This window comes from Desulfobulbaceae bacterium (genome assembly GCA_013792005.1).
Taxonomy (GTDB): Bacteria; Desulfobacterota; Desulfobulbia; order Desulfobulbales; family VMSU01; genus VMSU01.
Genome location: VMSU01000028.1, coordinates 1 through 57,671, shown reverse-complemented (window position 1 = coordinate 57,671; position 57,671 = coordinate 1). Strand labels below are relative to the sequence as shown.

44 protein-coding genes, 1 tRNA gene and 1 pseudogene (1 of these 46 running past the window's edge) are annotated in these 57,671 nt (G+C 51.0%); 25 read left to right on the top strand and 21 right to left on the bottom strand.

Annotated elements, in window-relative coordinates:
* From FP815_01585 to FP815_01570, 4 genes are all read left to right on the top strand, one after another.
* Positions 1-659, top strand: the 3' end of a protein-coding gene (locus FP815_01585) for a hypothetical protein (protein MBA3013629.1). The gene continues 1,198 nt to the left of window position 1, outside the view; only the last 659 of its 1,857 coding nucleotides appear in the window; its start codon lies beyond the left edge, outside the window; its stop codon occupies positions 657-659.
* 53 nt (positions 660-712) lie between these two features.
* On the top strand, positions 713-1,048 hold the full coding sequence (locus FP815_01580) for a hypothetical protein (GenBank protein MBA3013628.1): 336 nt from the start codon (positions 713-715) through the stop codon (positions 1,046-1,048).
* 114 nt (positions 1,049-1,162) lie between these two features.
* Complete coding sequence (locus FP815_01575; GenBank protein ID MBA3013627.1) at positions 1,163-3,370, top strand: DUF3373 domain-containing protein; 2,208 nt, start codon at positions 1,163-1,165, stop codon at positions 3,368-3,370.
* 388 nt (positions 3,371-3,758) lie between these two features.
* A complete protein-coding gene (locus FP815_01570; GenBank protein MBA3013626.1) occupies positions 3,759-5,903 on the top strand; it encodes a hypothetical protein in 2,145 nt (714 codons plus the stop codon).
* An 89-nt stretch (positions 5,904-5,992) separates the two neighbouring features.
* On the opposite strand, the gene FP815_01565 is transcribed toward FP815_01570, so the two are convergent.
* The 5 genes from FP815_01565 to nifU all read right to left on the bottom strand — a co-directional run bounded on the left by FP815_01565 (position 5,993) and on the right by nifU (position 13,228).
* Complete coding sequence (locus tag FP815_01565; protein ID MBA3013625.1) at positions 5,993-7,978, bottom strand: ABC-F family ATP-binding cassette domain-containing protein; 1,986 nt, start codon at positions 7,976-7,978, stop codon at positions 5,993-5,995.
* A gap of 236 nt (positions 7,979-8,214) precedes the next feature.
* Positions 8,215-9,978 (bottom strand): formate--tetrahydrofolate ligase, encoded by a 1,764-nt coding sequence (locus tag FP815_01560; GenBank protein MBA3013624.1) that lies wholly within the window; start codon positions 9,976-9,978, stop codon positions 8,215-8,217.
* Between the two features lie 207 nt (positions 9,979-10,185).
* A complete protein-coding gene (locus tag FP815_01555) occupies positions 10,186-11,133 on the bottom strand; it encodes an FAD-dependent thymidylate synthase (GenBank protein MBA3013623.1) in 948 nt (315 codons plus the stop codon).
* A 77-nt stretch (positions 11,134-11,210) separates the two neighbouring features.
* Positions 11,211-12,392 carry a cysteine desulfurase NifS gene (gene nifS / locus FP815_01550; protein MBA3013622.1) on the bottom strand — a complete coding sequence of 394 codons (1,182 nt, stop codon included), beginning with the start codon at positions 12,390-12,392 and terminating at the stop codon, positions 11,211-11,213.
* Positions 12,389-13,228 (bottom strand): Fe-S cluster assembly protein NifU, encoded by an 840-nt coding sequence (nifU, locus tag FP815_01545; protein ID MBA3013621.1) that lies wholly within the window; start codon positions 13,226-13,228, stop codon positions 12,389-12,391. Before nifU ends, nifS begins: the two co-directional genes overlap by 4 nt.
* A 453-nt stretch (positions 13,229-13,681) precedes the next feature.
* On the opposite strand from nifU, the gene FP815_01540 reads away from it, so the two are divergent.
* The 18 genes and pseudogenes from FP815_01540 (at position 13,682) to FP815_01455 (ending at position 34,750) form a co-directional block, all read left to right on the top strand.
* Positions 13,682-14,983: a hypothetical protein gene (locus FP815_01540; GenBank protein MBA3013620.1), complete on the top strand. Its 1,302-nt coding sequence runs from the start codon at positions 13,682-13,684 to the stop codon at positions 14,981-14,983.
* 330 nt (positions 14,984-15,313) lie between these two features.
* Positions 15,314-15,439 carry a hypothetical protein gene (locus FP815_01535; protein ID MBA3013619.1) on the top strand — a complete coding sequence of 42 codons (126 nt, stop codon included), beginning with the start codon at positions 15,314-15,316 and terminating at the stop codon, positions 15,437-15,439.
* 41 nt (positions 15,440-15,480) lie between these two features.
* Positions 15,481-16,050, top strand: a pseudogene (locus tag FP815_01530) (hypothetical protein).
* A gap of 467 nt (positions 16,051-16,517) precedes the next feature.
* Positions 16,518-16,676 carry a rubredoxin gene (locus FP815_01525; GenBank protein ID MBA3013618.1) on the top strand — a complete coding sequence of 53 codons (159 nt, stop codon included), beginning with the start codon at positions 16,518-16,520 and terminating at the stop codon, positions 16,674-16,676.
* 63 nt (positions 16,677-16,739) lie between these two features.
* Positions 16,740-17,231 (top strand): hypothetical protein, encoded by a 492-nt coding sequence (locus FP815_01520; protein ID MBA3013617.1) that lies wholly within the window; start codon positions 16,740-16,742, stop codon positions 17,229-17,231.
* Positions 17,232-17,241: 10 nt separating this feature from the next.
* Complete coding sequence (locus tag FP815_01515) at positions 17,242-20,997, top strand: PAS domain S-box protein (protein ID MBA3013616.1); 3,756 nt, start codon at positions 17,242-17,244, stop codon at positions 20,995-20,997.
* A complete protein-coding gene (locus FP815_01510) occupies positions 20,994-21,362 on the top strand; it encodes a response regulator (GenBank protein MBA3013615.1) in 369 nt (122 codons plus the stop codon). The genes FP815_01515 and FP815_01510 overlap by 4 nt, the downstream gene beginning before the upstream one ends.
* 30 nt (positions 21,363-21,392) lie before the next feature.
* A complete protein-coding gene (locus FP815_01505) occupies positions 21,393-23,462 on the top strand; it encodes a PAS domain S-box protein (GenBank protein MBA3013614.1) in 2,070 nt (689 codons plus the stop codon).
* A gap of 32 nt (positions 23,463-23,494) precedes the next feature.
* Positions 23,495-24,577: a response regulator gene (locus FP815_01500; GenBank protein ID MBA3013613.1), complete on the top strand. Its 1,083-nt coding sequence runs from the start codon at positions 23,495-23,497 to the stop codon at positions 24,575-24,577.
* A 184-nt stretch (positions 24,578-24,761) separates the two neighbouring features.
* On the top strand, positions 24,762-25,457 hold the full coding sequence (locus tag FP815_01495) for a hypothetical protein (protein ID MBA3013612.1): 696 nt from the start codon (positions 24,762-24,764) through the stop codon (positions 25,455-25,457).
* Positions 25,458-25,542: 85 nt separating this feature from the next.
* Positions 25,543-27,126 (top strand): PAS domain-containing sensor histidine kinase, encoded by a 1,584-nt coding sequence (locus tag FP815_01490; protein MBA3013611.1) that lies wholly within the window; start codon positions 25,543-25,545, stop codon positions 27,124-27,126.
* A gap of 169 nt (positions 27,127-27,295) precedes the next feature.
* On the top strand, positions 27,296-27,508 hold the full coding sequence (locus FP815_01485) for a PAS domain-containing protein (GenBank protein MBA3013610.1): 213 nt from the start codon (positions 27,296-27,298) through the stop codon (positions 27,506-27,508).
* 18 nt (positions 27,509-27,526) lie between these two features.
* Positions 27,527-27,694: a response regulator gene (locus FP815_01480; protein ID MBA3013609.1), complete on the top strand. Its 168-nt coding sequence runs from the start codon at positions 27,527-27,529 to the stop codon at positions 27,692-27,694.
* A 49-nt stretch (positions 27,695-27,743) separates the two neighbouring features.
* Positions 27,744-28,958 carry an anaerobic nitric oxide reductase flavorubredoxin gene (locus FP815_01475; GenBank protein MBA3013608.1) on the top strand — a complete coding sequence of 405 codons (1,215 nt, stop codon included), beginning with the start codon at positions 27,744-27,746 and terminating at the stop codon, positions 28,956-28,958.
* A 35-nt stretch (positions 28,959-28,993) separates the two neighbouring features.
* A complete protein-coding gene (locus FP815_01470) occupies positions 28,994-30,631 on the top strand; it encodes a hypothetical protein (GenBank protein ID MBA3013607.1) in 1,638 nt (545 codons plus the stop codon).
* 24 nt (positions 30,632-30,655) lie between these two features.
* A complete protein-coding gene (gene dsrA / locus FP815_01465; GenBank protein MBA3013606.1) occupies positions 30,656-31,894 on the top strand; it encodes a dissimilatory-type sulfite reductase subunit alpha in 1,239 nt (412 codons plus the stop codon).
* A 22-nt stretch (positions 31,895-31,916) separates the two neighbouring features.
* Positions 31,917-32,993 (top strand): dissimilatory-type sulfite reductase subunit beta, encoded by a 1,077-nt coding sequence (gene dsrB / locus FP815_01460; protein MBA3013605.1) that lies wholly within the window; start codon positions 31,917-31,919, stop codon positions 32,991-32,993.
* 14 nt (positions 32,994-33,007) lie between these two features.
* The gene (locus FP815_01455) at positions 33,008-34,750 is read left to right on the top strand and encodes an FAD-dependent oxidoreductase (protein ID MBA3013604.1); all 1,743 of its coding nucleotides are present in this window, start codon (positions 33,008-33,010) and stop codon (positions 34,748-34,750) included.
* A 161-nt stretch (positions 34,751-34,911) separates the two neighbouring features.
* On the opposite strand, the gene FP815_01450 is transcribed toward FP815_01455, so the two are convergent.
* From FP815_01450 to FP815_01400, 11 genes are all read right to left on the bottom strand, one after another.
* A complete protein-coding gene (locus tag FP815_01450) occupies positions 34,912-35,127 on the bottom strand; it encodes a DUF2892 domain-containing protein (protein ID MBA3013603.1) in 216 nt (71 codons plus the stop codon).
* Positions 35,124-35,465 carry a helix-turn-helix transcriptional regulator gene (locus FP815_01445; protein ID MBA3013602.1) on the bottom strand — a complete coding sequence of 114 codons (342 nt, stop codon included), beginning with the start codon at positions 35,463-35,465 and terminating at the stop codon, positions 35,124-35,126. The genes FP815_01450 and FP815_01445 overlap by 4 nt, the downstream gene beginning before the upstream one ends.
* A gap of 335 nt (positions 35,466-35,800) precedes the next feature.
* Positions 35,801-36,310, bottom strand: coding sequence for a TlpA family protein disulfide reductase (locus FP815_01440; protein ID MBA3013601.1), 510 nt, complete (start codon positions 36,308-36,310; stop codon positions 35,801-35,803).
* 50 nt (positions 36,311-36,360) lie between these two features.
* Entirely contained in the window at positions 36,361-37,011 is a 651-nt protein-coding gene (locus tag FP815_01435; GenBank protein MBA3013600.1) for a disulfide bond formation protein DsbA, read from the bottom strand.
* On the bottom strand, positions 37,008-37,448 hold the full coding sequence (locus tag FP815_01430) for a disulfide bond formation protein B (GenBank protein ID MBA3013599.1): 441 nt from the start codon (positions 37,446-37,448) through the stop codon (positions 37,008-37,010). The genes FP815_01435 and FP815_01430 overlap by 4 nt, the downstream gene beginning before the upstream one ends.
* A 213-nt stretch (positions 37,449-37,661) precedes the next feature.
* The gene (locus FP815_01425; GenBank protein MBA3013598.1) at positions 37,662-41,333 is read right to left on the bottom strand and encodes an AAA family ATPase; all 3,672 of its coding nucleotides are present in this window, start codon (positions 41,331-41,333) and stop codon (positions 37,662-37,664) included.
* The gene (gene sbcD, locus FP815_01420) at positions 41,290-42,555 is read right to left on the bottom strand and encodes an exonuclease subunit SbcD (protein ID MBA3013597.1); all 1,266 of its coding nucleotides are present in this window, start codon (positions 42,553-42,555) and stop codon (positions 41,290-41,292) included. The genes FP815_01425 and sbcD overlap by 44 nt, the downstream gene beginning before the upstream one ends.
* Positions 42,556-42,664: 109 nt before the next feature.
* Positions 42,665-42,752 (bottom strand) — tRNA-Ser (locus FP815_01415).
* Positions 42,753-42,840: 88 nt separating this feature from the next.
* Positions 42,841-43,035 carry a ferredoxin gene (locus FP815_01410; protein MBA3013596.1) on the bottom strand — a complete coding sequence of 65 codons (195 nt, stop codon included), beginning with the start codon at positions 43,033-43,035 and terminating at the stop codon, positions 42,841-42,843.
* Positions 43,036-43,183: 148 nt separating this feature from the next.
* On the bottom strand, positions 43,184-44,146 hold the full coding sequence (locus FP815_01405) for a DUF438 domain-containing protein (protein MBA3013595.1): 963 nt from the start codon (positions 44,144-44,146) through the stop codon (positions 43,184-43,186).
* 70 nt (positions 44,147-44,216) lie between these two features.
* Positions 44,217-44,531, bottom strand: a complete 315-nt coding sequence (locus FP815_01400) for a cupin (protein MBA3013594.1) — start codon at positions 44,529-44,531, stop codon at positions 44,217-44,219.
* A gap of 407 nt (positions 44,532-44,938) precedes the next feature.
* On the opposite strand from FP815_01400, the gene FP815_01395 reads away from it, so the two are divergent.
* The 3 genes from FP815_01395 to FP815_01385 all read left to right on the top strand — a co-directional run bounded on the left by FP815_01395 (position 44,939) and on the right by FP815_01385 (position 48,512).
* Positions 44,939-45,412, top strand: coding sequence for an RNA pyrophosphohydrolase (locus FP815_01395; protein ID MBA3013593.1), 474 nt, complete (start codon positions 44,939-44,941; stop codon positions 45,410-45,412).
* 31 nt (positions 45,413-45,443) lie between these two features.
* The gene (gene recQ / locus FP815_01390; protein ID MBA3013592.1) at positions 45,444-47,249 is read left to right on the top strand and encodes a DNA helicase RecQ; all 1,806 of its coding nucleotides are present in this window, start codon (positions 45,444-45,446) and stop codon (positions 47,247-47,249) included.
* Positions 47,250-47,327: 78 nt separating this feature from the next.
* Complete coding sequence (locus FP815_01385; GenBank protein MBA3013591.1) at positions 47,328-48,512, top strand: NAD(P)/FAD-dependent oxidoreductase; 1,185 nt, start codon at positions 47,328-47,330, stop codon at positions 48,510-48,512.
* A 472-nt stretch (positions 48,513-48,984) separates the two neighbouring features.
* Here the strand turns inward: FP815_01385 and FP815_01380 are convergent, their stop codons facing one another.
* Genes FP815_01380 through phnD form a run of 5 tightly spaced genes read right to left on the bottom strand, consistent with a single transcriptional unit; the run spans position 48,985 to position 57,149 of the window.
* Positions 48,985-50,748, bottom strand: coding sequence for a hypothetical protein (locus FP815_01380; GenBank protein ID MBA3013590.1), 1,764 nt, complete (start codon positions 50,746-50,748; stop codon positions 48,985-48,987).
* Positions 50,705-52,144 carry a DUF3482 domain-containing protein gene (locus tag FP815_01375; protein ID MBA3013589.1) on the bottom strand — a complete coding sequence of 480 codons (1,440 nt, stop codon included), beginning with the start codon at positions 52,142-52,144 and terminating at the stop codon, positions 50,705-50,707. Before FP815_01375 ends, FP815_01380 begins: the two co-directional genes overlap by 44 nt.
* On the bottom strand, positions 52,125-53,735 hold the full coding sequence (locus FP815_01370) for a DUF2868 domain-containing protein (protein MBA3013588.1): 1,611 nt from the start codon (positions 53,733-53,735) through the stop codon (positions 52,125-52,127). The genes FP815_01375 and FP815_01370 overlap by 20 nt, the downstream gene beginning before the upstream one ends.
* A gap of 59 nt (positions 53,736-53,794) precedes the next feature.
* Complete coding sequence (locus FP815_01365; protein ID MBA3013587.1) at positions 53,795-56,299, bottom strand: PAS domain S-box protein; 2,505 nt, start codon at positions 56,297-56,299, stop codon at positions 53,795-53,797.
* Positions 56,292-57,149: a phosphate/phosphite/phosphonate ABC transporter substrate-binding protein gene (phnD, locus tag FP815_01360; protein MBA3013586.1), complete on the bottom strand. Its 858-nt coding sequence runs from the start codon at positions 57,147-57,149 to the stop codon at positions 56,292-56,294. Before phnD ends, FP815_01365 begins: the two co-directional genes overlap by 8 nt.
* Between the last annotated feature and the right edge of the window lie 522 nt (positions 57,150-57,671).

Below are 57,671 nucleotides of genomic sequence, written 5' to 3'. Positions count from 1 at the left end.
AAACAACCGAGAATATCTCATCCCTCGCCGCCTCAAGCGAGGAGATCAATGCAGCAATTTTCGAAATTTCCAGTAACTCGGTCAACTCTGCCGGCATCGCCAAGGAGGCCACCGACGAATCGATACGTGCTGCTGCTGTAGTAGATACCCTTAAAAATCACGCCGACAGCATCAGCGGAGTCAGCAAGTTGATATCCAGCATCGCCTTTCAAACGAAACTGTTGGCATTGAACGCCAATGTGGAGGCTGCACGGGCGGGTGAAGCCGGGGCCGGTTTTGCAATTGTCGCCAATGAGGTTAAAACCCTGGCGCAATCGGCAAATAACGCGGCAGAGGAGATCAATAACAAGATCACTACTATTCAGGAAGAATCCAAACATACTTCTGAAGTTATGAAGAATATCAGCTCGATCATTCACAAAATCAGCGAAAATTCGTCATCCATTGCCGCTTCCGTCGAAGAGGAGTCGGCAGTGGTTTCTGAGATCAGCAACCGCATCAGTGGAGTATCCTCTCTTGCTGAAGAGATGTCGTCTCACATTCAAGACGTTTCTATGGCAGCAAGAGACACCAAGGATCACGCTGTGGCTCTTCAACACCAGGCAGAAACCCTGTCTGCAGAAGCGGAAGAGCTTGACCACCTATTATTGAAATTATAGGGCGAGACACAGAAGCCCTGGCAACACAAACACTATACAATTGGAGAAAAATCATGAAGATGTACAGAACTGCGGTCATGACAGTATTGCTACTGCTTCCAACCAGCCTGGCTTTATCCTTTAATCCTGATGGCGGAGATGCCGTCAAGGGAAAGGAATCGTTTGCTGTCTGCCGGAAATGCCACGATGGCAGCAAAGCTACCAGCATGAGCCCTTCCAGCAAAACCAAAAAACAATGGGGCCGCTACTTTGATAACGACTTTGAAAAACTTAAGAAAAAAATGCCTGAATGGGACTCTTGGGGCTATACCACCGAGTTTCTCGAAGATGTTCACCGATATGCCGTAGAACATGCGTTGGACTCAGACAAACCACAAACCTGCGATTAACCCCCTCGATAGAAGCGAAAGTAATCACCCCTTATACGATGCAGGCAGCATGACCTGAACGTGTAGGTACCGACAAATAGCAAACAGGTATTCAACAACAGGGAGAAACGCACAATGAAGAAACGGTATTTGGCACTCGGTCTGGCGGCAGCACTTGCAACCGTGATCTCAACAACAGGACAAGGCGTATCGTCTGCATTGGCAGCACCTGAACCTTCTCGCCAGGAACTTGTGGACGAGGTTAGGCAGTTACGGGAGATTGTCGAAAAACTCAACGCCCGCCTGACCGACACCGAAAAGAAGTTGGAGACCACAGACACGGCCAAGGTTGAAGAAAAAATCTCCAAGGTTGCAGATGATCTTGATGATCTGGACTCCCGCGTTGGCGCCAACGAACGGCATACCATCATGGATAAGGTGACCATCGGCGTTGATCTGCGCTCGGAAGTAACCACCATGAATTATAAGGATGCTCGAGTGTTGCAGGAATGGAACCAAACTATGTTGAATTTATGGGCCTTTGACAAACTGGCCGTGCCATTCAATCAAAACCTTGTCGCACCAAGTATCGCCGATGCGGGAGTAATTGCAGGAATCAACGGATTTCTAGGCACCAATATCCCAACCACCTTTACCCCGGTAGGCAATGGTGTCGATTTGAACAGCGACGGCTTTGCTGATTACACCTTCAACCAATCATTCGCAGGACAAAGCTCCCCATATTATAATTCATTGTTTAGTCAAATGGGCGGGATGTTCTCAGGCGGTTTCCTAAGCGGACTGTATTTACCCACAGGTATGGACTTAACAGGTATGGGTGGTCCGAATTTCCCCGCGGGAACATTTGTTTCAGCCCAAGATGCCCAAACCATGATGGGGGCATTTGGTATGAATTTTGATCAGTTTCTTGCCGTGCTGGCCCAGGCAGCACCTAATGCCCAAGCAGCTCTTGCACCGAGCAGTTCAGGAAACGGCTCACCTCTCTTTGGCTCACAGTTCACCGCCGCCGACTTGCAGCGATACCAAGGAATGTTTGCACAGATTGACCCACAAAAGCAGGATATTGATAACGATGCCATCTGGACCAGTCGAATTCGTTTTGATATGCAAGGAAATCCCACTCCGAATCTCTCCTTTGGCGGTCGTTTAAGCGCAAACAAGGTCTGGGGCGATAGCACCGGAGTCAAATGGTACAACGGTGACATGTCCTCCGTCACCATGGACGGCAATATCAACCAGAAAGGATCCGACTCGGCAATTCGCCTGGAACGTGGTTTCGTCACTTACCGGGATGAAACAGCAAGCGCCCCCTGGCATTTTTCATTAGGGCGAAGACCAGCTCTGGATGGAGCGCCATGGGAGGTCAGCCAGAATGCCGTAGTCGGTGGCTCGCCCATGGCCCACGCCATCAACTGGCAGTTTGACGGGGCGTCTCTAGGCTTTGACTTGAGTAAGCAGGTCGGCTTAGATGGTTTCAACTTCAAGCTTTGTTACGGATCAGGCTTTGAATCCGGAGTCGGGTCCGGCAACTCCTATGCCATGAGTTATGATAATGATGTCGATGACACCAGCTTCCTTGGCTACATCATGCGGTTGTATCAAAAAGGTGATACTCAATTAGTTCATATGTACGCCCATGCCTTTGACATCTCTGATGGCTTTACCGGTTTGGTGGCGATGCCGTTTACTATTACCGGACATGATGCCAATGGCGACAGATTATATGAAACGTATTCTCTCAGTGGCAACGGTGGTGGTTATATCAGCCGGATGGAAGCCATGACCAATATCGGCTCCATGGACCTCGCCACCTTCCTCTTCCAGACTAAGGTCAATGACGTTGATTTCTTCATCGATCTTGCTGGAAACTATGCCCGCCCCAGTGGTATATCAATCAATCCGATGATGCAGTTTATGGGTACTGACGGCCTGTTGAGCGGCGACGGCGATTACAGCAACAAGACCGGTTACTCCGTCTGGGCAGGAGTCAAGGTGCCAATCACCAGGACTGAAGGCGCTCTCGGCTTTGAATGGAACTACGGTTCCAGATACTGGTTCGGTTTTAACGGTGGTGAAGACACCCTTAACACCAGCAAGCTTGCCACCCGTGGTCATGTATTTGAAACGTACTACCACCAGCCCATTATTGGCAAGAAATTCACGGTCGCTATCGGCAGTCAATATTACCTATACGACTACAATTTAAGCGGCAACCCCATGGGTAACCCCAAGAAAATCGATGACCTGAATGCACTGGACACCTTGATGCCCGTTCCTGATACGATGTGGAATGCCTACGCCAATCTTAACTATCGCTGGTAGAGTAACCTCAAGCGCCTCTGTCATCATGGCAGAGGCGCTTACCTTGATTCACTTTCACCTCTTTATTAAGCTCATCGGTAACTACACAGGTTAACGGTAATCAGTTATCTGTTTACGGTTAAAAGAATCATGGTTAGTCATAAATCATCGCATGATACTCAATATCAGTGTGTTCTCAGCCATTGGCAGGACCCAATCACCGTCAACCGTAAACTGACAACCTGAGCAGTTACGCTCATCGTACAGTTAACTGCCACACCCTCTTTCTCGCAGCCGATTCTACACGATACAGATCAAAAACAAGCTGAATAGTCACCTTCCCTTCATCAATGATGACAATGTTGACGGAAGAAGCTCTAAACCACCTATTCAAAAAGAGAGACTCGCTATGGAAAAACAAAAAGCACGGCTGATATGTTGTGCTCTCCTGGTCGGCTTAGCCTCGGCCTTCTTCCCCAAATTATCTGCCCATGCCGAAGAATTGGACGGCTGCGCCAAATGTCATCTCGACAGCTCCCGAATCGACGAGTTAACAGAAGAGCTGATTACGGAGCGGCAAACCGTCGAAACCTCAGAACTTCAACAAGGTGATGGATACAAGGTCAAAAGAGCGCCATTTGATCTGTTCGAGAATGTCCTGGTCAAGGAAGATTTTTTAAAAACGGCTCACGGTAAAATTGCCTGCTTCAAATGCCACAAAGGTGATCCCCTTGCCGATACGCCAGAAGCCGCGCACCAAGGGATGATTACCGATCCGACGCTCACAATGTCCACAGAGGTTTGCGGTAGTTGTCATCAAGAGATCACTCAAACAGCGAGTCAATCATTACACGCCTCACCAAATGCCTCACTGGCAGCATTAAGGGCCCGCTGTTCCGAAGAGCAATGGCAAACGCTCAACAAAGAAGCCATCGGTCAGCAATGTTCTGTCTGCCACGCCGCCAGTTGTGGGTCCTGTCATGTCAGCCGCCCTCGAGTTAACGGTGGTGGTCTGATGGCAGGGCATATCTTTAAAAAACGCCCGGACTTCACCTACCAGTGCGCCGCCTGCCACGCCCAACCTGTAGTCGATGATTTTACCGGCAAACAGTCGCGCGGAGATATTCATTATCTGAAAGGCAAAGTCTGTGTCGATTGCCATGGCAGCAAGGAGGTTCACGCTGCCGCCGTCAAGATCACTAACCGTTACGCCCTGCCGGAACGCACTCGTTGCACAGACTGCCATAGTAATCTCGCACAGAGTGTCACCTGCAAAAATGAGTTGCATAAAGGAACGGTCGATTGCGCTGTCTGCCACTCCCAAGCCTATGAAAACTGCACCTCCTGTCATATGGGGGTGGATCAAGACAAATTGGCATATTCACAAAGCGGCAACAAGTATAATGGGTTCAAAATCGGATTGAACAGCAGTCAGAATAAAGACCAGCCACGATTTGTCCTCGTGCGGCAAATTCCAATTCAAGCCGACAGTTTCAGTCATTACCTCAAAGAGAACCTGAAAAACTATCAACAAGGGGAGACTTTCAAACGCAGCGCTGTTCACAACACTCAACGACAGACGTGGCAGAATGCCCATTGCAATCACTGTCATGGGCAAAAAAACCTGTTTTTAACCGAACAGGACGTGCCAGAAACAGATCGGATAGCCAATCAGAAGGTCATGGTGCCTGAAACCCTGATCCCCAAGGCCATCGATGCCCTTAAGCCCTTAATCATCACTGGCCCCAAGAGGAACGAATCAATCCGTGTCAATGCTCAGTGGTTAAATGCCAAGGTGAAAGATAAGAATGTGTTGATCCTGGATGTCCGTACCCAAAAGCAATTCGAGGAGGGTCATATTCCTGGGGCTCGGAACCTGTGTGAGTGTTATTTGACAACCGATTTGAAAACACCGCACCCGTACATGATGAAAACACCCGAAGAACTCGCCAAGGTTTTCAGTCAAAAAATAGGCCTTACTCCCGATACCAGGGTAGTGATCTATGATGATGGCAAAAACAAGACCGGCGTTACCTTTGTGGCCTTGGAACGTATTGGCCACAAGCAAGTATCCTTTCTGGATGGCAATATCACCGCCTGGACTGCCGCTGGCTATACCTTGGAACAAGGGAAGACCCCTGAGGTAGCAGACAGCGGCTATACGGCCCACCCAAGAGAAGTCTTGGTTAACAGCCAGCACGTAAAAGACAATAAGGACAAGGGGGGAATGGTTCTTCTTGATGCACGAAACGTATCCGAATATATGGGACACTCCAGTCGGACCGATGTGACCAAGAAACCAGGAAGTATCCCTGGAGCGATGAGCCTGCCCTTAAAATCCTTGCTTGATTCACAGGGAAAGCTGAAAAATGCTGATGAGCTGAATTGGCTTTTTGCCCAGTATGGCATTGCCCCTGGGATGGAGAAGACCATTGTCACCTCCTGCAACACCAAATCCCTGGCCTCAGAGTTATATCTTGCTTTACGCTACCTTGGTTACGACAACGTCAAAGTACATGACGGGTCCTGGGCCGAGTGGTCGCGAATGTTTTAACATTGCGAATTGAATTTCACTCCAACTAAAGACGTGGGCGGGATATCTGTCCCCCCACGTCTCTTCTTCTTGATCTGTCGGCAGTTGGTTTATAAATCACTCTCCAACTGTTCCAGTTCGTCCTGCATGGTCTCCCAGTTCGGATAGAGACGCTCCAGTCTTTCAGTCACTCTTTTATGCAAGATACTCTTGTCGGCAAAGGCGCTTTGATCCTTGTATAAATCCGGGTCCATCAAAGCAGACTCAAGAGCGGACTTTTGCGCCTCAAGATCCGCAATCTCCTTTTCCATTTCGGCAATCGATTTCTTTAGCGGTCCAAGTTTCCGATTCTTTTCTTCCCGGTGTTTGGCTTTAGCCTGCCGGGACTCCTTGCTTGACAGCCGCTGAGAACTATCAACAGTATCAGCTGTTGATGAAGTGTTGGTTTGCGGGACTCCTGTTTTAATGACTGGTGCGACATTCTGCGACTCCTGTTTCACCTTATCAAGATAATACGACAGGTTGCCATCATACATGGTTACCCGGCCATCCTTGACCTCCAGCACTTTGTTAACAAAGGCGTCCAGAAAAAAACGATTATGGGAGACCACTAATATTGAACCGTCATACTGATTCATAGCCTCTTGGAGGATTTCCTGGGACATCATATCAAGATGGTTGGTTGGTTCGTCCATAATCAGGAGGTTGGCGGGACTGGCAATCATCTTGGCCAAGGCCAGACGACTCTTCTCGCCACCGGAGAGGACCATCACCTTTTTATCGACCTCGTCGCCCCGAAAGAGAAAGGCCCCGAGGAGTGATCGAACGCTGGTGGTGGTGTGTCCTGAATCAACCACATCCATGGTCTGAAGAACTGTCCAATCCAAGGGAAGGTCCTTGGCTTGATGCTGCCCGAAATAGGAAAGTTTGACATTGTAGCCAAGCCGGATCTCACCCTCATCCGGTTGATGAAGGCCGGCCATAAGTTTAACCAGAGTGGACTTGCCTGCGCCATTAACCCCGATAATTGCCACCTTGTCGCCACGATTGATCTCGATATTAACATTTGACAAGATCTGTTTACTGTCAAAAGATTTTCCGACATCCTTGGCTAGAATAGCGAGACGACCGCTTGGCGGCGAGGGAGGAAAACGAAAGTTGATCGCCTGTTCAGAGTCTTCAACCTCAATTCGGTCCATATGGCTCAACTGTTTGAGTCGGCTCTGCACCTGTTTGGCCTTTGTTGACTTGGCGCGAAAGCGGGTAACAAAGCGCATGGTTTGCTGGATCTTGGCCTGCTGATTATTGTATGAGGCCAGATGAACCTGCTGCCGGATAACCTTCTCCTCAACATAACTTGAGTAGTTCCCCTTGTAGATCGTGAGCTTACCGAGACTCAGTTCCCAGGTGAGATTGGTTAGGTTATCAAGAAAGGCCCGATCATGAGAGATGATGACCATTGCCCCTTGGTAGTTCTGGAGAAAGGATTCAAGCCAGGTCAAGGATTCAATATCCAGATGATTAGTCGGTTCGTCGAGGAAGAGAAAACTAGGGCTTGTCAAAAGCAGCTTGGCCAGCATCAATCGCATCTGCCAACCACCGCTGAAGTCATTGCAGTCCTTTTCCTGATCAGCCTTGGAAAAACCTAAACCAGTTAAAATCTTTTCTATCCTGGCATCAATATGAAAGATATCCGAGGCATCGAGCTGTTGTTGTAACTCCCCCTGTTGTTCCAGGAGATCGGCAAAAAGAGAGGAGGTCGGTTCTTCGTGACCTAAGGCCTGATTGATCCGGTGCAACTCATCCTGCAGGGTCAACAGGTGATCAAAGGCTGTCCTGGCCTCCTGATAAAGTGTGCGTCCAGGAGGGAATTGATCGATCTCCTGAGGCAAATAGCCGATAGTCGCCTGTTTCGAGCGGGTAATGACACCGAAATCGGTTTCGACATCACCCACCATCATCTTAAGAAGGGTAGATTTGCCAGTACCATTAACCCCGACCAAACCCACGCGATCTGCACGGTTGAGACGAACGAAAATTTCTTTAAATAGGTGTTTGTTACCGTATTGCAGGCTGAGATTTGTGATTTGCAGCATGGACCTAGACGTTAAAAGGAATAGACTGAATAAAGATACTCAGAGAGATACTGTAGGGTTCAGTCCTAAAAACCGAACGGAGTTGAGACGCAGAACGCAACAGACAGATACACACTAATGGTGGTAACAGCGAACGTATTCACACCGACGACAGATTAATTCATTGATGCACACAAAGCAATGGGGCACTGGAAGATATCCCAGTGCCCCATTATAATAACTACAGCTATAAAAGTTTAGAAAACGCCTTTTACCCGACCGGTTTCAACATCAACATCAATACGGCGGTAAGCCGGATCAGAGGCAGTGCCAGGCATCAAACTAATGGCCCCGGCAACAGGCACCACAAAACCGGCGCCCTTGTAAGTCAAAATATCCTGAATCGGCAGGGTCCAACCCTTCGGCGCACCTTTCAGTTTTGGATCGTGCGACAGGCTGAGATGAGTCTTAACCATACAAGTTCCCATCTCCTTGAGATCCGGGTCGCTCTCCATCCGCTTCAACTTAGCCTGGGCATCAGGGGTATAGCTTACTCCATCAGCTCCATAAACCTCTTTGGCAATCAGCTCGATACGGGTACTGAGCGGGGTATCCAATTCATAGAGGAACTTGAAGTCGTTCGGCTCTTCACACGCATCAACGACTGCATCAGCAAATTCCAACGCACCATCACCGCCATACTGCCAGTGCTTAGAAACTGCCACGCGTGCTCCAGCGGCTTCGCACAGACGACGAACAGCTTTAGTTTCGTTATCAGTATCGGTGTAGAAGGCGTTAATACAGACTACCGGATTGATACCAGCTTTCTTAACCGTTTCAATATGATGGAGCAGGTTGACACAACCCTTCTCTACCCAACCGACGTTTTCGCTCTGATACTCAATAGGCATAGGTTTGCCAGGTACTGGAATCGGAGCGCCGCCATGGCACTTCAAAGCACGAATCGTGGCGACAACTACCGCACAGTTAGGTTTCAGGCCACTGAACCGACACTTCAGGTTCCAGAACTTCTCAAAACCGATATCAGCGCCAAAGCCGGACTCAGTAACATTGTAATCAGCCAACTTCAAAGCAACACGGTCAGCAATAACCGAGGACTGACCGATAGCGATGTTTGCAAAAGGACCAGCATGAACAACAACCGGCTGACCTTCAATGGTCTGGAGCAAATTAGGATTCAAGGCCTCGACCATCCAGGCAGTCATGGCGCCAGCGACATCCAGGTCTTCAGTGGTGACCGGGCGATCTTGACGGTCATAACCGACGACAATGCGGCCCATTCGCTCGCGCATATCTTTTAAATCACGGGCAACTGACAGAATAGCCATAACCTCAGAACTTACCGCAATGGCAAATTTGGACTGCATAAGCATGCCATCCATCTTGCCACCCTGACCGATGGTGATATTACGCAGGGACTGGGCACAGTAATCCATAACCCAGCCCATCTCAACTTTTTTGGGATGGATATCAAGACGACGCAGACCGCGTTGAGTAAGTTGAGCGTCAGTGTAATTGTTCTCATGCTGCATTCTGGAGGTCAAAGCTACCATGGCCAGATTGTGAGCATTCATGATGGCATTGATATCGCCAGTGAGACCAAGTGAAAATGGAGTAAGCGGTATACATTGGGCCAATCCGCCGCCGGCTGCGCTGCCCTTGATGTTCATGGTTGGTCCGCCGGAAGGTTGGCGGATGGCGCCAACAACGCTCTTATTGCGGCGTCCCAAACCCTGAACCAGGCCCATGGCACAGGTAGACTTTCCTTCACCTAGGGGTGTCGGGGTAATCGCGGTAACATCGACGTATTTGCCGTCCGGACGATCCTTTAACCGATTCAAGATGGCCCGATAATCAAGTTTGGCGACATAGTGGCCATGAGGAAGAAGCTCTTCCTTTTTCAGGCCAAGCTTTTCACCAAGCTCGTAAACAGTTTTCATCCGGCTTTCTGCCTCTTCTGCAATCTCCCAGTCAGCATGTTTGGTCGGGTCAAGAACCATGTTTTTCCTCCATTTTTGTTGATTTAAGATGATCAAACTATATAAATTAAGACCTTTTGAAGTCGTGTTAGTTTCGTCTCTCAAGGGCGAATCAAAGCGCGCCAAAATGGAGGACTTATTGAAAATGGTAGAAAAAATACTGGATTGTCAGATGGAACGCAATAGGTAGTATTCCCTACAGGAGAAAATTATCCAAACCTCCTACCGCTACTCCCCTACCCCGCCAAACACCGAGGGATACATTTTTTTAAATTCGGTAAGTAAGGGGATCATAATCTCACGCATAGAGGGTTCTGCCGCCGTTGAGGTGCGCAATCTGAAAATATGCCGCCATTCGGTCAGATTGGCAAAGACAATGATTTCGGTCTTGCAAGAGTTGGGCAGCACTGTTCGGGCAGCCTGGGGCGATGAAGTTTCAAGAAGCCTCAAGTACAGAGATTCAGTTTCCGCCATGGCCTGTGCCCATAGGGTATATTCAGGACTTCCCTCTTTAAAAAACATAGGTTTGATAAAGGTTACTTCTCCGCCAAACTGCTCCTTATCATAACGGCAATAGCGTTGACTCTCCTGCAAGAAGGAACAAGGACGATGACGGACAATCTCATGAGTCACTGCCCGATTGGTAATCAGTTTTACCGCCACATACCGATGATTGGCCAGCAAATCTGCAGATAGTTGATCGACCTCAGCCAGGGAGAGTTTCTCAACCAGGACACCAGCCTGATGAGACCAACCATTCTTGGGTGCCAGATCAAAAAAGAAGATCGGCCAACGGTCAGCCAGAAATTTCGTCATCCCCTTGACCAGTTTCATGGTGGGATACGAGATGTACAACTCTCTAAAGGCACGGACGCTACCAGTAATCAACAGTACGTTTTTCCCCAGAATGGTGACTGTTAGAAATTTAGGTAACGACTCAAAAAAACGCTCCATCATCGAACGAGCATCAATTGTTACTTTTATCGTACAAACAGCCATTTCGGTAACAGAATTATGACCGCTCTTTACTATATTGCGAATAAATGGCTCCGCAGATTCCGGGGTCATCTTGGCCTCGCTCTTATAACAAATCCGCCCACAGGCTTCGAGGCGCGAAGCCATCGAACCCTGGTCCAGGGCAGTCAAAATCTCAAACGATTGGGGAATTATTCTCATAACATACCTTCGATATCTGCTCTATCTCAGATGGTATAGTCAGCATAACTCTCATGCCAACACGTAAATGCTTGTTACTAGGAGTTGTGCCGGTTATGCCAAAAAGGAGACATATTCCGAAGTTTTTCAATAATAGGAGGAAGGTGCTTCAAGACAAAATCTACTTCCTCTTCGGTGTTATAAATACTAAGGCTAAAACGAATCGAACCATGAGCCGCAGTAAATGGCACTCCCATGGCCCTCATGACATGAGACGGCTCTAGTGAACCTGAGGTACAGGCCGATCCTGAGGAAGCACATATACCTAAGGTATTCAGATGCAACAGAATCGCTTCCCCTTCGATATATTCAAAGCTGATGTTGCTGGTATTAGGCAAACGCTTACTCTGATGACCATTAAGCAAGGCGTTAGGGATAGAAGAGAGCAAGCCATTTTCAAGCTTATCGCGTAAGTGTTTAACCCGAGTGTTTTCAACGGTCATCCGGTTGGCTGCAAGCTCGCATGCCTTGCCAAGACCGATAATCGCAGCGCTGTTCTCCGTCCCGCCGCGACGGCCCTTTTCCTGATGACCGCCAATCAAAAAGGGGGAAAAAGGCGTTCCTTTACGAACATACAACACGCCGATTCCCTTGGGAGCATGCAGTTTATGACCAGAAAGGGACAAGAAATTGATAGCGGTATCTTTTAAATTAATCGGAATCTTGCCGACGGCCTGGACCGCATCGGTATGAAAAAGCACCCCCCGCGATTTAGCGATTTCAGCCATCTCCTTGACCGGGAAGATCACACCAGTCTCGTTGTTGGCCCACATGACGCTGACCACGGCGGTGTCATCAGTCAAGGATTTTTCATATTCAGCAAGGTCAAGCAACCCCTGACTGTCAACACCTAACTGGGTAACACGATACTTATGACCAGTAAAGGCATGAAGGTTTTCCGCAAGATTTTTAACAGCAGGATGCTCTACCCTGGTGGTGACCACATGACGCTTTTCGGGATTGGCGCGAATCGCAGAGAGTATCGCTGTAGAATCACTCTCTGTACCGCAACTGGTGAAGACCAGTTCATCCGGGTCTGCCCCCAAGAGACTTGCCACCCTCTCCCGTGCCTGCACCAAGGCGCTCCCTACCTGACCACCAAAAGTATGCATACTGGATGGATTCCCGTAGAGTTCGGAGAAATAAGGCACCATGACCTCCACCACTTCCGGGGCTACTCGGGTAGTGGCGTTATTGTCCATATATACTATCGAATTCATGCCTTATCTTCCTCCACAGTCAGGGTATCAAGGACCTGCTCACGTAACTTCTTTTCCACATACTCCTTAAGAGTGGTCCGAGACTTGGCGCAACTGCCACACGCTCCTCGTAAGGATACAATGACAATATCTCCATCCACATCAATCAGTTCAATATCGCCGCCATCCTTACGCAAGGTTGGTCGAACTTCCCGTTCGAAGACATCTTCGACTGCCTTGATCTTCTGGATATTGGTCATCCGTCGTGGCGCTTTCAGAGGGATGATTTTGGCTTTGACGCTGGACACGCCCTCATTCAAAATCTCTTGCAAACGGTCATGACATTTTCCGCAGCCACCACCAGCCTTGGTAAAATTGGTAATTTCCTCCACCGTCCGCAGATGACTTTCAGCAATGGCTCGACGAACCTCGACATCGGTCACGCCAAAGCACTCGCAGACCACTTCACCTTCAACTGTTGGCAACGAAACTCCACGATAATTGGCAATAGCCGCTTCCAGCGCCTCACGACCCATAACAGAACAATGCATCTTCTCCTTGGGTAATCCACCTAAAAAATCGGCGATATCGGCATTGGTGATTTTTGCGGCTTCAGAAATCTTCATCCCTTTAACCATTTCGGTCAATGCTGAGGAAGAGGCAATGGCACTGGCACAGCCAAAGGTCTGAAATTTGGCATCAGTGATGATTTCCTTATCATCAACCTTAAGCATCAGTTTCAAGGCATCCCCGCAGGCCAGTGAACCCACCTCTCCCACTGCATTGGCGTCATCAATCTGACCAACATTTCTGGGGTTTAAAAAATGATCTTTAACAGTTTCGGTATAGTCCCACATACGCGTGTACCCTCACCCTCTATTTTTTCTATAAGTCCAGCCGGAATACGGCAAATTTATCGATTTTCTCGCTCGGTAAGATACTGAGTCAACCCTTAAATTGCAACAAGATTCCCGGATCACATGAAACCTCGGATAGCTCATGTCAGACATCAAACACTATGTCAATAAAACCATGTCTCATGGAGAGTGCCACGACACACGTAACTCACATTAATAATAACAAACACAAGCCATTATGAATGAATAATCAGAAACTAATAGGCATGGCCCTACAATTGCAAAAGAACAAGATATCATTCCAATATAAAGAGAATTCGAGTTGAGTTGTAGTCAGACAGCTCAACTGACTGATTATTGGGTACAAGATTACAACTCACAACTATTCGCCTCCGAAACACTATGCCGATCACTCCGCTACATACTGAGACGCCCTCAGCAGCAAGAGGATCCGTGGCTCCTCGATCCGGCTCAGCTAAACAATTTTCCGCTATTCTCTCCTTTCAGAACAACACCTCAACAGTTTCAAGCCGTGAATCAGGCAATACATATGCAATCGAGAAATCAGGAGTTATTGGTATCAATGGACAAAAAATGCCGATCTCTCTGGGGAAAATCAACGACTCTTCACCCTCCGTCTCTCATCTTCTGATCAACCACCCAGACCTCAACGCTCAATGTTGGGAGATTATATTCTCCGATATCAATCAAGAAAAACAATTTACCGACATGAGGCCCGGTGTCGAGGTCTTTCTTGACTCTTCCACGAAGGAGATCATTTGGGAAAACACCCCATCCCAACCGGTAACTGTTCAAGAAAACAACGTGTTAGATTCAAATAATCAACAAAACGATACTGGCTTGATAAATCTCGGTAACATTAATTTCGAACAGCCAACCCTTTCCCATCTGCTCAAGAACCATCCCTATTATAGTAACGATACCTGGGATATCATTTTTTCTACTGTAAACCGCAACAAACCTTACACAACCTTACAACCAGGCTCTCAGGTTTTCATCGACCCCAAAACGTTGGAGTTATCATTTCAAGACAAAACAGCGCCAAAAATCAGTGCCACGCCCCAGAGTAACGGTACTTCAATCACCTCTGTTATAGAATCAACTCAAACTATTTCTAATAGCAATGGTTTTGCCAAAAGGTTTGCTGAATCGGTCAAATCATACCTGGGCCGTCCCTATCATAAAATCGATTGCTATGGTTTAGTCATTCGCGGGCTGGAAGATCTCGGTGTCCAATACAAAGGAAACAACGGACTGCGGCAGCATCTTGTTCAACTTGCCACAAACCAAGGACTTCGTCACAACGCCTATCACAATGGTGAAGGTCTGATTGAAGTTGCCGGAAACAAGCTCTTTGATGAATCTTTTTCAGTGATCAACAATGCTGAGCAACAGGCAGATGATGTCATGACCCGAATCGAACCTCTCTTACAGGAGGGAGTGTTGCTTTCGTTTTCTACCCCGTCTCGAGGCCACACTGGAGTTATTTCTCAAAAAGATGGAGAGTGGACTTACGTCAACTCCGGAGTCATTGATCATCAAGTCGATGGAGGCAAAGCAGCAAAGCGGGTGGGAGAAGAAACGTTATCTGCAGAGATTACCAATTGGTTCAAACTTGCACGAAACAAAAGGACATCACTTAAAGTCAGCGTTGGAATATTTGACCCTGGCAAACTCAAAGAAAAAGCGAGACTGGCGGTGCGCAACGATGCGGAAGGAAAAGGTATAATATAATATGTTACGATCAAACAACGAGTTCTGGTCATCACCAAACAAAAAAGCCCTTGAATTGATTCAAGGGCTTTTTTGTTTGGGCTACAGTTGATGGCGTCGCAAAAAGTCCGATCTACTGTGTTGCGTGGCGGTTTTGCTCGTTCGGCATACCAGATGTATGGCCTCACTCACAAAACACACCCCGCGCCTCGGAGTCTCTCTTCGATCGCTTACCTGTATATCGCACCTTTCGGAGTCTCGCAGGCTCGCTTACCTGCTTAGCCATCCCCGGACTTTTTGCGAGACCATCATGCTATAGGCTACGGAATATGTGCAGATCTCTGTCCCGAGATGTTTGTGATGGAGGATGAAAAATCGCAAGTCATTGGTGCTGATCAATGCTCGACCTGCGATTGTCAAGAAGCTATTGATTCCTGTCCGGTCAGCGCCATTTCCTTGAGCGAAGACAATCAATAAAATCAAAGTCCAACAGTAACCACAACCAAAGGAGAACCGCCATGAGAACGAAACAGTTTATCCCCTGCTTTTCAGGTTCCATACTGCTCCTGGCAACGTTTATTTTCTTTCCAGCACAGAGTTATGCCCACTGCGACACCCTGATTGGGCCTGTGGTACAAACGGCTCGAACCGCCCTGGAAAAAGGTGATGTCACCCCCCTGCTCAAGTGGGTGCGACCGGAGAACGAGAGTGAGATCCGGCACGCATTTCAACAGACCATGACAGTGCGGGCCAAGGGTCCCGAGGCAAAGGAGCTGGCAGACAAATACTTCTTCGAGACATTGGTCCGTATCCACCGGGAAGGAGAAGGGGCGCCCTACACCGGCCTCAAGGAGGGCAAGGACATTGACCCGGCAGTGGCCATGGCTGACAAGGCCTTGGACAACGGATCGGTCGATACCCTGGTTGACACCCTGACCAAGGCCATGGCCAGCGGCATCCAGGCGCGTTTCGCCCACGCTCGTGAAACCAAGATACACGCCGATCACAGTGTCACCGCAGGCCGAGAATTCGTGGAGGCCTATGTCACTTTCACCCATTACGTTGAAGGTTTGCATGGTTTGATCAAGGGCGGTGGAATGCATCACGGCGCTGATGAGAAAGCGGCAGTTCCTCATGAACACGGCATATGAGTGATGTTTTGACAATCCATATCCGTTATCAAACTGGAGTAAGCTGTTGTCAATAAATTATTGTCACATCCTATCCATGGCAGCGGCATAAGGGGCCGTATAGGCCATGGTAAATGTGTAATGGTTATTTTGAACTTTAAAAAATAAGAAAGCGGAAAGCCACAGTGTGTTCATTTTTCGTAACTATCCACCTTCTGACCCAGAAAGGTGCCGAAGCCCAGAACCGTAACTGTTCAGTAGTGCCGCAGATGCTAGGCATCGGCCTGCGATGTGTGCTTTTCGCACATGAGCAGGCCGATAACAACGCAGATATGGCACTGCTGGACAGTTACCATTTTTCTTCGGTATAGAGCACCCTGTGGTTTTCCAAACGTACATCTTCTCAACAACAAAGGAGAATAAATATGGTTAAATATGTTTGTCAAGTTTGTGGATATGTCTATGACCCTGCCCTTGGCGATCCAGATAGTGGAATTAGCCCAGGGACTTCGTTTGAGAGTCTGCCAGATGACTGGATCTGCCCTGTTTGTGGTGCTGGCAAGAGTGATTTCGAAAAGGAGTAACCCTGAAAAAATGGGGTGATTGTGGAGTTATTTTCTGCAGGTTGTAGAGGTAACCCGTTTAAAATGAACCTCTCAGCGCAAACTATTGGTGAGATTGTCTCCAGTGATTTCAGGACCGCTAAGGTGTTTAAATCCCATGACATTGACTTTTGTTGTGGTGGTAACATCCCTCTTGCAGCAGTTTGCTCAGAAAAAGGGATTGATCTTGCCTCGATAACCACAGATCTTGCAGCTGCCAAGAGTGCCCCGGTTGAACGAAGCCAAAACTATGCATCGTGGGATCTGTCCTTCCTGATCGACTACATCATCAACGTCCACCATGCCTATCTCAAAGAAAACACCGGCCAAATTGCCGCGTATCTCCGTAAAATTGCGGAGGTCCATGGCACACACCATCTTGAGGTGATCGAAATCGTCCCCATCTTTGATCGAATTTCCCTTGATATGACCGCCCATCTCAAGGAAGAAGAGGATATGTTCTTTCCGGCTGTTAAACGTGCCGAGGCATCTGTAAAGGCAGGTGGAACAGCGAACACGCAGGACATAAAAATGTAGGGGATAACCCATGAAATTCACTCAGTCGCTGACCGCCAAATACCTTTTTCTGAGTTTTCTGGCCCTGGCCTTTTTTGCGCTTCTGGCGGGCTCCACCTTTTTACTGACCACACATATGCGGGGCGAGTCCAGAAAGGTGAACCTGGCTGGGCGCCAACGCCTGCAGCTGATGCAAATTACCTTGCAGATGCACTTGCTGATCGGCATTTTCCCGGACAATACGAGCAAGGCCGAAAGCCAATTAGCCAAGGTTGAGAGGGCAATGAAACGGTATCGAGCGGTACTGTATGGCCTGCGTGATGGTGATGAGACGCTCGACCTGAAAGCGATACACATGCATGACCGGCAGTCCCGGACTCTTGTCAGCGGACTCATCGAACGCTGGGATGTTTCCCAGGCCCCCCTGCTCCTGAAAATTATCACCGCCCCACTGGCGGAACAACAAAGGTCGTGCGCCGCCTGCCATGACGCCTTCGCTGACACAATCAACAATCTCGACACCCTGGTCACCTCGCTGGAGAGACATTACAACGCCGAATTGCGTAAGTTTGCCAACACCAGGTACTACCTTCTGTTCCTTTTTTTGCTCATAGCGCTAGGCAGTAGCTTATATGTCCAGCGTAACTTGATCCGGCCAATCAAAGAGTTAAAGCGGGCGACAGAGCGGATCAGGCAGAGGGACTTTGCCGTTCACCTGCCGGTGCTGGGGCAGGGCGAGATAAGCTCCCTAGCAATAGCCTTCAATGAGATGGCCGCCACCCTGTCCGTCCTCTTCAAGGAGAAGGATGAATCCATGTGGCGTCTCTCCATGCTGCACCGCATAGGTGGGGCGGCTAGTCGGACCTTGAATTTTGATCTCCTGGTGAATGATATCCTGGACGAGATACTGAGCCTGGAGCTGCTTACCTTGGACAAGAAAGGCGGGATCTTCCTGTTTGACGAGGACAAACAGCACCTGACCCTGGTTGCCTCGCGCGAGTATTGCCCTAATATGCTCGAACGCTGCGGCACTGTGCCGGTGGGCCAGTGTCTCTGCGGCTTGGCTGCGGCAAAGAAAGCGGCCATTTATGCAACCACTATTGCCGATTACCGGCATACCACAACCTATGAGGGCATGACGGAGCACGGCCATAGCGTATTGCCGCTCATGGTCGGCACTAAGCTGGTGGGGGTTCTCTGCCTCTACCTGCCACCCGGCAAGGTGTTTAATGCCGGAGAGGAGGAGTCATTACGCTCCGTTGCCGATATTGTAGCGGTGGCCCTGCAGAACGCCCTTAACCACCGGCAGGTGACCATGCTGGCCCAGGCCTTGGACAGCAGCCGGGATCTTATTATGATTACCGACCTCCAGGGCGCCATCATTCATGCCAATCCCATGGTGATTAACTATTTCGGCTACCAGCCCAAGGAGATGCTCGGCAGGAATGCCTTCATAAACCTTTCTGCCAACAATCCAGCCGGGCTCGAACAGGAGATACTGAGCAGGACCATGGCAGATGGCTGGGTTGGCGAGCTGAACCTGGCCAGAAAGGATGGCTCCGAATATCCGGCCTTCCTGACGACAGCGCCGGTGCGGGATGAGCAGGGAGCGTGCGTTGCCCTGCTCGGCATCGCCCGGGATATCACCGACCGCAAACAGGCGGAGAATGCCTTGAAGGAGAGTGAAGCCAGACTGCAAGACATCATCAACAACTCGGGCGCCGTCATCTACATGAAGGGGCTTGATGGCAGATACCTGCTGGTCAACAAACGCTGGGAGGAACTCTTTGCCATTGAGAGGGAGAAAGTAGTCGGCACCTCCGACCATGAGTATTTTCCAAGAGAACAGGCCGATGCCATGCGGGCCAACGATCGCCTGGTGCTGGCGGCAAACCGTGCCATGGAGCTCGAAGAAGAGGTGCTACAGAGCGATGGACTGCACACCTATATTTCGGTCAAATTCCCCCTCTACTCTGCAACCGGTGCTCAGTATGCCACCTGCGGCATTTCCACCGACATTACCATTCGCAAACAGGCCGAAAATGATCTGGCTGCCTTCAACGATGAGGTGCTGGCCCTGACCTCGGGTTCGAGTTCCATCCTCGGGATTACTGTGTTTGCCGAGCTGACCAAGGCCATCTGCCAGCAAGCAATTGATATCTTTACCGTACGCTTGGCCTGGATCGGTTTGGCCGGCAAGGATAATACCATCCGGCCAGTGGCGCAGGCCGGCAGCGACGGTGACTACCTGAAGACGATCCGGGTGAGGCGGGATGAGTCGCCATTGGGGATGGGGCCGGCCGACCGCTCAATGCGCGAGCAACAGCCGGTTCTGATGAGGTTTGATGATCCTCTTCTCAATCTCTGGGCGGAGGAGATGCAAAGTCAGGGGTTCAAGGAGGTGCTCGGGCTGCCGTTGATCTGTGCCAAGAAGAAATGCGTCGGCACCCTGCTGCTGTATAGCACGACGGTCGGGCATTTTACTCCGCAGCGCATCCAGTTGGCCCAGATATTTACCAATCAGACGGCCACGGCAATCGAAAACGCCATGCTCATTGAGGGACTGGAGAAGAGTGTAGCGGAACGGACCGCAAATCTTGAGGAGGCCAAACAGCAGGCCGAGGCAGCCAACCGGGCCAAATCCGATTTTTTGGCCAACATGTCCCATGAACTGCGCACCCCGCTCAATGCCATCATCGGTTTTTCCGAGGTCATCCGTGATGACATGGCCGGACCAACTACCGACATCCAACGGGAATACCTGGGCGATGTTATTGACAGCAGTACCCATCTGCTCAGCCTGATCAACGATATTCTTGATCTCTCCAAGGTGGAAGCCGGTCATGCGGAGCTTGAGCTCACCACTTTTGCCCTCACCGATCTGGTTGAACATAGCCTGATCCTCTTCAAGGAAAAGGCTATGAAGCATGGCATTACCCTGACCGTGGACTTGGCTGGAGATGTCGGGGAAATAGTCGCCGATGAGCGCAAAATCAAACAGGTGCTGGTAAATCTACTGTCTAATGCCATGAAATTCACCCTGGATGGTGGCAAGATCCTGGTGATGGCGATCAAGGAAGGCGATTGGGTACGAATTACCGTGCAGGACACCGGTATCGGCATTGCCCCAGAGGATATTTCTAGGCTTTTCAAACCCTTCCAGCAGCTAGATACGGAACTGAGCCGAAAGTATCCAGGCACCGGGCTTGGCCTCAATCTCTGCTGCAGGTTCATAGAACTGCACGGTGGCCGGATCTGGGTCGAAAGCGAATTAGGGGTCGGCAGCCGCTTTATCTTTATGCTACCAGAGACGGCGACCGAGCCCCTGGAGAAGGACAAGGCTCAGGATGCTGCGAATGTATTGCCCGGCACCAGAATCCTGGACTGGCAATCCGGGAGCCGGCACATCAACCGGCTACTCTCTCTAGGCAAGCGTGAACAGGTTGAATTCGCCCTCTTTCGTTTCCAACCCGCCAGCCTCATGCCGCTGGAGAATTTTATTGCTGCTGCGGCGACAATTCAGCAGAAAACCAGGGGGCACGATGTTCTCATGGCGGATGCCGACCACCAGGTCATCAGTCTGGCCGTTATCGGGATGGAACGGAACATACTAGCCAAGTCCCTGGCCCGATTCAAAGAGATACTGAATGGGACTGGCCATTCCTTTGAGGTGGAGGCCGCCTTTTTCCCGGATGACGGCGACACCTTTGAGGGTCTGCTGTCAGTGTTGCAGGCCAAGTCGGCGCTGACAACTGACCAAATAATTCAGGGAGGGAGTACAGCATGAAAATTCTCATCGTTGAAGACAACCCGCATAATCTTAAGCTATTCCGGGTGATTGTTGAAGCCATGGGGCATCAATGCCTGACCGCCGAGGATGGCGAGGCCGGGATTGCCGTAGCCCGGCAGACAATTCCCGACCTTATCCTCATGGATATTCAGATGCCCCGGCTGGACGGGATCTCCGCCGTGCTCCGTTTACGCCAGGAGGATGCGACAAAGGCGATCCCGGTGATCGCTCTCACCTCGTATGCCATGAAAGGTGACAAGGAGCGATTCATGAAGGCCGGATTTAATAATTACATCTCAAAACCGATCAACAAAAACTATTTTGTCGAGATGATCCAGCTATATGAACCCACTGGAGCATGAAGCTGTCGTAACTTTGGCAAGGAGAACGCGGTGAGTCAACAGACAACCAATACAGAGCTAAAAATCCGCCTCCAAACATTGGAGGGACAACTCGCCGCTTTGCAGCAGGAAAATAGTGAGTTACATCAGACCGAGGAACGATTCCGAGCCCTGTTTGAGCAGACCGCCGATTATATCCTGATCCTGGAATTAGGCGACGACGGCATTCCGGTTATTGTCGATCTCAACGAGGCGGCCTGCATGGTCCATGGCTACCGACGGGCGGAACTGCTCGGCCAACCGATCAGTATCCTCGACAGTCCTGAAACCAGGCACAATATCCCGGACCGGACTCGGCGAGTGATGAGCGGACAGGCGGAAACTTTTGAGGCCGTGCACACGCGCAAAGACGGCACGCTCATCACCGTGGAGGTGACCGCCCAGCTGATTCTTGTTAGCGGCAAGCAATACATCTATGCCATCGAACGGGACATAACCGCCAGAAAGCAGACCGAAAAAGTCCTACGTGACTATGAACGAATCATCGCCACCTCCCGCGAACATATGTCACTGGTGGACCGCCAGTATATCTATCGGGCGGTCAATGATACCTATCTGCTGGCCCATCAGCATCGACGCGAGGATATTGTCGGGCGCAGCGTTGTGGAAATGCTCGGACAGGAGACCTTTGAGCTATTGGTGAAGGATAAACTGGATCGGTGTCTGACGGGCGAGGAGGTTCGCTATCAGGGGTGGTTTCAGTTCGCCGGCCTCGGGCGGCTGTTTATGGATGTGGCCTACTACCCTGTGGTCGAAGCGGATGGTGCGGTCTCCGGGGTGGTGGTAAACGCCCGCGACCTCACCGCCCAGCATGAGGTGGAGGAGGAGTTGAGACAGGCCAAGGAAAAACTTGAGACCCGGGTTGCGGAACGTACCGCTGAACTTCTGCGGGTCAACGCTCGGTTGCAAGAGGAGATCCTGGGTCACCGCCGCAGCGAGCAACGGTTGCGGGAGAGCGAGGCCAACTACCGCGCCATCGTCGAAGATCAGACCGAACTGATCTGCCGCTTCCGTCCCGACTGGATTCTGACCTTTGTCAATGAGGCCTATTGCCGCTATTTCGGCCAATCAAAAGAGGCCTTGGTGGGCCACAGCTTTATGTCCCTGCTCCCGGAGGAGGGAGACCGGAGGCAGACAGAGGAGCACCTTAGTTCGTTGGGTCGGGATCGGCCCAGCGCCGACATCGAACACCGGGTGGTCTTACCGGATGGCAGCATCCGCTGGCAGCATTGGATTGACCGCGCCATTCTTGACCAACACGGCAAGCTTATTGAATTTCAGGCGGTAGGCCGCGATACCACCGAACGTCGGTTGCTGGAGGACGATCTGCGCCAGGCGAGAAATGCGGCGGAAGCGGCAAGCCAGGCAAAATCGACCTTTCTGGCCAACATGTCCCATGAGGTGCGAACCCCGCTGAACGCCATTATCGGCTTTGCCGAAATTATGCAGGACGGCATGATCGGCCCGGTAAATCGCGAACAGCAGGACTATCTTGAAGAAATCCGGCAAAGCGGCCACCGACTCTTGGGGCTGATTACCGACATTCTTGATCTCTCGCTGCTTGAGGCGGCCAGGACAGAGGTTGAACACGAGTTTTTTGACCTTGCACTCCTGCTTGACTCTTGGCTGGAATTTTTCCGAGAAATGGCCAAGCAGCGCGATATCGTCTTACAGATGCAGGTGGACACCTCAGTTGGCATGATTAACAGTGATGCAAGGATATTGACCAAGGTGATGGAGAGACTGGTGGAGAACGCGGTCAAGTTCACCGCAAGCGGCGGCACTGTCGGCATTAATGCCGGGAAAGAAGAGGAAATGATACGGATCACCGTGTGGGATACCGGGATCGGCATCAGCAAAGAACAGCAGGAGCGGCTTTTTTTGCCCTTTCAGCAGGGGGACTCCTCAGTCAGCAAATCGTATCAGGGACTTGGGCTAGGCCTAGTTCTCTGTAAACGGTTCCTGGACTTGCTTGGCGGCCGGATTGAGGTCGACAGCACCGTGGGCGAAGGAAGTCGTTTCAGCTTGTTTGTTCCGGTCACGGCCAAGAGTAATCAGTAGGACACGCTCAATAGAGCAGAAGGAGGACGGCAATGGAAAGGAGCAGGAGCACACCACATAAAATTCTCATCGTTGATGATGAAGAAAAAAACCGGAAGGTGATGGGTGTTATGCTGCGCCATTACGGCTATGATTTTGCAGTCGCTGCCAGTGGCGCCGAGGCGCTGGCAATGGTAAGAGAATATGTCCCGGACCTGATCTTTCTCGATATCATGATGCCGGAAATGAATGGCTACTCTGTCTGCCGGGAACTCAAGGCCGATATGGCCACCAGCGAGATCCCGGTAGTCATGGTCACAGCCTTGACCGATCGGGACTCCAGGCTGAAGGGTCTGGAGTCAGGCGCCAGCGATTTCCTGACCAAGCCCATTGACAAGAGCGAGTTGATGCTCCGGACCAAAAATCTGCTGCAGGTTAAGGATTACGGTGATTTTTTAAAACAACACAACGAGTTGCTGGAAAGTGAGGTCTTGGCCCGCACTGCCCAATTGCACGAATCAAGAGAACAACTGAAAGAAAGTTATCATGACACGGTATTACGGCTCACCATCGCCGCTGAATTCAAGGACGAAGAAACGGCCTCGCACATCAAGCGGGTGGGGACCTACTGCGCCCTTCTGGCTACGGCACTAGGCTGGTCTGCAGAGGAGGTGGAAGTTATCTCCTATGCCGCCCCCATGCATGACATCGGCAAGATCGGCATCCCTTCCGATATCCTGCTTAAACGCGGCAAGCTCAACAACGAGGAGTTCGCTCTGATGAAGAACCATACGCTCATTGGCGGGAGCATCCTAACCGGCTCGACATCACAGTACATCATAATGGGTGAACAGATCGCCCTGAGCCACCATGAACGCTGGGACGGTCATGGCTATCCGCATGGCCTGCGGGGCGAGGAGATTCCCCAGGCCGCCCGACTGATGAACATTGCCGACCAATACGACGCCTTACGTAGCTCCCGACCATACAAACCGGCCTTTGATCACGAGACGACTTGCAAAATACTCATCAAGGGTGACGGTCGCACCATGCCCGATCACTTCGACCCAAGGATCCATGAGGCCTTTCGGGACCTTCATCATGAGTTCGCGGCGATATACAACAGCAACACCTAGTCAATCCCTGGCGATCTCTGCAGCGCCTTGCTTTGATTAGGGATCCGAAACGAAAAGAGTCGAGAACGACCGCTACCAACAGGGGGCCTCTAAAAAATAACATACGCTTTTTGCAGGCGCTCCAGCTATCGAAACCAGAAACCTATTATTGAGCCCCTGATGCGAACATCGTGCAGTAAATGACTTGCTGTCTCTTGAAATAATGACAACCACGAGGGAAATATTGAACATATACGATGAAATGTATGGGTCCAAAATGACGCCCACAGCAATAGGAGTTTGCAACCAATCTGAGCAGACAAAACAGCAACTTGCGGAAGAGACGGCAAGGAGGAATCGGTTGCTCGTCGTTGGCTATGCCATACTGACGTTGGTTCTTTTTAGTGTTGATCTGGCCCTTCCTTTAGGGGTGGCTGCCGGGGTTCCTTATATCTCGGTCGTTCTGCTCTCTCTTTGGCACAAAAAGCGCCACTTCACTGTCATGGTAGCAGTCCTCTGTTCCATATTAACAATTCTTGGATTATTTTTCTCACCGCCAGGCGGTGAGATATGGAAGGTGTTAACGAACCGAGCGCTGGCCCTATTTGCTATTTGGGTTACGACCGTTTTATCGTTGCAGAGAAAATTCATAGAAGAAAAAAAGGCTCAGGCAGTCCGTGAACGGGAGGAGGCGTTAGCCCAGATCAGAATACTGCAAGGTTTTTTACCGATCTGCGCCTCATGCAAAAAAATAAGGGATGACAAAGGAGCCTGGAATCAAATTGAAGCTTACATAAGGGATCATTCCGAGGCAGAATTCAGTCATGGTATCTGCCCTGAGTGTGCCAAGAAATTGTACCCTGAATTTTACTCCGAGCCTCAGGAGGATGTTCATTTGTAATGATTCGTTCATATTCAACGTTGAAGAGAGTCAAGAGTGAAAGATATGGTTGATTGTGTCGAAGACTTAAACACAGGAGAGAGAGATGTTCGCCAATCTGCTATGCACAAATCCTGACCTTATCCCAGGGATTGCCTCCAGTTTGCCAGTTGGCATGGCATGGCTTGATCATAATTTGATCCTACGGGAAATAAATCCTTCTCTGCTAGCAATGCTTGGTGTCTCTGATCAAGATGTCTTGGGACACCACTGTTCTGAGGTGTTCACCCAGCAGCTAACCAGTACTGCTGGAAAACATCAGTCGTCATTGTATCTCCATTGCGTGGAAGCCATAAGACAAGAAGAAGTCCTTTCTTTTGTTGATGGGTTTGGGGCCGAGTTGGCGGTGGAGACCACCATTATTCCGGTCAATAATGGGCAATGTCGGGAGTCTGGAGTTATCGTGCTGATGCGCAATATCACCGAGATCCTCAATGTTGGTAAGCGGCTGAAGGAAAATGAAGACAAATATCAAAGCGTGGTGGACAATATCGGTATCGGGGTCGCCGTCATCAGTCCGGAGATGCGCATTCTCTCTCTGAATCGTCAGATGCGGCAATGGTTTCCCTTGATCAATATCTCTCTAAAGCCGGTCTGCTACCACTCATTCAATAATCCGCCTCGTCAAGGAATCTGTAGCTATTGCCCAACCTCTAAAACGTTACGCGACGGGCTGGTTCACGAAGCGGTAACCGAAACCCCCGATGGGGAAGTGATCCGGAACTATCGAATCATATCCTCACCGATTCATGGCGAGGCAGGAGAAGTAATTGCGGCAATCGAGATGGTCGAGGACTGTACTGAACGAAAACGGAATGAGCAGGCATTGACCCAATACCGGAATCACCTGGAGGAGATGGTCAAAGAACGAACCAGAGATCTTCGCGGGATGAACTACGAACTCCAGACGGAAATCCTTGAACGCCAAAGGGCAGAGGATGCCCTGTCCAGAAGTTCGGAAAAGATTAAGCTCTTTGCCTATTCGATTTCCCATGACCTCAAAAGTCCGGCGATTGCCATTGAAGGGCTATGCCGACTTCTTGACAAACGATACCGCCACCTCCTTGACAACCGGGGTAAGGCTTGCTGCGAACAGATTGTCAGGGCAGCACATCAGCTTGCCGAACTGACGGGAAAGATCAACGACTATATCTCCGCCGGCAATGCCTCTCTTCTTGTCGAGGCGGTGAATCTTAAGAGTATTCTTCGAGACCTCCGGACCGAGTTTGACTGCCAACTTAAGGAACGCGCCATCTCCTGGATCGAGCCGGAATATTGTCCAACGCTCATGGCTGACCGCCTGGCCCTGCTGCGTATTTTGCGTAATCTGGTCGACAACTCTTTGAAATATGGTGGCGATAGGTTAAGCGAAATTTCTTTCGGATACAATAGCGATGGCGACCGGCATCTCCTTACGGTAGCCGATAACGGGATTGGGTTACGCTGCGAGGACGGCGAAAGGATCTTCGACCCCTTTCATCGACCATCCGGGACTCGGCAAACCGAGGGCTCCGGGCTGGGGCTTGCCATTGTCAGGGAGTTAGCCGAGCAGCATGGCGGTGGAGTTACGGCAACCAATCTCCCCCTGGGTGGAGTGATTTTTCAGGTCACTCTCTCCGTACTTTGTTGAAAAGTCGTAATCGTTCACCAGAAGCGTTGAACGTGCGGATTTCAACGGACTGTAAACGTTTACCGGGTGCCCCGGATGCGCGATTTATATTGACCCGCTTCGTCGGTCAATAAAGCGGTCTGCGAAGTGTGCTTGTTGCACATAAGCAGGCTGCTGACAAAGCAGATGGGTGCCCGGTGAACGTTTACGAAAAGTCAGGACAAGCACAGATCTCTTATTAGGTATAGACAAGAAAGGATGCCACAGTTTTGCCAATCCAGCAGCCCAACGGATGCTCGGTTATTCCATGGATGAACTCCTCGGACAGGAAAGCCACACACTCTGGCATCATACCAATGTGGATGGAACACCAAACTCCATCGATACCTTGTGCTGTCCATAACACAATACGGATGTGGTTATGCCGGCACGACGAGGAACTATGCTCGCTGAACTCGTCAAGGATCGTTCACAGCGGATCAAAATAATTTTCATTTCAGGCTATTCCAGTGAGAGTATTGATGGTCTCGCAAAAAGTCACGGGATGGCTAAGATGGTTCGTCATGTACTCGACACCGACTCAGATTGATCTGTGAAATTACTAATAAACACAACATAATCACCACAAGGAGATTGCCATGGGCTTTACTATAAATAAAAACATTTCCTGGATCGGGAAGGTTGACTGGGAATTACGAAAATTTCATGGTGAAGAATATTCGACGCATCGCGGTTCAAGTTATAATTCCTATCTGGTCAGGGATGAAAAGACAGCGTTGATAGATACGGTGTGGGGGAAATTTTCTGCTGAGTTCGTCACCAAACTGCAAAAAGAGATCCCCCTTGGAGCGATTGATTTCATTGTTATTAATCATGCCGAGTCTGACCATAGCGGCGCCCTGCCGGAATTAATGCGTCATATCCCCGACACCCCGATCTACTGCACGGCAAACGGGGTAAACATCATCAAAGGTCATTATCATCAGGATTGGAATTTTCAGATTATCAAGACTGGCGATTCACTCAACTTGGGATCAAAACAACTAATCTTTATTGAAGCAAAGATGTTGCACTGGCCGGATAGCATGATGTCCTATCTTACTGAAGATAACATTCTGTTCAGTAATGATGCCTTTGGCCAGCATATCGCTTCCGAGTTGATGTACAACGATCTTGTCGATCAGGGGGAATTGTTTCAGGAGGCGATAAAGTATTATGCCAACATTTTGACCCCATTCAGCGCCCTGGTCGACAAAAAAATTAAGGAGGTTCTTGCCTTGAATGTGCCGGTGGAGATGATCTGTCCAAGTCATGGGGTTATGTGGCGAAAAGAGCCGTTGCAGATTGTCACCAAATACGTGGAATGGGCAAACAACTATGCCGAAGATCAAATTACCGTAGCCTATGATAGCATGTGGGACGGGACACGACGGATGGCCGAGGCCATCACCCAAGGAATCACCACCGCAGATCCTACAGTTGCCGTAAAATTGTTCAACATAGCGCGTTCAGACAAGAATGATCTAATCACAGAAATTTTCAAATCAAAAGGGATTCTGATCGGCTCTCCTACCATCAATAATGGCATTCTCTCCTCTGTCGCCGCCCTTCTCGAAGAAATCAAGGGGCTGAAATTCAAGAATAAAAAGGCAGCTGCCTTTGGATGCTATGGATGGAGTGGAGAGGCTGTGAAGATCATATCCGAAAAACTCACAGCAAGTGGCTTCCAACTGGTAAATGATGGCATTCGAGAGAAGTGGAACCCCAGTGATGAGGCGGTTACCAATAGCATTCGTTTCGGTAAGGAATTCGCTTTAAGTTGTAAGGAATATGGAGGCAGCGGAGTCCGGTAGTTAATTTTTCCTAACTTGTCAAAGAGGCTCCGCAAATGAATTATACGGTAAAAATCGCTTGCCACGTTATAGCCGCGTTGGGGTGGTTGACTCTATCACTCCAGGGTTCCTGTTTGGCTCAGGAAAAACCGGTGATGGCCATAGAAGAAATTATCAGTTCAAAGATGAGTTGTGAGGAATGTCATCAGAAGACCACCACCAGGATTTATCAGGAACATATGTCAGGCGCTCATGGTAAGAATGATGTTGGTTGTACCGACTGCCATGGCGCTGACCACCAAAAGATGTCCGTGGTGACCGCCCGTTCGGCCTGCCAGAAATGCCATCAAAAGGAAACAGAGGAATTCCTGACCAGCGATCATAGCAAATCATGGGAGAACATGCAGGCGAACGCCCGCTATCAAAAACAGCCTGACGTGGTTAAAAGACAAGGTTGCGAATCCTGCCACCGAATAGGCTATGGAGAGAATGACGGACGCTGTGATTTCTGCCATGCAAGACATACTTTCTCCAAGGCTGAGGCCGCACGACCACAGTCCTGCTACACCTGCCACATGGGACCTGATCATCCACAGATGGAGGCATATCAAAAATCGGGGCACCACTTTACACCCTCTACCTGTGCCAGTTGCCATCTGCCAGGCACCCATAACGCCAATAAGAATCTAGATCGGCTGAGCAGTGAGTATATTGACAAGGAATGCGTTAAGTGCCATGACCAACCGTTCACTCGTAAATGGGTGGATGGCGCTGTCATGCTGGATCAAAAGGGAAAACAATTGCTGGCATCCGGTCGAATAATCATTGAGCAATTGAACAAAAACAACCTGCTCTATCCCGCACCCAAGGATCGGCAACCTAACCCGGTAGATGGCAAGGCCCTTGTTCTTGGCGCTCACCAATTGTATGAAGATACCTCCCGAGCAGAGAAAATTTACTTTGAAATGCAAAAGTATTTGCAAATTCATCTGAGCCAAGGCGCCTATCATCAAGATTTTAAAATGGCTGCCTACCAAGGCTTGATCCCCTTGCAAAAACATCTGGAGGAGTTACAGGCCGAAGCCCAGATGCTTGAGGAGTTGGCAGCCCAAAATGCCGTGCTCTCGCTTATCTCCCTTCCCTCAGTTATCCCTGTTCCCGGCCCTATCTATCAAGTGACCTACGAATCCTCGTTTCACGGGGTATTACCCGATCAACGGCAAAAACCGGCCTGCGCCACCTGTCATCCGACCGGCGACAAGGCAAATGCTGATTGGGAAAAACTCTGCGGCGCATGCCACACAACGGTTCAAACCTCACAATTCATTAAAGATCTGTCGACAATAAAGCAGCATGCCCAAAGTTTGAAGAAGGATGCAGACAGCGTAGTCGGAGAGTTGATTAACGCTAAGATTGTTCAACAGGATACGAGCGGCTCTTTACGTCTACTGGCAGACTTTGGGCATAACCAACAAGTGGCAGAAGTGCTCATGAAACGATTACTCCAATACCTGTCTGATTTAGAGAAATGCCTTGAACTCATGATCCTTGGGGTTGGTCACAGTAATCCGGATTATGCCCACTGGTATGGAAACGCGCCGGCCAAAAGCGATCTCATTGAGATCAGAGACGCTGCCCATAAATTGCTGATGATGCTAAAACTTCAGCAGGATGGCGCTAATTCGCATCCTTGATCGAAACAACACAGGAGTCACGCCATGGATCAGGAAAAAAAAGATACTGACTTTCCCATCGAATCATCTGTTATAGAAGGGAATTTCCTACATCCAACTCCCCTGCTGGATGCATTGGAAGAAGGCCCATGGCCCAGCTTTGTCAGTGGGCTTAAAGAATTGGCGGAACGAACCAAAAAACCCATGCTCAGGGGAGTTCTCGATCAATTGGAGTATTCCTACCTGACTAAGACCGGTTATTGGGAAGGCGGTCTGGTCACGGTATATGGCTACGGGAGCGGAGTAATCAGCCGTCGCTCCAAGATTGCGGACAAATTCCCGGAGGCCCATGAATTTCATACACTCCGGGTTCAGCCCGCACCGGGCTTACACTACAACACCACGATGTTACGCGATCTTTGCGACACTTGGGAAAAACATGGTTCCGGCTTGATTGCCCTGCATGGCCAGACAGGTGATATCATGCTGCAGGGCATTGAGGAAGCCAAGGTGCAAGAGTGCTTTGATGAGATCAATCAAGCGGGTTGGGATCTGGGGGGAGCAGGTCCCGCCATGCGAACAAGCATTTCCTGTGTGGGACCTGCCCGCTGCGAACATGCCTGTTATGACACCTTGCTACTGCACTACAAGGTCATGAAACACTTTGCCGGGGATATCCACCGTCCCCAGTATAACTATAAGTTCAAGTTTAAATTTTCTGGCTGCCCCAATGACTGCAGCAATTCAATCTTTCGCTCCGATCTGGCTGTAATCGGGATGTGGCGGGATGCCATCCTCGTAGATACGGAAGCCATGCAGGCTTGGATTCAAAAGAATGGTCTCGAGTTCCTGGTAAACAACGTGATCAGTCGTTGTCCAACACGCGCCCTTTCCCTGGCCGATGGAACAATGGCCATCGACAATGCAAACTGCGTCCGCTGCATGCACTGCATCAACGTAATGACGGAGGCCTTGTCACCAGGCAGGGAAAGAGGTCTGGCCATCCTGCTTGGCGGAAAAAATACCTTGAAGGTTGGCGCCATGGGCGGAACCATGATCGTTCCCTTCTTCAAAATGGAAAGCGATGAGGATATCGCGACGTTTATCTGCTTATGCGAAACCATTATTGAGTGGTGGAATGATAACGGCTTCGACCACGAGAGAATTGGCGAGACTATTGAACGAGTCAGTTTAAAACAGTTCCTGGATGGAGTTGGCCTGGAGGCGTCCATCGATATGGTATCGAGTCCTCGGAGCAACCCATATTATAAATCCGCGTACTAATTTTTGCGAAATGGAGCACACCATGAGTAGCGAACGAACCTGGAAAACGGTTGAATCAGGACCTTATGACTACCAGGGTGCACTCCATCCGGTAGTCATAAAAAATTACGGTAAATGGAAATATCATCAACTGCTCCGACCAGGTGTGCTTAAACATGTTGCCGAAAATGGAGATGTCCTGTTTACGGTAAGGGCTGGCACACCCCGCCAGGATTCGGTGGATTTGATTCGACGAATTTGTGATATCGCCGACACCTACGCCGATGGCTACCTACGTTTTACTGTGCGCAACAATGTGGAACTGATGACTGCGGACGAGGAAAAGGTGGAGTTGCTAATCAAATCCTTGGAGTCGATCGGTTTGCCGGTGGGAGGAATCGGCCCCTGTGTCTCTAATGTGTCCCATACCCAAGGCTGGCTTCACTGCGACATCCCTGCCACAGATGCCTCTGGTGTGGTCAAATCCATCATGGATAACCTGTATGAAGAGTTCACAAACTGTCAACTGCCAAGCAAGGTGAGAATTTCTACCTCCTGCTGTGCCATCAACTGTGGCGGTCAGGCAGATATTGCCATTGTGGTCAAACATACCCGTCCCCCTCGCATTAACCATGAGGTGATGGCGAACATCTGTGAATTGCCCAAGGTGGTTGCCCGCTGCCCAGTGGCCGCAATTCGACCAACGGTAGTCAATGGCAAGCCATCGCTGAGGGTTGACCATAAAAAATGCATGTACTGCGGGGCTTGTTTCGGTGCCTGCCCGGTCATGGAGATCAACCATCCCGAGCATTCAAAATTCGGGGTCTGGGTTGGTGGCAAGAACTCTAATGCCCGATCGAAGCCGGCCGTGGGCTGCCTGGTCGCTCAGAATCTTCCCAACAATCCACCTCGCTGGCCAGAGGTCAATGCCGTGGTCAGTAAAATCATTGAGGTCTATAAACAGGAAGGGAGGCCTTGGGAGCGATTGGGAGAATGGATCGACCGGGTAGGCTGGAAGCACTTCTTTGCCACCACTGGCCTGATCTTTGAAAAAGACATGATTGATTCGTACCGACACGCCAGAACCACCTTTAACCAATCAGCGCACGTCAGGTTTTAAGGACGGACACACCGATGGCAAACAAACCTATTGACTCCAACCCTATTCTTGATTCCGCCCTCAATTGGCACTATCCCGAATTTGCAGAAGAACACGGGACAGAAAAAGTTGTTGCCTTTGGCGACCATAGCCACAAATGCCCAATCTATGTGCGGAAAATTCCACCCTGTACTGCTAGCTGTCCTGCTGGCAATGACATTCGATCCTGGCTGACCATTGTCCAACAATCACAGCTCAAAAATCGCAGTTGGCGGGAATCATATGAATTAGCATGGCACGAGGCCAGTAAAACCACGCCATTTCCGGCTTCCTGCGGCCGGGTTTGTCCATATCCTTGTGAAAGCCAATGCAATCGCACCCAAAAAAACGATGGCGCAGTCAATATCGCCGCCTTTGAGCGGTGGCTTGGCGACTTCGGCATTAACCATGGCTTGCAGCATAAAAAACTAAGTCCTGAGGTCATGGATAAAAAGATAGCGGTAATCGGGGCCGGGCCGGCTGGACTTAGTTGCGCCTTTCAGCTGGCCCGACGCGGTTATCCGGTAACGGTGTTTGAAGCCTTTGCCCAGCCTGGCGGCATGCTTCGCTATGGAATCCCCGCCTTTCGACTGCCGCCTGCCATTTTGGACGCAGAAATTGACGCCATTACCAGAATGGGTGTTGAGATTGTCTGTAACACCACCATTGGCAAAGATATTGAGTGGGAAAGGCTTAGGGCAAATTACGACGCTATTTTTGTCGGCATCGGAGCCCATAAGGGGGTTGAGCTGGAAGGCAATTGGGACAACGCCCCCAATGTCTTGAGCGGGGTAGCGTTCTTGAATCAGGTCAACTCTGGCAAGACCATTGATATAGGCGACAGAGTAGTGATCATTGGCGGTGGGAATACCGCCATTACTGCCGCACGTGTTGCACGACGACTAGAAGCTCAAGTGACATTACTGTACCGGAGAACACGTGCTGAAATGCCCACCCTTGACAAGGAAATCGATGCTGCGTTGATAGAAGAAATTGATATCCGGTATCTGGTCGCTCCTCTCGGAATTCGATCTGAGAACGGCAAAGGTGTTGCCGTCAAGTGTCAAAGGATGAAGCTTGATGAACTGGATAACAGTGGACGGCGGATGGTCATTCCAGTGGCAAAGTCTGAGTTCGAAGTGCCATGCACAGCTGTCATCTACGCCATCAGCCAACGTCCAGATTGGAGTGGCATTCAGCTTGATCCTGTCAAGAATGGTTGGCTTATGCCTGATGAAGACTGGTCTGTCGGCGCAGGGGTGTACGCTGGTGGTGACGTCATCAGCCTGGAACTGGTGACCACAGCCATTGGCCATGGCAGAATGGCTGCTGAGCGGATTGATGCCAAATTCAAAGGTAAGGGGTTCCGATTTTTCGCGGATAGACAAATCGCAACCCCTGATACACTGCGCTTGGAATATTATCCCGAACTCAAACGCAACGAATGTAACTGGTTACCAGTTGGTCAGCGGTGTTCAAGTGGGCTTGAGTCGGAGGCAGAATTAGGTATAACCGAAGAACAGTTTCAGGCTGAATCCATACGATGCATGAGTTGCGGACTCTGTTTTGAGTGCCGACAATGTTTGATATTCTGTCCTCAATCGGCAATCTTAGCATTCCCGCAAAATCCAACGGGTGAAGTGATGTATACCAACTACAACCAATGTGTCGGGTGTCATATTTGTTCTCAGGCCTGCCCATGCGGCTACATTCAGATGGGAATGGGAAAAGAACTCTAACAGTGAAAATCATGGATAAAAATTTGATCGACCATACCCAGGAGACCATTGATCGATCTCTGGATATGGTCGGAAAAAGGCTGGCATAAACAGTCCCTAAGGAGTCAAAATTGCTCATCCTGTACCTTTCGGCTCTGCTTGAGGAGCAGGGTGAACGCAACTTATTTCGTCCGTTTCTCCGGCACTCCCAAGGCCTTAAGGATAAGGGCCATGGGACAGAACTTGCTCAGCCCGAACTGAAAGAGATTAGCGCCGACAAAGGCTGTGACCCATAACCAATAGGTGCTATGGAAGAGAGGACTGGCCTGAACGCCTAAGGCCAGACTGAGGAGAATGAAGGTTCCTGCAATAGTGTGAATCCAATCGGTGACAATCATGACTTATTCCTCATTGGGTTGGATTTTTGAGATTTAACTGTTTCGTTGTCTATTAAAGAACGACAATAGAGGCGTCGCAAAGTACCGATCATCTCTGTGACCTTGGGTGAGGCGATAGAGTAACGGACAAAATTTGCCTGCTTATCGGTGACCACTAGTCCTTGATGGTGCAGCCGCTGAAGGTGCTGGGAGACATTGGCAAACGAGGTGGTCAACTGATCATGGATCTCACCAACCGTCTGACCGCCATCGACCAGGAGACAGAGGATCTTCAACCGGATCGGATGACCAATCGATTTCATAATCTTAGCGAGCGACGCCACTGTACTGTTGTGCATTCTCTGCCCTGCTCTATCCTTTCCAGGCAAATTAGTATTCAATTTTTTTCTAACATACCAGGTTGTCGTTTCCGGTCAAGAAGAAAATAAAGTGGTGACTATACGCGGTTGTAAGGGTTTTATGGGGTTTTACTGATCCCGCTATGCCAGGGGACCCAAAAGGGGCACAAGTGATCGAGACCGGCATTTCTGGAATACCGGACGACAAGAAAACGCGCTAGTGTCGCTGCGGCAACCTACCTATCAGAGGGGAAATATCTCCGGGCGGAGGACAACATCAAAAATTCCCAGGAGATACATCATCAGGCCATTCCGGGTCATCCATCACTCTACAGTCACTGATTGACATATTTCATCAGCATCTGTTTAACACCGGTGGAATCCCACTGCACCGGACCAAGGAATTTCTCTCGCAACACACCTTTTTTATCAATGATATAGGTTTCAGGCACCCCGGTCAGTCCGTATGCCAGTCCAGCCTTGTTGTCCGGATCAACCAGGACTGGAAAGGTCATACCAAACTTGGTGGCCAATTCATCCGCAACGACAGGGTTATCCTTATAAAGGATGGATAGCATCGTAAACTTATCGGCAGGCATAGAGGTGTATAGAGTCTGCATGGATGGAATCTCCTCTCGGCACGGAGGGCACCAGGTGGCCCAGAAATTCACGAAGACCACCTGGCCCTTGAGATCATCCAGGTTCCAGGTCTTGCCCTGTCGATCCACCAAGGTAAAATCCGGGGCCAGTTTGCCTACTTCAGCCAGCTTTGGCCGTTGCCCGCAGGCAGAAATAAGCATCATAGTACAGCACAAGGCCATGAGGGTGATCGCAATTTTTTTCATGATATCGTTATTTCCTTAAAAAAATAAGCCGGGATGAAGGGTGTTTTTGTTCATTTATTGGTCTGCATTTCAGCAGCAACCAAGTCCCTCAGTTGCTGCTCTCCAAAACTGGTCAACGGTTTCCCGTTGACAAAAAATCCAGGGGTTTTGCGAACATTAAGCGTTTTTGCATCTGCGAGATCCTGCTCAATCATCCGCACGATGGCGGGATCGTTCATCTCCGTTTTAATCTTTTCGAGATCAAGGCCAATATTGCCGAGGAACTGCCACACCAAATGCGGTTGGGGGTTATGATGGCTTGCCCAATAATGCTGCGATTGATACATGGCTTCCAGCGTTTCCCAATACTTCCCCTGTCTTCTCGCCGCTTCAAGTATCTTGACAAAATAGTCGGCGCCATCATGAAAAGGGGCATATCGCATAACAAGTTTAATCTTGCCAGGATAGGCTGCCATCAGATTTTTGACAATCGGATAAAAAGCGTTGCAGGTTTCACAGGCGGGGTCGAAAAACTCCACCAGATAGACCGTTGCCTCTTCGTCACCCAGAGTTTGAGCATGTTCCCTGACAAAGAGTGCGGCGTTCTCCTGGGCCAGAAAACCAAATTTTTTCTCCTGTTGGATGGTATAAAAATACGAACCAAAGGCAAACAAAAGAACGAGGACGGCGCTTGAACAGACGATCAACACGTGTTTTTTCATAAAGAGATTCTCCTTTTTAGGATCAAGAGCAACGCTGTTAGAATTGAAAACCCGATAAGCGCAAGCATTGGGATTGTCAGAAAACCAAACAGGTCGATGTAGCCCTCTGAGCAGGAAACTCCTTGAGTGCACGGCTTGAGGCTTTCCGGGATGATTTTATAATAGAGAAGATTTTGGTACAACGCAATCAAACACCCTGTGCTAGTCAACGGCAGAGCGTACTTGACCACATTGCTATCAAAGGGGAAAAGCCCTGTCAAAAAAATAAACAGCAGGGGGAAAAGGCAAATTCTTTGGTACCAGCACAAACTGCACGGCGCAAACTCCATGACCTCACTAAAAAACAGACTGCCTGCTATCGAGGCCGCGGCAATGAGCCAACAAAGAAAAAGAAGATTCCAGTTGGAAATGATTTTTTCGTCTAAAAAGCGATTCATTGTTTTAGATCTCCGAACATGAGTCATGGCACAAGATAATACCTCTTCTGCAGGCACGTAAGGTGGCGGAACATGTCCGAGGATTTTTCTTGCAGGGACTCAAACCAAGGGCCTGATAATCTCGTCAATAAACCATAGACTGGCAAAAGATTGTACAACTACCACCATGAACCGCCTTTAAATCGGCAGAGATAATCCCCCAGAAAGAAAAAATCAACCGACAACACTGAGATTACTATAGCCGCCTGCCAGCCTCCTCAGCCTGATCTGCACCGGAATCCGCTCCTTCAAGGCATCAACATGAGAGATGACCCCGATGGTCTTGCCGGTCTCGTGCAGGGCAGACAGAGCGGACAGGGCTGTTTCAAGGGTCTCGGTATCGAGAGTGCCAAACCCTTCATCAAGGAACAAAGAATCGATTCGGCTCTGTCCCGAAAGCCTGGCCAAGCCAAGAGCCAAGGCCAGACTGACCAAAAATTCCTCGCCACCGGACAAGGTGCCGGTTGGGCGAATGGCATCGGCCTGGTAAGTATCGATAATTTCCAGGCCAAGCTCTTCATCTTGATGACGACGCAGCAGATAACGGTCGCTGAGCCGAACCAACTGACGGTTGGCAAGATGAATCAGATGATCAAGTGTCAACCCCTGGGCAAAGCGCCTGAATTTTTTGCCATCTGCAGAACCGATCATATCACTTAACAGCTGCCAGTGCCGCTGTTCCCGGCGCTGATTATCAATCAGGGCTGAACGTTCACGGTGTTCAGCCATAAGTTTATCCTGACGGCGAATAGTCTCACTCAAGGCACCTAGCTCCTGCTGCAGCTGAGACAGTGACTCCCCTGCCTTTGCAATAGTGATTTGCAAGACCTCCAGATTAATCCCTGCTGCCTTCTCGCCAAGACCGTGCCGTTGGGCGCGGGCCTCTCGCAGCCGGTCGTCCAGGCGCTGTCGGCGAAGAACAAAACCATCGCGCACACCTCGTAATGACTGCAACTCAGCCTCTGGCAGAAGGGCCTGACGCAACGTCGTCAAGTCAGCAAAACCTGAGGTGTGCAGGCGTTGATCAAGTGCCTGTCCGAAACGTTGCGACTCCTCTGCCATCCGCTCCATCTGCTGGATATTTTCTGTAAACGCCCCAAGCGCCGCAGCAGCGTGAGTTGTAAGCTCGGAGATGATCCGGTCACTCTCCTTGATTCGCGCGGCATACGCCGACCAGGCTTCGGTCAGCTGCCGCCTGGCAGCTGCCACCGTTTCACTGCCCAGGACCGCAACCCGTTGGACGGTTAAAGCCTCAATGGTGGTTGTAACTTCAGTCACTGCGGCCAGATCCTGTTCCCTGCGAGCACGAAGCCCCTCCTCTTGCGTTGCCAGCACGGAAAGAATTTGCTTGACCTCAAGGGCCTGGCTCTCAATGACACTCCGATCCTGCCGGGCCTGATCGAATCGCTGCCACCGCTGATGTAAAAGTTCGGCTGTGGCCTCCTCCTGCCCTGGAGCGGGCAAGGTAATTCCGTAAATCGCGAGCCTCCCTTCAAGCTCCAAACCCAGTGCTTTTCCACGCGCACAGAGTTCCTGATCCTCTTCCTGAAAGCGTTGCACAGCTGTGCCCTGATCTTGAATCAAGGCAAGCAATTTTTCCAGCTCACCTACCACTGCAGATTCAGCCTTCTCGCCAACCAGCAGCTGTTGAATAAGCCCATCCCGTTCTGCCTGAATCGTGCGCGCTTCAAGCAACCGTTGCTGCTGCAAAGCAATAGCCTTGACCACATCCGTTTTGATTTCAGCTGTCAGATGGGCCGCAGTGAGATCAACCTCAGCCCTCTCCCGGACCAGCCTAGCCCGCAGTTGATCATGCGAAACGATAAGAGCAGCAATCTCATGTTCCAGAGTCTTTGCCAGTTCGGAAAGCTCCTGCATCCGGCCATCAAGGGTTGCCAGGTTGGCAAGCAGCGCAGCTACCTTCTTCCGCTGGGCTGTAACGGCCACCCTGTTCTCATCCATGGCCGGGGCTCCTTCCTGCCATGGATGACTCACCGCCCCACAGAGCGGACAGGGGTGACCATCGGCCAAACACCTTCGGTCGGCCTCATATTTTGCGACTTGGGCGGCGAGACGCTGCTTCTCTTCCATCAACAACAAAATCTGCTCAGCCTGACTCTGATCCATGACTAGCTGTTGCCGCCTGATCCCATCGGAACCAAGCCCCTCAATGATACCCTTTTTACGTTCTTCCTTTACTCTCCTCTCCGCGACCAACTTCTGATACTCTGCTTCCAAAACCAGCACACTCTCAAGCCCTGATAAGCGCTGTCGATTTGCGGACAGTGCGCTTTCAAGATCCTCCCAGGAGCCCCCATGCAGGGTCTCGGCCAACCGATCCTCACATTGGACAAGACGGTTTCTGATGGCCGTAATCTCAAGACCGGCGGCAGCCTGTCGTACGCGTAAGCCGTCAATCTCCTTTTGTTGACGGGCGATGCCGGCACTGAGCCGCTCCTGCTCCCGACGATTAGCGGCATATCGCTGTCTGCCCCCGGAAAGTTCACGCAGGGTAGCGGCAATTATCCCGATATCGTGAGCGAGTCCGGCATCGGCGGCGCTCCCGCTCAGGATGGCGTTAATGGTTTGAAGACGGATAAGACTTTCGGCCAAGGCGTCACGGTGTTTTTTGGCATCTGCCTGAAGGGTGGACATGGTGGCATCAGCAACGGCAACAGCCTGTTGCTTAGAAATCCGGGTCACGCCATGAATACGGATCTGTTCATCCATCATTTCCGCCGTACGAATTGCCTCCTCCCGAACTGTTGCAGTTTGAGTAAATCGCTCAACCTCCTGATCAAGAACCAGCCGACCTTGACGAGCTTCCTCCTCACTCTTGTGCAACGCCTCACTTTGCCCGGAAAGCTTAAGCGATTCGGCACGAAGGCGGTCTAGTCGCTCAGCTAAGGCATCCAGTGCCCGCACATCAGAAAACAGAGGCAGGGCCAGTTCCGCCTGAGCCAATCGATCAAGAGAAGCCGTAGCTTCAGTCTGCTCGGCATTCACAACAACCAAGGACTGCTCAGCTTCATTAATTGCGGCCATGAGATCCTGATAACGAATCGCGGTTGCCGCCTGATCCCGCTGCTCAGCGATGGCTGAGGTTGCCGTGATAATTTCAGTCTCTATCGTAACCTTGCGCTCTCTCAGTTCCACCAACTGTTCCGAAGGCATGACATTGAGATGGGCATTGACGGCGATCATCTCATCGAGCCGCTGACGTTCCTCGCGAGCCCGACTAAACGCCTGAACCGAGATCAATGAATAGAGACGGGTGCCAGTCATCCGCTCAAGAAGTTCGGCCCGCTCATTGTCCTTGGCTTTGAGGAATGAGGCAAAACTACCCTGAGCCAGCAGCACCGACCGGGTGAACCGGGAAAAATCAAGACCAGTGAGGGACTCAACCCGCTCGACCACCTGACGAACCTGCTCCTCGACAATCCGTTCTTCACCCTCCGGACTGATCTCAACCAACTCCATGGCAGTAGGCTGGAGATTGCCCTCAGCCCGGCCACGAGCCTTGCGCCGAGACCACCGGGAGCGATACCGGCCCTGCTCTACCGTGAACTCAACCTCGGCAAAACACTCGCCGGTATTTCTGGTCAACAGCTCTGCGCTGCTGCCAGGGGGCAGCCGAGGGGTCTGACCGTAGAGGGCCACACAGATGGCATCAAGAATGGTGGTCTTCCCCGCTCCTGTCGGACCGGTGATGGCAAAGATTCCGGCATCGGCCAACGGCTGCGCGTCAAAATCGAGACGAAATTCACCACGCAGAGAGTTAAGATTCTTCAGGGTGAGGGCGTTAATCTTCATCAACCGCGCCCTCCATCGCCACAGTGGCCGCATCAACCACCTGCCGGTAGCGGGCTACCACCGCTTCGCGCTCCTCCCCCGTCAACTCCTCGACCAAGTCAAGGCGTCGGGCAAAGACCTCCTGGGGCGTTAACACGGACAACAGTTCCGTCGACTCATCACCGCCATCCATCAACCGAGGCAACAGACGTTGATAATTACGTGTCGCCAAGACATCACAAGCCTTGCCCGCGGCCAGTTCAGCCACCCTCTCCTGAACCCCGGCGCCTAAAATATCGGTCTCCAGTTGAATTTCAAGCCAGAGCAAATCTTCCGTGCCGTCCCTCCCGGCAAAGAAGGTCTCGATCACAGGCCAATCGCCGCGCAGAATCTTCATTGGCTGCCATAGTGGCACTGGAATCTCAGTAATATCGGGCGATTTCATCCGGTCATCAAAATGGAGCAGGGTCACAGTTTTTTTGCTTCCCGCCTCGGAAAAACTCAAAGGGATTGGTGACCCGGAGTAACGGATCGGATCTGGACCGGCAACTGTTTGCGGTTTATGAAGGTGCCCTAAGGCCAGGTAGTCGAATCCGGCGGCAATCGAGAAAGCCGAGATCCCACCCAAGGTACCGACAGAGACCTCGCGTTCGCCATCAGACACCTCGCCACCAGCCGCAAATAGATGGCCGGTAGCAATCAGTGGCAAGCCATCAGCCCTGCCACTAAGTTGTGCAATCCTCTCCCGCGCCAACGAGCAGGCCTGGGCATAATGAGCAGCCACACCTTGAAGATAGGCACGATTCTTATCTGCATACGATTCCCCGGCATGGGCCCTGCGCATATCCCGCTCCCGCAGAAATGGGACCGCTGCCACCATGCCGCAGGGATTGCCATCAGGGTCGTGAAGGAGAATAAGGTCGTTGGCCGGCTGCTCCAGGTCAGGACTGCCGACCACATGAACATTAAAGACCTTGAGCAACTCACGAGGGGCGTGAAGACTGGCGGCAGAGTCGTGATTACCGCCAATAATCACCGCCTGACGGCAGGACGTATCACTGACTAAACGGCGGAGAAAATCGTAATACAGGGTAAGGGCATAATTGGACGGGGCAACGGTATCGAAAATGTCCCCGGCAATGATCAGGGCATCGATCTGGTGGGTAGTAAGGAGCGCAAGCAGCCAATCCAAAAATTGGCTGTGTTCGTAGCGTCTGTCCTGGTGAAAGAGATTGTGGCCGAGATGCCAGTCTGAGGTATGAAGGACGCGAAGCATGATGGTGTCACACAAGCAACGAAAAGAGGAAGCTACGGAAAAGAGAAATGATTACAGCGAAACTTACGTCTCGGACTGATATCGAGCCAGGGGTCAAGGCCATCAACGATGGCGGAGAAGGAGGGATTCGAACCCTCGGACCCCGGAGGGTCAACGGTTTTCGAGACCGCCCCATTCGGCCACTCTGGCACCTCTCCGCACTGAATGACTTATCACTTGGTAACTAACGTCCAACAACTCGACGGACGGGAGTTGCACCTGCAGTCAGAACGAAGACAAATGAAATCATCGTTCTTCCCAGACAATACAATCTGCAGGACAGATCTTAATCGCCTCATCCACGCACTCATCAGGATATTCGGCCAGATCAACGACCTCAATCAGGAATGTTGCCTGATTCATACGAAAAGCCTCCGGACAAACAGCCAAACACCCCTCACACTGAGTACAGAGGCCAATATCAATCACTGGAATTTTCATGCTCTCCCCAAGGAATAAACCAGTTGCCGTTTAAGGGGAAAAATCCTCCTAGCCCTTTGCCCTGGCCGCTCAAGAACATAGACTGGAAATTGCAATTCCGCAACTTAAAACCTAGTCTTCTTTACCCGGACCAGGACTCCCCCACCCGTTAATCGAGCAGACGCTTCTGGCCGGTCAGTTTCTGGATGGCCCCGATCTCCTGGGTAACCTCAAGCACCCCAAGGTATTTACCCTCATCGTCGTACACCGGGAAATAACGGATAAGCACCTTCTCACCCTTGAAATCGATCCAGAATTCAGCCTTGTCCAAGGTCTTATTTTTAAAACCGGAGACAATTATTTTCACCGTGTCCACGCTCTTTTCCGGGTGACATTTCTCCACCTGGCGACCGATAACCGAGCGCGTTCGCGGGAAGATCTTCACCTTATCCAACCGATTAAAATACGCTACCGAATCAGTGGCATCGACAAAGGTCACCTCAAAGGGCATTGCCTCCATGATCGCGTCAAGCTGCTTATAGGACAAGCCTTCAATCAATTTCTTGGCGCCCTGTCCACCCTTTTCAAGCTCATCCACCATGGCTTGGAACTGAACAAATGCCTGGTCACCATAAGTCTCCCGATTGATGTGGGCGAACTCGGCCATCAGTGAGGTGTTATCAGCATCACTCAGCGCCCTCCTGCCCATGGGGTACAGAACATCATTCTCCTTCCAAATATGATCGGCCCTGACCTTCAGGTACTCCAAGCCCTCCTCCTTGAATTGAAGCCGCTCGGCAAAGGTAAGTTCGGCAAAGGTAGGGAGTATCGCCTGCATCCCGGCCAAAAGAACCCGCTCCGCCTCATGTTCCTGGAGCATTACCCCAAGCGGCCCACCCTGGACCGGCACCCCGTGCCTTTCCATCAACGGAAAGAGACACTTCTCTTCTTTGGTATTATGAATCTTGTCCCCAAACTGAAGCAGGAAATCAATGGCCCGTCCAAGCTGGACAATATTTACCTCGACACTCAACTCAATGGCGTCAAGACATTGCTTGAGGATAGCCATACTCCGTTCAATCAGCTCATGCTCAGCGATCAAATAATCATCCCAACGGCTAAAATTCTCCATGGCGCTCTCCTTATATCCCTAATTTTCCTATTTCTCTCTCTCGGGTAAGCATGACACTAAAGATCTGAAATCAGATCGGCGGGGCGATGGTTACGATAATCCGCATATTAGTTTTGGCTTTGACCCCATGAGGGTCGCTGATATCAGAAATCAGCATATCGCCGGCCTTGGCTGGGATCGATGAATTTTCGCCCAAGAATTCTCCCTCTCCTTCAAGGACCACCATGCTGAGCTGCCCCTCGATCTTATGGGAATGAACAGGGAACAATTGACCTGCCCCGATATTGAAATTGATAATTTTGAAGTACTCAGAATCATGGAGCACAAAACTCCTGATCGAAATCGGACTAAATTCATTGGTCTGCCCCAGCTCAATCTTTTTCATGGCTTCCTCCTTTGTCTTGGTCATTTTGATCAATCGTGAAATATCATCAGTAACGTCAGCGTATCAGGTTTGATGATTTGAGTGTATGAAAAAATACAGTGAAAACCATTGACTTAAGTCAACCTGTGACGATAAAGTTGATGGCGTCGCAAAAAGTCCGATCTACTGCGTCCCCGTCCGACACCAGCGGGGATTGAACTGAATTGCGTGGTGGTTTTGTTCGCTTGGCATACCCATAGTACAACCTCTCTCAAAACACACCCCGCACCTTGTATATCGGCCCTTTCGGAGTCTCGCAGGCTCGCTTACCTGCTTAACCAGCGGCTACCTTTTTACGAGATCATCAAAGTTAAAGTCTCCAACTGCCGCCCCAAATACCATCAACCATTTTTTCACAGGCAACTACCATGAGTCAATTTTTTCGAGCCGGAGTGGGCGCGGTAATTGTAAACACCAAAGGAATGGCGCTGGCCCTTGAACGATCAGACACGGTCGGAGCCTGGCAATTCCCGCAAGGGGGCATCGATGACCAAGAAGAACCGATCACTTCAGTGTACAGAGAGATTCAGGAAGAGACAGGCATTACCCCGGATCTGCTGCACCTTATCCGTCCCTACCCGCACCTTCTCTCATACGAACTACCCACGCAATGGCGGTCTCTAAAAATCGGTCGAGGCCAGACCCAGCAGTGGTATCTCTTCCGTTTCCTGCCCGTACACGATGCGATTACCCTGCCCTCTCCCGGGGAATTTATCAACTGGCGCTGGACAACGTTTCCCGAACTCCTGCCGGTAGTGGCAGAGTTCCGCAAACACATCTATCACTGCCTGGCCAGTGAGTTTACCGAAATAAGAGAGCTGCCAAAGGGACATAATCCTTGACGACGCGGGGACTGATTGCTACATTCCCACGATGTTCAATACCCCCCTAGAAAGCCTGAAAGAGGTCTTTGGCTATACCTCGTTCCGCCCGTCACAGCAGGAAATCGTTGACGCCCTTATCAACGGCGAAGACCTCTTTGTGCTGATGCCGACCGGCGGCGGAAAGTCCCTGTGCTATCAACTCCCGGCCCTCCATCGTCCAGGAGTCGCTATTGTCGTCTCCCCACTGATTTCGTTGATGAAGGACCAGGTCGATGCCTTGACAGCGGCCGGAGTCAGAGCGGCCTGTTACAACTCGTCGCTCGGGGCAACCGAGGCACGCCAGGTCTTAGCCCGCCTGCACGAAGGTCAGCTTGACCTGATTTATGTCGCCCCGGAGCGGCTGATGAGTGACTCCTTCCTTGAACGCATCCAGAGCATCGAAGTCGCCTTGATCGCCATCGACGAGGCCCATTGCATCTCCCAGTGGGGACACGATTTTCGGCCGGAGTATCGTCAACTGTCACGGCTTCGCACCATCCTCCCCGGCCCACCGATGATCGCCTTGACCGCCACGGCGGAACCGCACACCCAGAAAGATATCCTTACCGGGCTGAAGTTGACCAACGCCCGGTGTTTCGTCACCGGCTTTGACCGGCCAAATATCCGCTACACAGTGGTCGATAAGCTCAAACCTGCCAATCAGCTCACCGAATTCTTAAAATCAAGACAGGGCGAAGCCGGCATCGTTTACGCCTTGAGCCGCAAACGCGTTGAATCAGTGGCCGCCGACCTGAACAAGGCGGGGATCAAAGCTCAAGCCTATCATGCGGGCTTGAACTCAGCCCGCCGTCAGGATGTCCAGGACGCCTTTCAGCGCGATGAGATTCAGATCGTGGTGGCGACAGTGGCCTTTGGCATGGGCATTGACAAGTCCAATGTCCGCTTCGTGGTTCACTATGACCTACCCAAGAACATCGAAAGTTATTATCAGGAAACCGGTCGAGCCGGACGTGACAGTATGCCGGCCGAGGCCCTGTTGTTGTTTGGCTATGGCGATATTGCCATAGCCCGAAGCCTGATCGAGCACAGCCCCAACCAGGAACGCAAACGGATCGAGAATCAGAAGCTGAACATCATGGTCGGATTTGCTGAAGCCCAAACCTGCCGCCGCCGCATCCTGCTGAGCTATTTCGGCGCAACCATGGACGCTGATTGCGGCAATTGCGATATCTGCTTGAATCCGCCCGAGACCATAGATGTTACTGAAGAGGCCCGCAAGGCCTTGTCATGCGTCTATCGTGTCGGCCAACGCTTCGGCATCGGCCACGTCATTGACGTTCTCCGTGGCTCAAAGAATCAACGAATCCTTCAGCTCGGGCACAACACCCTGTCCACTTACGGAATCGGCACAGACAAACCACAGGAGTTTTGGGGCGCCTTGCTCCGCTACCTGATTCACCACGACTATCTCAAACAAGATCTGGACAACTTCTCGATCCTGACCCTGACCGATGCGGCCCGCCCCTTGCTCAAGGGCGAGATTGCCCTGACCATGCCCAAACCAAGGACACGTCCAGCAAGTGAGGCCAAAAAATCGTCTACCAAGAAACAGACCACGCCACTGATCTACGACCGAGCGCTCTTCGCCCGGCTGCGGGAGTTACGGAAACGACTGGCCGACCAGGAAGGGGTCCCTCCCTTTGTTATCTTCAGTGACGCCACCTTAGCCGAAATGTCTGCCGTCCGGCCTGCCGACCGGGAGGCAATGCTCTTAATCAACGGAGTTGGCCGCCATAAGCTTGAACATTATGGAGACCAATTCCTGCAAGTAATCCACGCTGCATCGGAAAATTGATTAAACCGGTGCGCAAGAGCTGTCTACCGCACCGGGCCATCGACCACTTCCACTCTACTTCAGCCAAGGAGCACCCGGATGACACACCATCTCATTATCGGCAACGGCGTTGCCGGCACCACCGCAGCTGAATCCATCAGACAAAAAGATAACTCCTGCGACATTACCATCATCACCGAGGAGGACCTGCCCTTCTACTTCCGGATCAGACTGCCTGAATACCTTTCAGGCGATGTCACCGAAGAGCGGTTGCTCGCGCAGAAGCCGGAGTGGTATAATGACCAAAGGATTAACCTTATGTCCCGGTGCCGTGTCATCGGCGTTGATCCAATGACGAAAACCGTTACCACCAGTACTAAACAGACACTTACATACGACCGACTGTTGATCGCAACCGGCAGTCACTCGTTTGTCCCGCCCATTCAAGGAGCTAATACGCCAGGAGTATTTACTCTCCGCAACATCAGCGATGCCCGGTCCATTAAGGAACACGCGGCGACAGCTAACAAAGTAGTGGTCATCGGCGGCGGACTCCTTGGTCTTGAGACAGGGCAGGCCCTCCGCAAAATCGGCAAAGAAGTCACGGTGGTAGAATTCTTCCCCCGTCTCCTCCCCCGGCAGCTTGACGACCAAGGGGCATCAAGGCTCAAAGAGATGATGGAGACAAAACTAGGATTTTCCTTCAGACTTGACGCTCAAACCAAAGAGATCATCGGACATGAACGTGTTACCGGGATAGCGCTTAAAGACGGCGAGACCCTGCCTTGCGAGATGGTCATTATCTCGGCAGGGGTCAGGCCAAACCTGGACCTTGCTGTTTCTATGGGACTTACCCATGACAAGGGAATTGTGGTGAACGAACGGATGGAGACCAGCATCAAGGATGTCTTTGCCGCTGGCGATGTCGCCGAATTCGGCGGCCAACCACCAACAGGGATCTGGCCAACCGCCATGCAGCAGGGCAAGGTCGCAGGCATCGTTATGGCTTACGAAACAGCCATCTATTCCGGCACCATTATGGCCAACCGGCTGAAGGTCGCAGGCATTGATCTAGCGGCAATCGGAGACATTGATGCCGACCAGCGCCATGAGAGCCGAATCACCGTTACCGACACCACTTATCGTAAAATCGTCATTGATCAGAATCAGATCATCGGCTGTATCTTGCTAGGCGATACCCGTGACTACGGAAAACTGAATCGCGCCATCACAGACAAAACCGAACTCCATCTGCTGGACCGGGAACTGAGCGAAAGTCTGTAGCAAGTTTGGATTAGCGGGGCATAAGCCAACATTCTGAGCCGAATTAATGTTGATAATCTCGCAAAAAAAATCACGGGATGTCTAAGCAGGTAAGCGAGCCTGCGAGACTCCGAAAGGGCCGACATACAGGTAAGCGAGCGAAGAGAGACTCCGAGGCGCAGGGTGTTTTTGTGAATGAAGCCACACATATGGTATGCTGAATGAGCAAAAAATATGCTGCAACGCATTGATAGGTTCCGAATTTCACACTCTTTATACCCTGGAAGCGCTGTTAAACAGCGCCAACCTGGTGGTTGATTTTCGACGAGCTCATCTGCCTTGAGCTGCGCACGCCGACTATCCCCAAGAACGGTTACTGCCGCCGAACCAATGAAATTCAGCTACCGGAGCCAGGGCAATTGAAGATGCTCCGCAGCTCAAAAGATTACGGAGCATTGCATGGATATTGCTGAAGAGTGCACCAGAGGGATTCCTATTTTGCGTTGACCCAGAAACCCTCACCTCCGTTGATCACGGTAAGGACGTCAAAGCCTTTGCTAGACACATAAGAAGCAAAGGCTGTGGGGTCCATGCTTGGTGAATAGAATGCCCATCTTGAGGAGGCCGGCACCCATTTCCAGACCGAGATATATTTCCCTGGATCGCCAAAATAAGTCGCGACATTGATCGATGCATCGGCGAGGCCGTTGCCCAGCAGATTCCACCCGATTGACATGTTGTATGTCGTCCCGCCGGCATTGATGGTTGCGATATTCAGCAATGAACCCATGACATTTTTACCGGAATAAAGATCCATATTGTCGGGTTCGGTTTGGTCAGGTACACCCCAGTTCGAGACCATGAGATTTGCACCATCTCCGGTGAATACCATTCCCAACCACGGTACGACGCCCGATTGTGGTGGCGAGAGCAACGTGAATTCCGAACCCGAGACCTCACCGGTTGTCGCCACCAGTTGGCCTTTGACATATGGGGACGTAGTGCCCATGGCATCGGTCCATGTCACGATGTACTGAGTTCCGACGTAGGTGGGAACCGGGAGTACCTTGGGTCGGGTTGTGGTAGCTCCAATAACGAAACTGGAGCCCGGTGTTGCGCCGGCTTTCGAAACCAGAATGCCGTAAGCTTCCCAATTGCACCCACCAGCGGCACAGGCATTCGGCAACGTTGTTTCTTCGGTAAAGGTAACCAGGTAATTGGTTCCGTCGAAAGCAAGCGCCAAAGGACTACCGTCGCGGGGAAGACTGCCGGGGTCCACAAGGAAGTTGCTTCCGGAAAGAGTCCCTGCTACTGATGCGCTCGATTTGGTGATGAACTGGCCGTAGATGTCCGACTCGAAACAGTGTGAGCCCGTGCCGTCCGTAAAACACGCACTCTGGTTGCGACCATCGGCCCATACCGTAAGAATATTTTTGCCATCAAAGGCAATGCCCGGATTTCGCTGGCCATGCACGGCGGTGCTGATAGACACGACGGAACCTAGCTTGGCGCCGCCTGGGGTGATGAATTGACCGAATATATCCGCCGTATCTCCGTTGTCGGGCTCACTGTCGCTTTCCCAAACGACAAAATAATTTGCTCCATCAAAGAGCATGCCGCGCGCCATACCCAGGCTTCTATTCGGTGACGTGAAAATATTGAACGGCGCACCGACCAATGCGCCAGATTTGCTTATGAACTGTCCCGCCACTGTATTGGTCGTGATTTCCTCGTATGCAAGCAAATAATTCTGCCCGTCAAACGCAACTATAGGCGAACCTCCGATTGCACTCGTCAATATACGTGAGCCCACAAGCTCCCCGGCCTTAGACACAAGCTGTGCGGTAATGCTTTGGTAAGTGTTGTGACGATCAGGTTCCGGTTTGTCTCCGATGCCTATCAAAAAGTTGGTCCCGTCAAAAGCGACACCGACAGCATCCTCCATCCTTGATGTAGTGGCTATCGGAAACGTTGTTGTAGCCAAAGCAAGAGACGGGAAAAATAAGACTACCAGATACAAGATACAGTTAATGATCGAACGCATGGTTTTCTCCCCTAAAAGAATTTCGACAGCTCGTTCTTGATTCGCATCGTTTTGCATTGTCGCTTCGGAGGGCGGTCCTTCCAATCGCCTGCAGCCGATGATAAGTAATCGTTCTTGAGATCTCGGCAAGGCTCGGGAAAACAGGACCAAGACTCCCCAATAATCCATTTTAAGGGCTACCCACACGAAACAGCGAGGAGCCAGAAATTTCATCCAGAATATCTTCAATCATTCCGGACAAGTTCCGCTTTGCCCGATCCCGCTTATCGTCATCTCCGACCAAGACCGCGCCAAAGAAATCGTTACAAATCTTCTTTTTCTCTTTCTCCCAGGCATTGGTAAAACCCGCTTTGCCGGAGGACCCCTTACCCTGTGCCACAACAGCAGAAGAGTTCCGACGACCATGCGCCCAGTTAATGATCTGTGAATAATAGATTAGCTGCCGATCGAGAAGGATGTAAAGAAATTGAATATTCCGGTTGGGGCCGATCCGTAATTGCTGACCACCCAGTTTTTTTCCCATAACCCTGGTTCGAGCAAGGCTCTCTACTCCTCCAAGCGCGGCATACCCTGCCCCAGACACCCCACCGACAGCCATGAACAGCCCAAGAGAAGTGGCGCCTACCACCAAGTCCAGCGCGCCGCCAAGAGCAGCGCCGCTCATGGCGGCAGCAACGATCAGCCTGCCCTTACTCAACCCCAAAAGCTCCCAGGTCCTCTCCCCAAAGAGATCATCATGGAGGATGGATTGGGGAGGCAAATCATACTGAAAGATGTTGTGCTTAAACAATCGGCGGATCAGTTGCTGGGCCTCCCGTTCGATTGTCGCAAGCTTCTTGATATATTCACCCTTAAGTTGCTCCTGGACTTTCGTCTCGGGAACGTTCTCCGCCAGCGGACGGGCCAGAGTATAGGTGAGACATTGCTCAGCAAGATCGCCAACAATGCCGGCGGCAACGCGATTACGACGCCCCCAGTCCTCCTTAAAGGCCAGGATCACCGTTTCGAGAGCCGGCTGCCAGTCCTGATCAATAGCCTCAAGACTCTTCAGCAGCTCGATTCGCTCGGCATAAGTCGCCTGATGAGAGTTAAACACCCGCACGGCATTAAAGTGCTTACGAAATTCGTTCTTCCACTCATCGAGATAACCGGTGTCATCCTGCTTACAGTTGATAATCGCCATCCGGGGTCGTCCGGTGAGCCTGAGAATTTCCATCTCGGCTCGATCAACATTGCGAAGCGGCCTGGAGCCATCCACCACATAGATGATACCCGCTCCCCGTGTCACTGGCAGCAGCAGTTCACAGTCATCAGCAAATTCTGGATCAGTGGTATGGGTAGCCCTGAACTGTTCGACAAGTGCGGATGACGGACCGTTATACTCCTGCATCCACTGGAGAGTCCGTCGAGGGTTCTGAAAACCTGGGGTATCGGTAAACTGGATGATCGACCGGCCATCTATGGTTACCGTAAAGGTCTGACATTGAATGGTCTCGCCGGGAGTGGCGCTGATCCGGACAGAGTCGTCCTCAGCTAAGGTAGAAACTACTGAAGATTTTCCCTCATTGGGATGGCCGACAATAGCAAATTCAGGCATCATACCGTTCATTATCCTCTATCAGACGTTCGATGCGCAGGTTGGGGTCGCCGAGACTGGCGATCTTCCTTCGCCAAGTCTGCCAGTCGATGTCCTTAACCGGGGTGAAGATTGTGCCAACCGCTGGTTTGCCGATCAGACCGACCCCAATCCGTCCTTGCAACCCGAGGATGGCTCGTATTTCCTGAAGAAAGGCAAGGGTTTCCCGAATGGGAGGATGCCAGGCCTCCTGAAGAATAACAACAGACCAGGGTTCCCCGCTATCCATTCCCCCAGCAATTTGACGAAGAACCTGTTGATCTGCCGCAAGCCCCAAGCCGATTCGATACGATGTCTCCAGCTCAAGACTGAAAACTTGTCGAACCAGTACCCTGAGGCGATCAAGCGAACAGTTATCAAAAACATCATCAGGAATCAGAGCAACCCCGGTCAAGACACGAGTATCATCCATTGAGACCCTGGCGGCAGGACGGTCCGCCTCTTCCACCAAAGCAGGCGTCACGGTACCGTCAAGGCGCACCACCGGACGCTCAAGCCGCTGAAGCAAGCGGTCACAGGCGCTATTATTGAAATCGAGTCGAGCCAATGCCCGATACTGAGCCACTACGCCCACTACCAATAGTAATAACCGGGGGACTAGACCATAACAGCAGAGTGCCAGCAACAGAAACGGCCACCAAGCAACGAGATCGGCGGTGGACAAGTGATAGATGCCGTCCTTGAGGATCATCCGGCTACCTTCGATCTGGGAGAGAGAGGGGGCTGCAATATCCGGCGGCAGCGCCCAGGACCACGGCAGTGAAATATTCCTGACCAGTCGGTGGACTGCCCCGGCGCTTAAATGGAGAGTAGACTGCCAGCCAAAGGCAAGATCGGTGCCGACCACACGCAACCCTGTGCTGGCCAAGCCCCCCAGATTGAATCCTATCCCAAAGGTTTGGACCAGAAAAAAAAGTGGCCAGAAAAAAAGAGTGCCATACACTGTGCCCCTGCCCTTGATCAGCCCGATGACGGCGGAGAATTCTTCCCGCCGATCACCGGACACCCGCTCATCCACCCTCTTCCGGAGCCATCCCATAATCGTAGCCAGCAATGAACGCACCAATGGATAAAGCACCCCGCCAGGCAAGCGCCAGTGCCGTCGCCTCAGCAACAAAAAAAAAGTGGTAATTGCCGCCAACCCGGCCTGAGCCACCACCAGGATGGCAACATAAAATGAGACATTGACCGGCTCAGTCCCGCGATAGCTGAGGAGTGACGTCGCCAACCACCCTCCGGCAACAATGCCACTAACCAGAAACCCACCCATGACAAGCCGCCACACCTGGGAGAAGAGTTCGCCCGGCAAAACCCTCTGCCTGCCAATCTCTTCCTTCTCCATCTGCCGGCGCACCTCCAACCAAAGCCTCACAATCACCCGACGAGACGGCGTTATTCCCTCAACAAACTGTGGCTTAATCCGATGGAGGTAAATTTCACGGTCCTGTTCACGACCATCCGCTGGCGGAACATCCATGGTATCCTCCCGCTCCACACGATGGAGAAAATACTCCAGATCAATCAGGTCTTCGAGGTGCCAACGACTCTTCATCACTCTTCCCATCTCTAAATTTCCACAGTCCTGCTCGAACTTTATCCAGGAGGAGTGATGGATCCGCCAGATTATCCGACACCATGAGAGCAGAGGTCAAGGATAGTAAAAACCAGCGTTTTGACCGCGTGAGGCTTAGAGAGCACGGCGCTATTACCAAGATCATTTAGCGTTCTCTCCATCTCTTGGCCAATCCAACCCGAAGAAAAGAGGATGGGCAGCTCGGGCCGGATCTGACGGATCGCTTCGGCCAGCTCACTGCCGCTCATGCCAGGCATGCGTAGATCGGTGAGCAGGATGGAGTAGGTTGTTGGCTCCTTTTTGAAGACCTCCAGGGCTTCAGCGCCGGAGGTGAACCCTTGGACGGCAAAACCTTCTAGAGCCAAAAGCGCGCTCCAGTTATCGATGTTCAGCGGTTCATCGTCGACAAACAAAATGGTGATTTCAGAGGAACAGAGGAGTGGTCTGGTCATTGGTACAGGAACCGGCTCATCAAAGGATGAGGAAACGGCCGCCACTGCTCTGGCAGTTTTCTTCAGGGACTCCTCCAAGAGAGGAAAGTAAAGGTGGAAGGTGGTGCCCAGCCCAAGCGTGCTCTCGACCGTAATCCCTCCGCCATTAGCGCGCACGATGCCATGGACGATGGCGAGACCTAGTCCAGTGCCACCAGATTTCTCGCGAGTGGTGAAAAAGGGCTCGAACAGCCTCGCCATGATGGCATCATCTATCCCGCAACCATTATCGGCAACAGTGAGCCGTTGATACCTCCCCGGCTTGAGTTGCCCGTCGTAAACCGATACTGCCTGAACATGATCTTCGACGCTGAGGGTAACGGTGATATGGCCGCCCTGCTCCTCCAAAGATTGACAGGCGTTGAGCAGAAGGTTGCTCACCAATTGCCGCATCTCCTGCTCATCGGCAAGAAGTGGCACTGGTTCGGCCTCGAATTGCTGATCCAGGGTTACTTTATCAAACAGTCTGTCTGCCTTGAGTAACTGGACCGTTTCCCGGATCAGTTGCTCAAGAACTACTGTCCCCTTCTCTTCTGAACTCTGGCGGCTGAAACGAAGGATCTGCTGAACAAGCCCTGCTCCTCGTTGTTCACACTCGGTGAGGACAGCAAGAGTCTGGCTCAGAGTTGACGTCATGGGCTCACGACGGGCGATTTCGAGGTTAGCGTTGATAATGTGGAGGACATTATTAAAGTCATGGGCAATGCCGGCAGCCAGGGTCCCCATAGACTCCATCTTGTTTTTGCGGTTAAGCAGTATTTCCGTTTCCTTTCTCTCGGTAATATCAAATTCGATGCCATCCCAGCAGATGGAGCCATTGTCCAGCTTTCTAGGGGCAGAAACCAAATAGGACCAGCGGATTGAACCCTGAGGATCCAGCACCCTTACCTCACTTTTAAAAGTCGTCAGATTCCGAAGGGCCTCTTCTTCCTTCTGCAAGAGGAGACAACAGTCATCCTCGTGCATCCTGCTATAGATCAGATTGGCATCGGCCAGGCCCTGGCTCGGGGTGATACCATAAAAGCGCTGAACGTTGTCGCTGAGATAAGTAAACCGCCTGGTTCCATCACCAAGGGTGATTGATTGATAGATCATCCCAAAGGCCAGATTATTATTGATGGTACGCAGGCGTTCTTCGTTTTCCTGTAACTGGTATTCCGCCTGTTTACGCTCGGTGAGGTCCCGGACGATGGTGACTCGCGCATCCTTGCCTTGCCACTTCATCATCCTGGCCCGTGCTTCACAGGGAACCAGCGAACCGTCACGGTGCATAAGAAAATACTCGTAAAGGCCTTCATAGCCGGCCTGAATATTTGCCATCACCAGCTGACGTGATTGAGGGGCAACAATATCCTGCACCGGCAAAGAAATCAGCTCCGAGACCTGATAGCCCAGGATATCAGCCATTTGTTGATTTACATCAAGAACCTTGCCGTCCTGAACAACGCCAACGCCTTCAAAGGTCGCTTCACTCAATTGCCGAAAGCGTGCCTCGCTCTGCCGTGCCGTCTCCTCGGCCTGACAGCGCACATCAACCTCCTTTTCCAAAGGCTTTATGGCTATACTCTTAAGGAGATACCAGAGCGACAAACCAAGGGCAGTTGCCAGCAGGACAGAAATGATAATGAGCCGCGACATCAGAGTGCGTAAGGTCTTCTCAATGTAGCCAAAATCCTTGACCATCTCCAGCACAAGCAGGGGTTGGTCATCAACTAAAACCTCGTGCCTAACCGAAAGGGGAATCGTAGTCGGCCGCGAATCTCTATACTCGGCCAAAATAAAATGCTGTGGGGTCACCGCCTTCAAAACACGTATCTCACTTTGTTCTGCTGCGAATTGATTCAAAAATAATCGCACCGTGATATAGTCGCGCTTGAGCAGGGCTTCCCGAGACAAGGTCCCAAAGAGTCGCATTTCGTTCCGCGCATGCTGGATAGCCTCTGTCGTCAAAAGTGAGCGCTGATAGGAGAGGATGAGGTAATCAGCGCCCACAAGAAAACCCACCAGTACGATCAATAACGCGCTGATTGCCCGGCCATAACCGATCTTGTTCATCTCACTCATGGTCCTCTACAGCACGATAGATTGCACGCAATCCCTGATAATCCTGATCCGTGGCCGGGACCAAGCCTGTCAAGTTCCCCTGAAGAGCGTTGAGAATGGCCTTGCCCTTGTCACTGGATTTAAGGGCCTGCAAGGCCTTACTGAGTCGTGCAGCCTTTTCGCTCCCCAGACGGTTAGCGGCAACAAAGAGATGTTCCGGCATGGGATCACTGATTGCCAGAGCCCGTAACCCCTCTTTTTCATAAACCTTAAACATCGACTCCCGCATGGCCCCGGCATCGAAGTCGCCGGTAAGCACACCCAAGGCGATATTCTCCTGGTTTTCAATAGATTCGTAACTCCCCAGCGAAGCAACGTTCAATCCTGCCTGCTTCATCATGTAAAGGGCAACATAGTAGCCCATGGTTGAGTCGATTGCACCAAAGGCAAATTTTTTCCCTTTCAGGCTGGTGAGATCATGAAGCAGATCTCCCTTTTTAACGGCAATGACACCATGATACGTTGCTTTGCCATCAATCTCTAAGCAGGCAAGAATCGGTTTGGCACCGAATTGTTCTGTCATTTGCAAATAAGAGATGGGACCCATAAAGGCGATGTCAATATCTTCCTTTCCCATGCGACGGATATGTTCCTGGTAGCTTTTGGCAAGTTCAAGTTCTACCGGGTGTCCCATCTCTCGACTGAGATAATCGACCAGAGGAGAAAATTTCTTAACCAACTTAGTGGCAGACAGGTACGGGTAGAGACCAAACCGTAACGGTCCCGCAGCAATAGCTCTATCGCTTATCAAGGAGAAGAAAATAGTCAGTAGGGAAATGAGAATCAGGGCTGTTCTTTTCATGATGTTCAGCTATGAAGGAAACTTCATCATACTGTTAAATTTTGCATAGGAATCACCCCTCTGTAACTTCAGGGAAAGGAGGTAATTCTGCGGAATTACTGAAAATGGTTTCTGGGACTCGGCATGGCCTGGGGAAATAGCCCAACGTCACTTCAAAATCCGTTTTTCGGCAAATCAAACAATGACGGCCTGAGGAAAACCAAAGAACAATCCACTCACACCACCAAGCGCCAATCCCTACTGTCTCCAGCGGGGAGATTCAGGTATTAACTAATATTCTACCTCCCTATGGAAGTCAATGCCTTCCACAGATCATTGGCTTGACTTGAAACAAATCCTGGACATGATAAAGATGATGGTCTCACAAAAAGTCACGGGATGGCTGAGCAAAAGGGCCGATATACAAGACGCAGTGTGCTTTTGCGAATGAGGCCACACATATGGTGTGCCGAATGAGCAAAAGTACGCCGCAACGCAGTAGATCGGCCTTTTTGCGACGCCATCAAAGATAAAATAACCAGGTAAGTAGGT

Coding starts and splice junctions, on each gene's coding strand:
- FP815_01580 (MBA3013628.1), top strand. CDS start 713: ATGAAGATGTACAGAACTGCGGTCATGACAGTATTGCTACTGCTTCCA.
- FP815_01575 (MBA3013627.1), top strand. CDS start 1,163: ATGAAGAAACGGTATTTGGCACTCGGTCTGGCGGCAGCACTTGCAACC.
- FP815_01570 (MBA3013626.1), top strand. CDS start 3,759: ATGGAAAAACAAAAAGCACGGCTGATATGTTGTGCTCTCCTGGTCGGC.
- FP815_01565 (MBA3013625.1), bottom strand. CDS start 7,978: ATGCTGCAAATCACAAATCTCAGCCTGCAATACGGTAACAAACACCTA.
- FP815_01560 (MBA3013624.1), bottom strand. CDS start 9,978: ATGGTTCTTGACCCGACCAAACATGCTGACTGGGAGATTGCAGAAGAG.
- FP815_01555 (MBA3013623.1), bottom strand. CDS start 11,133: ATGAGAATAATTCCCCAATCGTTTGAGATTTTGACTGCCCTGGACCAG.
- nifS (MBA3013622.1), bottom strand. CDS start 12,392: ATGAATTCGATAGTATATATGGACAATAACGCCACTACCCGAGTAGCC.
- nifU (MBA3013621.1), bottom strand. CDS start 13,228: ATGTGGGACTATACCGAAACTGTTAAAGATCATTTTTTAAACCCCAGA.
- FP815_01535 (MBA3013619.1), top strand. CDS start 15,314: ATGTTTGTGATGGAGGATGAAAAATCGCAAGTCATTGGTGCTGATCAA.
- FP815_01525 (MBA3013618.1), top strand. CDS start 16,518: ATGGTTAAATATGTTTGTCAAGTTTGTGGATATGTCTATGACCCTGCC.
- FP815_01520 (MBA3013617.1), top strand. CDS start 16,740: ATGAACCTCTCAGCGCAAACTATTGGTGAGATTGTCTCCAGTGATTTC.
- FP815_01515 (MBA3013616.1), top strand. CDS start 17,242: ATGAAATTCACTCAGTCGCTGACCGCCAAATACCTTTTTCTGAGTTTT.
- FP815_01510 (MBA3013615.1), top strand. CDS start 20,994: ATGAAAATTCTCATCGTTGAAGACAACCCGCATAATCTTAAGCTATTC.
- FP815_01500 (MBA3013613.1), top strand. CDS start 23,495: ATGGAAAGGAGCAGGAGCACACCACATAAAATTCTCATCGTTGATGAT.
- FP815_01490 (MBA3013611.1), top strand. CDS start 25,543: ATGTTCGCCAATCTGCTATGCACAAATCCTGACCTTATCCCAGGGATT.
- FP815_01480 (MBA3013609.1), top strand. CDS start 27,527: ATGCCGGCACGACGAGGAACTATGCTCGCTGAACTCGTCAAGGATCGT.
- FP815_01475 (MBA3013608.1), top strand. CDS start 27,744: ATGGGCTTTACTATAAATAAAAACATTTCCTGGATCGGGAAGGTTGAC.
- FP815_01470 (MBA3013607.1), top strand. CDS start 28,994: ATGAATTATACGGTAAAAATCGCTTGCCACGTTATAGCCGCGTTGGGG.
- dsrA (MBA3013606.1), top strand. CDS start 30,656: ATGGATCAGGAAAAAAAAGATACTGACTTTCCCATCGAATCATCTGTT.
- dsrB (MBA3013605.1), top strand. CDS start 31,917: ATGAGTAGCGAACGAACCTGGAAAACGGTTGAATCAGGACCTTATGAC.
- FP815_01455 (MBA3013604.1), top strand. CDS start 33,008: ATGGCAAACAAACCTATTGACTCCAACCCTATTCTTGATTCCGCCCTC.
- FP815_01450 (MBA3013603.1), bottom strand. CDS start 35,127: ATGATTGTCACCGATTGGATTCACACTATTGCAGGAACCTTCATTCTC.
- FP815_01445 (MBA3013602.1), bottom strand. CDS start 35,465: ATGCACAACAGTACAGTGGCGTCGCTCGCTAAGATTATGAAATCGATT.
- FP815_01440 (MBA3013601.1), bottom strand. CDS start 36,310: ATGAAAAAAATTGCGATCACCCTCATGGCCTTGTGCTGTACTATGATG.
- FP815_01435 (MBA3013600.1), bottom strand. CDS start 37,011: ATGAAAAAACACGTGTTGATCGTCTGTTCAAGCGCCGTCCTCGTTCTT.
- FP815_01430 (MBA3013599.1), bottom strand. CDS start 37,448: ATGAATCGCTTTTTAGACGAAAAAATCATTTCCAACTGGAATCTTCTT.
- FP815_01425 (MBA3013598.1), bottom strand. CDS start 41,333: ATGCGGCCACTGTGGCGATGGAGGGCGCGGTTGATGAAGATTAACGCC.
- sbcD (MBA3013597.1), bottom strand. CDS start 42,555: ATGCTTCGCGTCCTTCATACCTCAGACTGGCATCTCGGCCACAATCTC.
- FP815_01410 (MBA3013596.1), bottom strand. CDS start 43,035: ATGAAAATTCCAGTGATTGATATTGGCCTCTGTACTCAGTGTGAGGGG.
- FP815_01405 (MBA3013595.1), bottom strand. CDS start 44,146: ATGGAGAATTTTAGCCGTTGGGATGATTATTTGATCGCTGAGCATGAG.
- FP815_01400 (MBA3013594.1), bottom strand. CDS start 44,531: ATGAAAAAGATTGAGCTGGGGCAGACCAATGAATTTAGTCCGATTTCG.
- FP815_01395 (MBA3013593.1), top strand. CDS start 44,939: ATGAGTCAATTTTTTCGAGCCGGAGTGGGCGCGGTAATTGTAAACACC.
- recQ (MBA3013592.1), top strand. CDS start 45,444: ATGTTCAATACCCCCCTAGAAAGCCTGAAAGAGGTCTTTGGCTATACC.
- FP815_01385 (MBA3013591.1), top strand. CDS start 47,328: ATGACACACCATCTCATTATCGGCAACGGCGTTGCCGGCACCACCGCA.
- FP815_01380 (MBA3013590.1), bottom strand. CDS start 50,748: ATGAAATTTCTGGCTCCTCGCTGTTTCGTGTGGGTAGCCCTTAAAATG.
- FP815_01375 (MBA3013589.1), bottom strand. CDS start 52,144: ATGAACGGTATGATGCCTGAATTTGCTATTGTCGGCCATCCCAATGAG.
- FP815_01370 (MBA3013588.1), bottom strand. CDS start 53,735: ATGGGAAGAGTGATGAAGAGTCGTTGGCACCTCGAAGACCTGATTGAT.
- FP815_01365 (MBA3013587.1), bottom strand. CDS start 56,299: ATGAGTGAGATGAACAAGATCGGTTATGGCCGGGCAATCAGCGCGTTA.